The sequence below is a fragment of the Arsukibacterium sp. MJ3 genome (assembly GCF_000987765.1).
Classification (GTDB): Bacteria; Pseudomonadota; Gammaproteobacteria; order Enterobacterales; family Alteromonadaceae; genus Alishewanella.
In genome coordinates, this window is the sequence record NZ_LAHP01000001.1 from 230,687 (window position 1) to 288,357 (window position 57,671).

Genomic DNA, 57,671 nt, shown 5'->3' on the forward strand with positions numbered 1-57,671 from the left:
GCTCGGAGCATTACGCAGGTGTAGGGGAACCGGATAATCCGGTTGTTCTGCTACTATTTGCTGCATTTGTTTAAACGCCTGATATACCGCATTGCTTTTTGGTGCCAACGCCAAATAAACCGTTGCTTGTGCTATGGCGCGCTCACCTTCTGCGGGCCCTACCCGGCTAAAGGTATCCCAGGCATTAAGTGCCAAGGTTAATGCTCTGGGATCGGCATTACCAATATCTTCACTGGCAATGGCCAGCAAACGTCTGGCAACATACAGTGGATCGCCGCCACCAGCCAAAATACGACAGTACCAGTACAGCGCCGCATCCGGATCGGAGCCTCTTACTGATTTGTGATAAGCCGATATAAGATCGTAAAACATATCGCCGTGATTATCAAAACCCGGTAATTGCCGCGGAACAATTTGCTTAATAATATCAACAGTGATCAACTGCTGTGATAAAGAATTTGTAAGCGTTACATTGGCTGCAGGTGTTAATTCAGCGGCTTGCTCTAAAATATTCAGCAATTTACGGGCGTCGCCATTGGCTAATTGTAATAAAAGCGGTTCAGCCTCGGCTTGTAGCGTCAGATGTCTGGCGCCAAGGCCAAGTTTATCATCAGTTAAAGCCCGCTGAATAACCTGACGTAAGTCGGTATCGGTAAGCGATTTTAATACACAAACCCGCGCCCGGGATAAAATAGCATTATTCAACGCAAACGCCGGATTCTCGGTAGTGGCACCAATAAAAATAATAGTGCCATCTTCAATGAAGGGTAAAAACGCATCTTGCTGTGCTTTATTAAAACGATGTACTTCATCAACAAACAATAAAGTGCGTTGCTGGCTTTGCTGCTGGCGCTGCTTAGCAGCACTAATGGCTTCACGAATATCTTTAACACCGCTGGTTACTGCAGAAAGTTTTTGCAACTTCGCATCAGCATGACCTGCAATTAACTCGGCCAGGGTTGTTTTACCGGTGCCAGGAGGCCCCCATAAAATTAACGAATAAACCTTACCGGCCAATATTGCATTATAAAGCGGCGTGCCGGGACCAATCAGGTGTTGTTGCCCAACATAATGGTCCAGTGTTACCGGCCTTAACCTGGCGGCTAAAGGCCGGATGTCATCACTAAAATCTAACGATAAAGTAGACACCAGACTTATCGTTGCCGCTGATCATCAATATCCACGCCAGCAGGTATCGTAAACTGAAAATGGGAGTCAGGAATATCCGAGTTTAACTTTACGTCACTAAAACGAAAAACACTTTGTTGCTGATTAATATCAATCACACTCATTTCACTGATACCGTTGTCATTAAATGCCAAGGTCAGTTGCTGTACCGAATTATTACTATCTAAAGGATGAATAATAAAAACCTGTTGCTGAGCAATAACCTGATATTGTTGCCACAGCTGAGGATCAGTGCTGGTTAATAAAGCAAACGCCGTTTGACCAACCTGTGCTTCAGCATCATAAATGCTTACCTGCTCTAACAATTCATTGTAAAACCATAATTGATTACCATCACTTACTAACAAAACAGGTTCAGGCTCTACTCCTTCAAACCGAAAACGGGCAACCTGTTTTAACAATAGCGTGCCCTGCCCTTGCTGTAGCAACTGCTGTTCACTGTCAAAAACTTGCTGTTGATAATTGGCAGAAAAGCTGCGGATTTTTGTCAGTTCAGCCAGTAATTGTGGGCTGCCATCCGCCGCGCTAAGCCGTTGCTGTTGTATCTGGTTTAAGTGCGGCGCAAAATCCACTGAAGCTTGGTTTTGAGCCATGGCCACACTGCTGAATAACATGACGACTAATGCAAGTTTTTTCATTTAATAACCTTTAGGTTGGGCCGGGACCATCACTTCACGATTGCCATTATGGCCAGGGCTACTGACCACACCACTCATTTCCATTTGTTCTACCAGCCGTGCAGCCCGATTATAACCAATCCGAAATTTACGTTGCACCCCTGACACAGAGGCGCGGCGGCTTTCAATGACATGGGCAACCGCTTGATCATATAGCGGATCAGCTTCGCCTTCATCACCTTCCATCGTCTCGCCTGGCAGTAAACTCTCTTCGCTGGTTTCACCGTTAAGTATTTCAGATATATAGTTCGGTTTGCCACGCTTTTTCCAGTCAGCCACTACAGCATGCACTTCATGATCATCAACAAAAGCACCATGTACCCGGTTAGGCACGCCAGAACCTGGCGGCAAATACAACATGTCACCCATACCCAGTAAGCTTTCAGCACCCTGTTGATCTAAAATCGTTCTGGAGTCAATTTTCGATGACACCTGAAAGGCGATCCGGGTTGGAATATTGGCTTTAATTAAACCCGTGATGACATCTACCGATGGCCGCTGCGTGGCTAAAATAAGGTGTATACCGGCAGCGCGCGCTTTTTGGGCAATACGAGCAATTAACTCTTCAACCTTTTTACCAACAATCATCATCATGTCAGCAAATTCATCTATAACCACCACTATTGCTGGCAGCTTTTCCAGTAATGGCGCGGACGTTCGCATATCATCTGACGGTTTCCATAGTGGATCTTTTAATGGCTCACCGGCTGCACTAGCCTCTTTCACTTTAAGGTTGTAACCTTTCAGGTTGCGAACCCCTAAAGCAGACATCAGCTTATAACGACGCTCCATTTCACCCACACACCAACGTAGGCCATTGGCGGCGTCTTTCATGTCAGTAACCACTTCAGTTAGCAAATGTGGAATACCTTCATAGATTGATAATTCCAGCATTTTCGGGTCGATCATTAAAAAACGTACATCATCTGGTGTCGACTTATATAGCAGACTACAGATCATAACATTAACGCCAACTGACTTACCGGAACCGGTAGTACCGGCAACCAATAAATGTGGCATTTTTGCTAAGTCGGCTACCACAGATTTACCAGCGATATCTTTGCCCAGCACCATCGTCAGCGCTGATTTAGATTCAGTGAAAATGTCGTCACCAATCACTTCAGATAAGCGTACAATTTCACGGTGCTGATTGGGCAACTCCAAACCAATAAAGGATTTCCCAGGGATAACTTCTACTACCCGCACACTAATAGCAGACAGAGAACGGGCTAAATCTTTCGCCAAGCCAGTAATTTTGCTTACTTTTACCCCAGGCGCTAAATCCAGCTCAAAGCGCGTAACTACCGGCCCAGGGTGCACGCCCACTACTCTGGCTTCAACATTAAAATCCAGTAGTTTAGCTTCAACCAAACGCGATACCCGTTCTAAATCAGCCGGGTCAATTGGGTTTTGTGCTTTATCAGCTCGGTCTAATAAGGCTAATGAGGGTAACTCTTCCAGAGTGTGCTGTACTTCTTCGCTGTAATCAGAATCTTCATCTTCTTCTGGAAACTGCATTAACGGATCGAGTTGTTCCTGCGGCTTAAGCTGGGCCAATGTTTTTGACACATGTTCGCGGTTTAATGGCTCGTCTACCGCACTAAACGACAGCTGTTCATCGGCCAGTTGATCCATGCTGTAATAAGCTTTTGCCTCAGTCTGCAGATTAAGCGGTGTAATCGGTAAGGGTGCGGTTGCTTTCGATTTACTAAAAAGAGCGGGCTCGGCACGTTGTTTAAATGGCTTATTTAATGCCAATGGCACGGTGTCGTCTTCCTGATCATCCTCAGTTGGCGGCGCACTGCCAAATCGTTCGGACAACCAAGCCGGTAACGCTAGCAGGGCCCGGCTCGCTTTAAAACATGCCACACCAAGGTAATCGGCTACGGTTAACCAGGAAATGCCGGTCATCAGAGTGAGCCCCGTCGCAAACCCTGCCAGTAGCAATAAACTGGACCCAATAAAATTGAAATAAGGTAACAACAATGTCGTGGTGATATCCCCTACCGCACCGCCAGATGAAAAATAATAAATATCGTTAAAATTCATATTACTGATTGCAGTAGCACACACTAAGGTTAACACCAACCCAACTAAGCGTAAGCCGAGGATCAGGTAATCTAATGCCAATACATCGTGATGTCGCTTAAATAACAAATAACCAAAAACCGCAATCAAAAAAGGGACAAGGTAGGCGATCCAGCCCAAACTAAACAGCAGAATATCCGCGACTCTGGCACCAATTGAGCCGGCGTAGTTATTAACACTGGTTTGATAGCCTGTTTGCGACCAACTGGGATCGGCCGGATCAAACGAAAATAAGGCTAAAAGTAAAAACAGCGCCAACGCCCAAAACAGGATTAATCCAACTTCGAGCAAGCGTTGTACGCCATTTAAAGGAAATAGTATTTTGCTTTGCAAATGATGGGCCTCGTTATTTTTATTCTGTCTGGGCAGACCTTACTACCATACCAGAGCCAGTAAAAAAGTGCATCTGTGCCATAGCTTATAGCGAATTAGACGGCACAATAATCCAGTAAAAATATAGTAAATACACAGTACAAGTACTTAGTGTAAATAGGTAGCATAAGTAAGTAGCATAAGTACTCAGCAAAAGGTACGTTAACGTAGTGAAGATTAACCGTAGCTTTATTTATAAGCTCATCGCTACAAAACTACTTTGTTTCACCTCTTCCATCACCACATAAGTACGACTTTCGCGCACACTTGGCAATCTGAGCAAAGTTTCACCTAATAGTTCACGATAGGCTGCCATATTAGCTACCCGGGTTTTCAGCAAAAAATCAAAACTGCCTGACACCAAATGGCATTCCTGAATCTCTGTTAGTTTCTGTACTGATTTACTAAATTCATCAAAATCTTCCGGTGAGGTTTTACTCAGGGTTATTTCGACAAATACTAATAACGCAGCGCCTACCTTGTGCGGGTCTACCAAGGCGGTATAACCTAAGATATATCCCTCAGCTTCGAGTTTGCGCACGCGCTCCAAGCAGGGCGTAGGGCTTAAACCAACTCGCCTGGCTAATTCTACATTCGCTAGTCGGCCATCGTGCTGCAATTCCGTGAGTATTTTACGATCAATACGGTCTAACTTCTTGATGCTCTTACTTAAAGAGTACATAGCAGTGAAAACCACCTATTTTAAAAATTAAACAGAATTTTGCACTACATCAACACATTAAAACAAGCATTAATTCTGTATTTTACGCTGTATACTGCGCATAAATTTTACCTATAACCATCAGGGCGGAATATTATGATTATCGGCGTACCAAAAGAAATAAAAAACCACGAATACCGGGTAGGTATGACGCCAGCCAGTGTGCGCGAACTCATTGGCCATGGCCACAGTGTTTATGTCGAGCATAATGCCGGTATTGGTATTGGTTTTACCGATGAAGACTACACCGAAACTGGCGCAGTGGTGCTGACTTCGGCTAGCGACGTGTTTGCCAAATCTGAAATGATTGTTAAAGTAAAAGAGCCACAAGCCGGTGAACGTGCCATGTTACGTGAAGGTCAAATCCTCTTTACCTATCTGCACCTTGCCCCTGATATGCCACAAACAGCCGATTTAATAAAATCAAAAGCAGTGTGTATTGCTTATGAAACGGTAACTGATAATAAAGGCGGCTTACCGTTATTGGCACCGATGTCAGAGGTAGCCGGGCGCATGTCAATTCAGGCTGGAGCGCGGGCTTTAGAAAAATCTTGTGGTGGCCGTGGCATGTTATTAGGCGGCGTACCGGGTGTAGCACCTGCTAAAGTAGTCATTATTGGTGGTGGTATGGTTGGCACTAACGCGGCACAAATGGCGGTTGGTTTAGGTGCTGATGTTACTGTGTTGGATCGCAGTGTAGACGTGTTGCGTCGCATAAATGCCCAGTTTAATGGTGCGGTTAAAGCCATTTACTCCACTGCCGCGGCGCTGGAACAAGAAGTGCTGGCTGCTGATTTAGTTATAGGTGGTGTGTTGGTTCCGGGTGCAGCTGCGCCTAAACTGATTACCGCGGATCACATTAAACGCATGAAGCCAGGTTCAGCCATTGTCGATGTTGCTATCGATCAGGGTGGCTGTGTCGAAACCTCTAAACCCACCACTCATGCCGATCCAACTTATATTGTTGATGAAGTAGTACATTACTGTGTGGCGAACATGCCAGGCGCGGTTCCACGCACCTCTACTTTTGCCTTAAATAATGCTACTTTGCCATTTATAATCCGGTTAGCTAATAAAGGTTATAAGCAAGCTTTGCTAGACGACAAGCATCTTATGGCAGGTTTAAATGTCTATCATGGTAAAGTGACTAACGAAGGTGTCGCTGAAGCTTTAGGCCTGACTTATGTTGCACCAGCACTGGCCATCAGTAATAAATAAACTTAAATTAACTTTTAGTAAAAACCGGCTTTAAGCCGGTTTTTTGTTTTCGCTGTGTTAACTTACTTAATTTATTAAAAACGCTATACATTTAGGAAAAAACTGTTATAGTGCACTCCGGCCTGTAATGCAGACCTATGTAACAACATGTTTTTGAACACTTCGCTACACAGCTTCATAGTAAGTCATGTCCCTGAAGATTCACGCACGTTTGCCCGCATAAGTAAAGTAACAGTCAGGCTAACAGCGCATTATGCGTAAATTAGTTTTATTAAAATTTTTAGGAGTCATTCATGGCTAAAGTAACTGGTGTAGTAAAGTGGTTCAACGCAGATAAAGGTTTCGGTTTCATCACTCAGGATAACGGCGGCGCTGATGCGTTCGTTCATTTCCGTGCAATCATGACTGAAGGTTACAAAACCTTAAACGAAGGCCAACGTGTTGCTTTCGAAATCGAACAAGGCCAAAAAGGCCCACAAGCTGCTAACGTAACTCTGCTGTAATAGCAAAGCGCGTTCAGTTTAAAAAAGCGGCCAGTTTACTGGCCGTTTTTTATTGCCTGAAATTCAGATTTGTTTGCTAACATGAAATAAAAAAGCCGCAAATTGCGGCTTTTAAAATTAAGGATGATCCGTCCTAAATTCTAGTATTTAGCTACTGGTAATGTTGGGTATTTAATACCTGCCATATCGTTCATTACCCGAATGACTTGGGTGCTGTAACCAAACTCGTTGTCATACCATACGTACAACACACAGCGGTCACCGTCAACAATGGTGGCTTGCGAGTCGACCACACCGGCATAACGCGAACCCACTAAATCTGAGGAGACGATTTCAGTAGAGCTGGTGAAGTCAATCTGATCCTGCAGTTCTGAAAATAACGAAATACGCTGTAAATAGGCATTCATTTCTTCGCGATTGGTTTCTTTGTTCAAGTTTAACGACAGTATCGCCATCGAAACATTAGGCGTTGGAACCCTAATAGCATTACCGGTCAGTTTACCTTTTAACTCTGGCAGAGCCTTAGCAACAGCACTGGCAGCACCCGTTGACGTGATAACCATATTCAGGGGGGCAGCGCGGCCACGCCGCTCGGCATTGTGAAAGTTATCAATCAGGTTTTGATCGTTAGTATACGAGTGCACGGTTTCCACGTGGCCATTACGAATACCAAATTCATCATTCAATGCCTTTAAAACCGGGGTAATCGCATTGGTGGTACAACTGGCTGCTGATACAAACTTGTGCTCGGGTAAAATCATATGCTGATTAACCCCATAAACGATATTTGGAACGTCACCTTTAGCCGGTGCAGTTAATAATACCTTCGCCGTACCTTTACTCTTAAAGTGAATAGCCAGTTCATTATCATCTTTCCAAATACCGGTATTATCCACGACAAGGGCGTTATCGATGCCATATGCAGTGTAGTCTACCTGCTCAGGCGAGCTGGCATAGATAACTTTAATAAAGGTACCATTGGCTTTAATACCCTGATTTTCTTCATCAACAGTAATGCTACCGTTAAATGGGCCATGAATAGAATCACGGCGTAACAGGCTGGCCCGCTTTTCTAAATCACCTTTTTTACCACCACGCACCACAATAGCTTTTAAGCGTAATTTGCTACTGGGCCCAGAACGTTCCAGCATTAAACGCGCCAATAAACGACCAATACGGCCAAACCCATATAACACCACATCAACTGGCTTAACTTGATCTTCGTGATCCAAAATATCGACCAGTGCACGCGCTAAATACTGCTCAAGGGTTAAACCCGCACCGGAGTTTTTAAAGATAAAACTATAAGCTAATTTACCGATATCAACCCGGCCTGGCGCCAAATTCATTTTGCTAATCGCTTCCAGCACCGGAAAACATTCCCGCAAGCGCAGCTTCTGGCCTTCAAAACGTTCTACTGATTTATGCGCTTTAATAATATCAATAGTAGTGGCGTTAACCAGAGGGCGGCCATATACCACTACTTCAATGCCTTTATTGCGATAAAGGCGACCAATAATAGGCTGCATATTCTCGGCGTATTCCTGGCGTTCCTGCCAGCTTTTTTGGTACTGCTCTGCGTGTGATAGGGTCATGTGTCGGCCTTTTACTTCAAAAAGATGAATTAATCGGAGCCTCGTGCTGTTTTGTAGGGTACAGCTTGTTTACGAAAGGCGGCACATTGTAATAGATATTGAAACCTTACCACAACCATTACAGGGCAATTTCAGACTTTTGCTTCATGTTGGAACGTTAAACTAACCGAGTTTACGCAATAGCGTTGGCCACCGACCTCTGGCCCGTCATCAAACACATGGCCCAAATGCGCATCACAGTTACTGCAAAGTATTTCAGTCCGCTGCATACCGTGCGTGGTGTCGCTGTGGTACTTAACCCTACCCTTTAAAGACTGAAAGAAACTGGGCCAGCCGCAACCGGCATCAAACTTTGCGGCTGAGGAAAATAATACGGCAGTACAACACACGCAGTGGTATGTGCCATCAGCAGTATGATGCAATAATTTACCAGTAAAAGGGTACTCAGTGCCTTTTAATCGGGTAATTTGATACTGCTCATCGGTTAAGCGTTTTTGCCATTGTTGCTCTGATAACTTCATAATAACTTCCGGGTTGGGACAGTAATGGAATGATTACTTACTTTACCAAGGGATAATTATGCGAAAGCCACTCATTTGGTTCACTCCTAAGCTGCCACTTTTTATTATGTCGCCACTTGAGAATGGCGCAACCAGCAGCTACTGTTATTGGGTGGTAGCCTTTCACGGCAATGTGGTCCACATGTTCAGGTAACCTAAGGACCTTGCATGAATACTCCCCTACCGCAATCAGCGCATTTGCAATCTGCCGCAGAGCTGGCGGCTATTGCTCATTCACGTTCAATTCGCTTAGAAAATCAAACTGTGCCGCCGGTTGTTACCTCACAAAGCTTACGAGCACTGTGTTTATCAGGCGGCGGTATACGCAGCGCAACCTTCGCTGCCGGTATCTGTAATAGCTGGGCGCAAAAAGAGGGGCATTTATTACGCCAGTTTGATTATTTATCTACGGTTTCTGGTGGCGGTTATTTTGGTGGTTTTTTTGGCCGAATGTTTATGGCTTACGCAAACCATTCTTCTACTGAGCAACAATTAACAGCGAAACCTGATGTCAGAAGGGTATATCAGCGTTTGGCCGATGTAAAATCAGAAAATATGCAATACTTAAGGCGAAATGGCCGCTATTTAGCGAAAAGTGGTGATGAAGCCTTTATTGCAGCAGGTTTTTTACTGCGAAATTTTCTCTGGTTACATCTGTTATTGTGTAGCGCGTTACTTCCCATATTCACCTTATTACATCTGCTTAATATCTTGGCTTTTAAGCCGCTGCACAGCCTGTTTAATAATGAGCAAAGCCAATGGGTGTCAGGATTTATTCGCTTAGAGTGGGCCTTAGTACTAATAAGTGTACTAGTGTTTTTACTTAGTACTATTGTTTATTATTGTTATCCGGCAAGTGCAATTAATAGACTTCGGAAAATTGCCAGGCTGCAGGGTCAGTTGGTGCTATTCGGTTGTGCCAGTATTGCCCTTGCAATCGTTAATACCTTGGCACCAGCGCTACATCAATACAGCGGCAGTATTGGTGCGGCTATGCTGCTGGTAGCTGGGGTGCTTTATCGATTCTACCCACTCCTTAGCGAGTTAAGCCCACGTTTTCACCAGTTACATTATGTTGCTGCCGTACTGGCGCTGCTGATGGTAGCCAGTTACAGTCTGCTATTCAGTTTAATAGGCTTTCAGCTGGCGCTTATTAGTTATGCTCTACCCCAGGACAATTATGGTTGGTATGGCCAATACTACTTATTATGGTTTTTACTGTGTTGGGTTTTTAGCTACCAGCGTGACTTAATTAACCGCAGCAGTCTCAATACGCTTTACTCTGCTCGCTTAAGACGGGCTTATTTAGGGGCAGCCAATCAGTATCGTTTTAATGAAACTGACGAACAAAAAGAAGCCGTTAGTAGCTACCACGCGCAAGACGACATGCCGCTGACGACTTACCAGCCCCAGCAATTCGGCGGCCCGGTACATATTATTAATGTGACGATTAATCGTACATTATCGCCGCACAGCAAATTGTGGCAGCCTGATCGGCAAGGTCTTAATTTGGCAGTTAGCTCAGTTATTGCAGACAACCCGGCGGCCATCTATGCAGCTAATCCTGAACAACAATGGTTGGCTCAGCGAGAGCAACTGGCACTGGCAAAATGGCTGGCTATATCAGGTGCCGCCGTCTCTACCGGCATGGGCGCACACACCAAATGGTATACCAGCTTAATTTTAGCGCTGTTTAACCTTCGTTTAGGCTATTGGTGGGGCGCAGAGCGCAGGGGTAACGGTAATCACTTTTACAGTTGCCTGGCTAAAGAGCTGACCAGTCGTTATGATAATAAACCAGGCTGTAGCTGGTACTTGTCTGATGGCGGCCATTTTGAAAACCTGGCAGCATATGAAATGATCCGACGTCGTGTACCAAGAATAGTCATTATTGATGCCGGTCAAGACAGTACGTTTGCTTACGCTGACTTAGCCAACTTAGTGCGGCATGCCCGTATTGATTTCGGCTACGATTTTAAATGCGCCAGTGAACAACAAACTCAGGCATTGTTTGGTGATAAGGCTGATATCAGCCAGTTGCAAAATCTGGCTGGCTGTCCGGCCGATTTAAAAAACACAATAGCAGGAGATCCTCAGCCTAAACGGGCCTGTCTGTTAGTTGGCCACTATAGTGCCAAATTTACACAAAACGACCCCCCAGCAGCACCTATTTATGTGTTGTATATTAAGCCAAACCTAACGGGTAACGAACCTATTGATATCACTAACTATCAACAGCAGTTTTCTGAATTTCCACATCAGTCAACTGGCGATCAGTTTTATGATGAAGCGCAGTGGGAAAGTTACCGCAAACTAGGCCAGCATACGGCTGATGAGCTTTATTATTTGGTCAATGCATTTATTGCATAACCCAATAACTCAAACTGACACTTGTTACTGTATTAGGCGTGGGTAAACATCAATAAGTTGCTACATGTACATTGCGATAATAAGCAAAACCGTCACTGAGTTAATTTTGAAAAAGTTGCTCTATACCCCGGCGATAACGAGACGATATATTATCTAAGTCTTTCATACCATTAACCAATTGTTTAAGCTGATTGTCGCTGTCGGCCAATAAAAAACTATAACCACTACTGGCTGACGTTAATATACCCATATTAAGTTGCATGGCACCATCGTCAGAGCGGATAAATACCAGATTATTGCGTATTTTAAAATACTCAGAGCTATAGTGGAAAAATTGCAAAGCATATTCTAGCTGCTGAAATGAAGTTGGATAAGCAGAACGCTTAGCAGGATACTCGCTAACAGAGCGAACTAGTTGCTCTTGCTTTGCATAAATCGTGTCGGCTTTTATGCCCGACATTTGAAAATATAACCGGCAAAACCCTGGCTTCTTTTGCTCTATAAGCTGCCAGCAACTAGCATTGCGTTCAGTATTAAACTGCACGACTGTGGCAGCGCTAAGATTACATGATAATAGTAGTAAGCCCATTACCACCAACAAAAATGGTGCTCTAATTAAGTTCATACTGCCCCTTAATAACTACAGTTTGCAACACATTTAGCTAATAAAGCATATACGTTTAATAAGCTATAGTAGCATTACTATTGGCATGCAATTAAATATATTATTTATCTGTGCTAATTTAATCCGCATTACTATTTTTAATATCATTATCAGGCCAAAAACGCACCATTAACGCAGCAATCGCCAGCACAAAACCCATTCCACCACTAATCAGCGTTAACAGGCATAAACTAAAAAACAGCCAATGGGCCAGCGGTTTATTTAAATAAACAATATAACCTAACACCAGGCGGCTAAATACAAACACGATAGTAGTGGCAATACTGATAGTAAACGACCAACCGGCATTATCCTCATTGATTAATCCGGCACTCGTCTGCTGCAGCTCAGGCATCTGAATAATCAACATCAGCAAATACAACAGTGCGCTGAACAGCAACAATACCCCCAAAACCCGCTGAACCAACGTTCTGGATATAACAGTCTGTTCTATCATTTAATTACCCACATTTTTAAACCTTGCAAGCCTAAAGTTATTCTGTTGGCAACGCAGCCAATATTTTTGCTACCAGTTGGTTTAATTCATCACCATTGCCAATCCAGCGAGCCACAAGTAACAGGTCGTTCTGCTGGTCGATATAGATAATATTGCGTCCGGCGCCCTGAAAGGTAATCGCGCTTGCAGGTGCAGCAGGCAGTGCCTGACGCTCTGGGTTTAAAAACCAGTTGGCATAACCGTAATCTGTTTTTGCCGCGCCACCAGTGCGGGCTTTGGTAATAAAGTCGCGGCTAATCAGCTGTTTTCCCTGCCAGTTGCCGTCACGCAAGAACAAATAGCCAAAACGGGCTAAATCCCAGGCGTTAATAAACATACCGCCGCCCCAATGCCCCCCGCCAGATACGCTTTGCATTTTCTGGCCATCCAGCTCAATCCAGCTGTTGTCATAACCATACCAACGCCAGGTTGAACTGGCTCCAATCGGTTGCATAATGCGCTCATGCAACACCGCAGGTAACGGTTTGCGCCAAACATAGGTTGTTGCTAATGCCAGCAAATTAATCCGTACGTCGTTATATTTATAATGACTGCCTGGAGTATGTAAAGGCCGGTTAGGCCAGTCTTTTGGCTCGCCTTGTGGCCGGTCGGCCCAATCTGGTTTACCCCATAGGCTACCCTGCCAGTCACTGGTTTGACGCAGCAGATGATCCCAGCGGATCTGTTGGTTATGTTCACTACTAAATAGTGTGTTATCGCTGGGTAAGTAAGGGCCTACTAAATCCTCTGCATCAGAAATTAATCCTGTATCCAGTGCCAGGCCGGTAACAGTGGTCAAAAATGTTTTACTAATACTGTGAGTCATATCAACACGCGTGGTATCGCCCCACTTTGCAATAACGTTACCGCGATACACAATCAGCCCATTGGCTGGCGCCCGAACCGACATAGGACCAATAATTTGATCAAATGGTTCACGCGCACCAAAAGTAGTGGCTTGCACTATCGCCTGATCTTTTGCTGCGGGGTTGTCGCTGGCGATAGCAAAATCGACTGCCTGCTGCAGTTTAGCGGCATTTACACCCAAACTTTGCGGTGTTGCCTGCTGCCACTGCCCTGCCGGCGGAAAGTATTGCTCTGCTGCTATACTGTTGACGCTCACCAACCATGTTACCCATATTAAATATTTCATAAAATACTCCGATAGCTTTACTTGCTTAAGGCTATTCTTATTATTGTTTAGCGTTTTAACCAGGCTTTTTCGATAGCAGCTAGTTACAGCACGCCCATTAGCAAAAAACCATACAACACCACTTTTTACTAATGGGGTATTACTCACTAAGATTAACGTTTTCCGACTGAAAGCTGAAAATGTTATAGTTTGTTTTAAAGGCAACTGGATACACCATGTGACCGACTTTACTGATCATCTAAATAACCTGGCCAACCAGTTGTGGCGGCTCAGCCCTGCTTGCCGTATACCGGCCAACCTGGCTCGCTTAAAGCTGGTGGCGCATCGCGGTGCTTATATCGCGGGTAGCAACAGCCCCGCACCGGAAAATACCCTGGCAGCTTTTGACCGCTGCCTTAAGCATAACATCTGGGGTATTGAGCTGGATATTCGGCTTACCCAAGATGGTGAGCCGGTGGCGCATCACGACCCTGCTTGTGGCCGCTTATTTCAGCGGCCAGACTTAACTATTGCCACTACCCCGTTTGCTAAACTGCGCCGTGAGTTACCGCAAATACCTCATTTGCAGGAAGTTATAGCGCGTTACGGCAAGCAATTACATTTAATGATTGAACTAAAAGAATCCTGGCGGGAACGCCAGCCGCTGCAGCCACAGCTAACCACATTATTAGCGGGGCTTGAGCCTGGCGAAGATTACCATTTGCTTAGCCTTAAACCTGATCATCTGGAAGGATTTCGGCAGTTGCCACCAGCCGCCTTAGTGGACGTGGCCTTAACCAATGTCAAAGACACTATGCGCCAAAACCATGCGCTTGGCCACGGCGCCGTTGCCGGTTCTTTTGCACTGTTTGGTAGCTCACTTATTCAGCAGCTGCAGCAAGCAGGTAAACAGATCGGTACCGGCCAAATTAACCACCCCGCCATAATGAACCGCGAAGCCGCCCGTGGCATTGACTGGTTATTTACCGATCAGCCACTACGCCTGCAAGGCGTAAAAGCAAAACCTTAGTTCACTGACAGGTAAACTTAACCCGGCTAAGTTCAGCAGATACGCTTTTCCCCGTAATAACGCCACTATTTTAAAAAGCACGACTAAGTATTCTAAAACCGTTTACTAGTAAACAGGCCTTAGTTGTCTCCAAACTTGATTTGCAGCGCCCGCCAGGCAGAGCGCGTTAACGACGTATCTGTTGCAGCAGCTCGCAAGACCTCCAGATCCGCTTGTTGAATTAAGTGTCCTCTTATAATAACGGCTACCGGACGTTCTACCGCACCAATCCCATCTAACGGGTTATCAGCTAGTAATACTAGATTAGCGCGATAGCCTGTAGCAATTACGCCCGTTTGCTCAAAACCTAAAACTTGGGCACTTACCCTTGTGGCGGCAGCAAGAGCGTCATAGGGAGACAACCCTGCCTCAACCAGCAATTCTAATTCTCTGGTAAGTGATGCCCCCGGAACAATAGCAAAGCCCCCCGAATCAGTTCCGACAATAAGCGGCACGCCGGCTTCATACAACAGCCGTGTTGCCGTTTTATAAAACTCAGCTCGCGGCCCCTCGTAAACGGCAGGGTCAACCTTACTCCAGTACTTTACGGCGTCGTTTCCCATTAATCGTACCAGCGGGTTAATAGTATTCGTGCCAGGCTGCTGCAAATAAGCGCCTCGGCTTTGCGCTATTAGTACTAAACGTTTGTGGGCCAGCAGTGTCGGTGTAACGGCTTCTCCAGAGGCTGCCAGTTTAGCAGCAAGTTCACGCATGCCACTCTCAGTTGGGTTATCACGCAAGCCATGCCAGACTATCGTTTCAATATGCTCAAGTGAACTGAATCCACGGCCAAGCGTTTCTTGCCAGGCTATGTCAAAAGGTCGCTGGTGCGGTATTCCTTTCAGTCTTTCGCCTTCAGGTGAATGACCTGTCAGGCTCATCCCAAGCAAGTTTGCTTCATCGGTAATGGCTTTAAATGCTTCCCGGCTAAGATTTGAATACACTTTAAGTATGCGATAGCCAGCGCGATATTGCGCCTGTACTGCTGCGCGAGCTTCTGCGTCTGTTGTAACGGTCTGTTGAATAAGGGTTTGGTTGGGGCCTCTGCTGTTCAGCATTGGCCCGGTCGTAATAAAATCAGGCGCAAGCAGCTCACCTTTAGCGATGCGCTTAGCCAGCGGCAAGTGAAATGGGTAGCCTGACATATTGCGCAGCCCCGTAACGCCATGTGCCAGATACGCCGCAAGCTCAGCCTCATCGCTCAGATGTATATGTGCATCAATTAAACCCGGTATTATGGTGTAACCGAGGCCATCAATAACGGTAACGCCTGCCGGTGCTGTCAGTTCGTTAGCAGCGCCTATTGCGGCAATGCGATCACCTACCACCAATATGGCACGCCCCTTTTCAATAGCCGGTGCACCAGGTCGCATCGAGATAAGCTGGACATTGTTAATCAGGATAGCGGCGAGTTTAACAGTATCTGTTTTAAGGTCTTTCGGAAGGTCATAAATGCTATACCATACCCAAACAAGCGCTAAGCTAAACAGCAAGGCAACGCCAATACTCATTGGCTTAAAAAAACTAAATCTAAAGGGGCGCATTACAAATGCCACCCGTTGTTTAGCAAAACCGAAACATGCCACTTCTTACCGAACCACCACATAATAACCTCAGCCTGTTAGAAAACTGCGATCACTTTGGCGGGGTTGCTGTTTGTATTCGTCCGGGATCCGGATTTTGTACCTGCTGATGCTGATATTGGCTGGGGGTTAGCCCGGTACTGGCTTTAAACAGCGCATTGAAAGTAGATTTGGCATTAAAACCAGAGGCAAATGCAATTTCTAAAATAGTTTTGCCACCAGGTAGCTGCAGTTGTCGCTGCACCTCTGCTAATCTTAGCTGATTAATGTAATCACAAAAACTAATGCCTGCACCCTGATTAATAGCCCAGGACACATCTTTACTGCCTAAGCCGGTAAGCTTAGCCAGATCGGCCACCGCCAGCCGCGGCTGTAAATACAATTGCCGCTGGGCAATCAAGTCAGCCAGTTGTAGAAAAACAGCCTGAGCTTGAGGATCTGTTCCAGCTGCGCTGTGTTCAGTTGCCACCGTTGTCGTATCAAGCCCATCAAAAAAATCCTGCTGCCTGCTGGCGCGCATTACCAGCAGGAAAATCAACGCAAAACTTAACAGCTGATGCCCAAAATACCATTGATTTCTAAATATATAAGGCAGGTAAGGTTGCAGGTTCAAGCGAATTAAATCCAGTAGCGCCAAACTACCCAACGCCAATAGCAGCCAAATTAGCCACTGCAGCCCCAATCGGTCTGCGTCGGAGCGCTCAGCGCGCAGCGTTTGCTGGTAGCACCACAATAGGCGCGCGGCAACTGCTAAATACCCTAGTTGACTAACAGTACCCAATGCTAATACCAGTTGTACTTGTCCAGCCAGCGGCAGCAACAGCAGAGCAAAAGCAGCATGGCTGCAATCCCGCCAATACAGCTGCGCTTTAGCAAAAACCAACTGACGAACCAATAAATAGAAAACCGGCCCAAGTAACAAGCTAAAAACCGGCGTCACCATAAGGATATGGCGGCTAACACCGGTTTCTTCCAGCAGGTTGAAGAGCATCAGCATGCCATTCATACCAAGCAGTAACACCAAACCGCGTAACCGCGGTTGTGGCCAGATCATTGCCGCCATAATCACACTGCAGCAAATAACACTGATTTGCAGTACATTAACCGGTAGCAAAGTTAGCGGAGAAATTAGCACGTTAGTGGCTTCCTAAACAGAGTGAAACTCAGACAAAACGAGAACCAGATAACCCTTGCGCGATTGGAATATCAAAGCAATTAAAAATTGTCTCATGTCGTCTCTCTATACAGAACGTAGGCTCATCAGCTAACTGACCAAAAGTTGTGCTAACCGCTGTTTCACTACCTTATATTTTCTACTTTTTCAGCCCGGCAATTTAAGCAATTGCGCTTTTTTGCGCAGTAATGTTAACAATTTATAGCTACCCCACAGCAAACAGCAAGGTGCCGGGAACAGCAACGATACCGGCTATTACTATTTCTTTTTCAGTGGCGTTAAGACGTTGTTGTTTAATGTTCATATTCGATATTTTAGTGTTAAGCCTTATTTTAGCGTCACTTTTAACTGGCTGATTACCTTTAAGGCTTTCTCGGTGGCATCTGCTACCGTATCGCTTAGCGCTAAAGCCACGCCCATGCGACGCTCGCCCTGTACTTCTGGCTTACCAAAAATACGCAGTTCGGTATCGGGTTCGCTTAATGCTGCTGCCAGGCCCTGATATTGAATATCGGCGCTGTTACCGGGAACCAGTAACACCGCTGAAGCGGCCGGGCCGTATTGCTTAATGTGGGGTATTGGCAAGCCTAAAATTGCCCGGGCATGCAGTGCAAATTCGCTTAACTGCTGTGAAATAAGGGTGACCATGCCGGTATCGTGTGGCCGCGGCGATACTTCCGAGAAATACACCTTATCGCCTTTAATAAACAATTCAACGCCAAATAAGCCACGGCCACCTAAGGCCTCTACCACAGTTTTGGCGTAGTGTTTAGCACTGGCCAAGGCGTTGTCGCTCATGGGTTGCGGCTGCCAGCTTTCTCGGTAATCGCCCTTTTCCTGGCGATGGCCAATAGGCGCACAATATTGAATGCCGCTGAGCGAATTAATGGTTAATAAGGTAATTTCGTAGTCAAAGTCGATAAAGCCTTCTACGATAACCCTGCCCTTGCCGGCACGGCCACCTTCTTGTGCATGCAACCAGGCCGCGTCAACCTCTGCCGCGTCACGCAGTATGCTTTGGCCTTTACCGGAAGACGACATAATCGGTTTAACCACACAAGGGTAGCCAATGGCATTAACCGCCGCAATAAAGCTGGCTTTATCACTGGCAAACTGAAAGGGTGAGGTGTCAAGTTTTAGCTCATCTGCTGCCAGGCGGCGAATACCCTCGCGGTTCATGGTTAGGTTTACTGCTTTGGCGCTTGGCACCACATTAAAACCGCAGTCTTCCAGCTCAATCAGCACTGAGGTAGCAATGGCTTCCAACTCGGGCACTATTAAAGCCGGCTTTTCGCTAATCACCAGCTGGCGCAGTGCAGCGTTATCCAGCATCGACATCACCACCGCTTTATCGGCCACCTGCATAGCCGGAGCGTTGGGGTAACGGTCTACCGCAATAACTTCGCAGCCATAGCGCTTAAGTTCAATACACAGCTCTTTGCCCAGCTCACCGGCACCTAATAGTAGTACTTTGGTGCTACTGGCGGTGCCAGGTGTACCAATTTTATTGATACTGTTTTTATTAAAACTGTGCAGCATAGTCATTTTACTTTCACCATTGGTCTGGCCGGATTACTCCAGTCTACATGGAACATTTTGCCTTTGGCTTTGTCGGTGCGCTCAAAGGTGTGGGCGCCAAAATAATCACGCTGGCCCTGTAATAAATTCGCCGGTAATACTGCCGTGCGATACGAGTCGTAGTAACTCAGTGCTGAACTTAGCGCCGCTACCGGAATACCGGCTAACGTGGCGTTGGCTACCGCTTTACGCCAATTATGCTGATACACCGAAATTTGCTTGGCAAAAAAGGGGTCGAGTAACAGGTTTTCCAGCTCATCGTTGCGCTCATAAGCTTCCGTTATCGATTGCAAAAATACCGCCCGAATAATACAACCAGCCCGCCAGATTTTCGCAATTTCAGCAAAGTTAAGCTGCCAGCCATGTTCATCTGCAGCGGTTTTCATTAAATGAAAACCCTGCGCATAAACACAAATTTTTGCGCAGTATAAGGCATCATGCAGCGCCTGAATAATTTCGTCTTTTTGCTCGGCAGAAATCAAGTTCTGCGCCGGCCCCGCCAATACAGTGGCCGCTTTTATCCGCTCGTGTTTCAGTGCTGATATCGAGCGGGCATATACCGCCTCAGCAATAGTCGGTGACGGGCTACCCAGCTGTAAACTGCTCACTGCAGTCCACAAGCCAGTGCCTTTCTGGCCGGCTTTATCCATTATCACGTCGACCAATGGCAATCCAGTTTCTGAGTCTTTGGTCGCCAGTACTTCAGCACTAATGCCAATTAAATAGCTGTGTAGTTTACCGTCGTTCCATTGTTTAAATACCCCGGCAATGTCAGCGGCAGTCATGCCTAAAACGTCACGCATAACCTGATAGGCTTCACAAATAAGCTGCATATCGGCATATTCAATACCATTGTGTACCATTTTTACGTAATGGCCTGAGCCGCTTGGGCCAATATAGGTGGCACACGGCTCGCCTTCGGTTACCGGATTGCCAGGTTCAAAACGTTCAATCGGTTTACCCGTAGCGGGGTCTACTTTGGCCGCAATAGCTTGCCATAACGGTTTAATGCGCGTCCAGGCATAAGGGTCGCCACTGGGCATTAATGAAGGGCCAAACCGGGCGCCTACTTCGCCACCCGATACCGCGGTAGAGAAGAAAATAAACTTTCCTTCGTACTGTTTTTCGCGCGCAACGGTGTCGGTCCATAAGCTGTTGCCGGTATCAACAATAATATCGTCTGCCTGAATGCCAGCATCGATAAGCTTGTGGCAAATGTCGTCTACCGGCTTGCCAGCCGGCACCGACAACACAATTAAATGCGGTGCAGATAATCGCGACAATAACTCGGTGTACGAGCTGCAACCAATAACTCTAGCGGGCTTGTTGCCGCGCTCGGCTTTATCCTGTGCCATTACGGCTTCCAGTTTATGATGGTCTAAATCGAAGGCCGCTACCCGGTAGCCATTGTCGGCAAGGTTTAATATCAGGTTTTTCCCCATCACGCCGGCTCCAACAAAACCGATGTCACAAAGTGGCGCTGTATCTGTCATTTAACGATCCTTTACTGAGGGTTGCTAAGCCAATAACAGGCTCACAAAGTGGCGCATATTATAAGGGAAAACCAACTGTAAACCTATTGCCATAGTCACTGTCACCATTATTGCCAAACCGAAATGCTATGAGCGGCTTGTAAATAGTCGCTTTCGGCATCGCTGTTTTTAGTCGCCAAACCATCATTGTGCGCGGTATCAAACAACCGAAACCAGCCCCTGGCTGGCAGGGTTAACGCCACCGATTGCTCGGCGCCATTAAACACAAATAATAAGGCCTTGCCACTTTGCCGGTGCGTGATGCGGAAAATACAAATTGCCCGCTCAGGATCATGCCAGTCATGTTGTTGTTTTTCTGTACCATCAGCTAAAAACCAACATACCTGATGTTTGTCACCATGCAGCTGATAGTGATCATCCTGCAATGAAATTTGCTGTAAACAGCTGTATTTTTTACGCAGTTGCAGTAATTGTCTGACAAATTGCAAAAATTTCTGCTGCTGGCCGTCAAGTTGCCAATTTAACCAGCTTATTGGATTATCCTGGCAGTACGCATTATTATTGCCACCCTGAGTATGGCTTAGCTCATCACCACCCAGCCAGTGCACTATGCCCTGGCTTAGTAACAAGGTGGCGGCCAGATTACGTTTATGCTGATAACGGCGAGCCAGAATAAGCGGGTCGTTGCTGGCACCTTCCACCCCATGGTTACAACTTAAATTATGGCTGTGACCATCGCGGTTTTGCTCAGCATTTTGCTCGTTATGTTTATCGCTATAACTAACGACATCTTCTAAGGTAAAACCATCATGATAAGTCAGATAATTTACGCTACAACTGGCTGGCTTATGGTGTTTCTGAAAAATATCCCGTGACCCCAGTAAGCGAGTGGCAAACTCGGCCAGCACGCCCTTATCACCCCGCCAGAAGGCGCGAAAGGTATCACGACATTTATCATTAAGTTCCGACCAGTTAGCTGGGAATTGCCCCAAATGATAACCAAAAGGCCCGACATCCCAAGGTTCGGCAATCAGTTTGGCCTTTGATAACACCGGATCTTGGGCAATAATCTGAAAAAAACTGGCAAAAGGATTAAAACGCTTGTTTTCACGACCAAGCGTTACGGCTAAATCAAAGCGAAAGCCGTCCACTTGCATCTCGGTTAACCAGTAACGCAACGCATCCATTACTAATTGCTGAGTTGCCGGGTTAGCAATATTCAGGGTATTGCCACAGCCGGTAAAATTACAATAATTCTGATAATCGACCATATCAGCATGACTGTGAAACAAGTAATAGTGGCGATCTGCCAGGCCGCGAAAACTCAGAACCGGGCCATCGTCGCCCGCTTCCGCACTGTGGTTAAACACCACATCCAGGATCACTTCTATACCATGCTGATGCAGAGTTCGGACCATTTGCTTAAATTCAGCAACCGCATCTTCCAGTTGATAACGTGGATCGGGAGCAAAAAAATTCACCGGGTTGTAGCCCCAGTAATTGGTCAGTCCCAGCCCGGTTAATCGTGGCTCTGCCATAAATGCTGCCACTGGCAATAACTGTAACGTGGTAATACCGAGCTGCTTTAAATGATGAATAACACTGGCATGGCATACACCTAAATAGGTGCCCCGCAGTGCTTCAGGCACCTCAGGGTGCAGCATGGTCAGCCCCTTAACATGCGCTTCGTAAATTACCGTTTTCTCGCGGGATATGTTAGGTTTTACACTCTTTTGCCAATCAAAATTATTATTATCCAGCACACCCTTCGCCAGGGCTAAATGGCTTTTTTGCTGGTATTGCTCACGTTGCCATACCTGGGCCCGGTTTAACTTTCGGGCATACGGATCAATTAATACCCGCGCATTGTCAAAGCGAAGGCCAGCGCTACTATTATTGACACCATCCGCTTTTAGGGCATAAAGCGTACCCTCGCTAATATCGCTTACCTGCATGTGCCAAATGCTGCCCGTGCGTGCACTAAAAGGCAGTTCTGCCAGTATTTCTTCAGTATCAGGCTGATACAAACACAGTGTCAGGCCAGAAGCGTCAGGGGCAAATACTGCGAAATTCCAGCAGCTTTTTGCTACGTTAGTCGGCCCCAGCGGGCTGCTGTGTCCGGCAACCGTTTTTAACAAAGGCGCGGTATTCGCGATACCATTACTCATGCCTTATTGTCCTTTTTTCGTAAATATAAACAGGCTAGTGGTGGCACATTTAAACAAATAGCCTGAGCTTTACCATGACAGCCTGGTGCTGCTGCTGGTAAATAGCTGCCTACCGTATAGTTACCGCCCCAATAATATTCACTGTCGGTATTAACAATAACCTCATAGTCACCGGGGTGTTCAACCCCTAATCTAAAGTTATCGCGTGGTACCGGCGTAAAGTTTGCCAGTATATAAATGGCATCACCATTACTATCACGACGAATAAAACTCAGGGTACTGTGTTCAGAATCGTTATGATCCAGCCAGCTAAAACCCTGCTGTTGATAGTCCAACTGATGCAACGCTGCAATGCCCTGATAAATATGATTTAAATCACGATATAGCTGTTGAATACCCTGATGTTTCGGATACGCCAACAAATGCCAGTCAAGGCTTCGGGTATGGCTCCACTCGCGGCTCTGGCCCAGTTCATTACCCATAAAGTTCAGCTTTTTGCCCGGATGGGCAAACATAAAAGCAATATAAGTACGTAAGTTAGCGGCCTGTTGCCATTCATCACCCGGCATTTTATTAATTAAACTGCCTTTGCCGTGAACCACTTCATCATGCGAAAGTGGCAAAATAAAGTTTTCGTTATAAGCGTATACCATCGAAAAAGTTAAATCGCTGTGATGGTATTTGCGATAAGAAGGATCTTTACTGATATAGCGCAGGCTATCGTTCATCCAGCCCATATTCCATTTAAAGCCAAACCCTAGACCGCCGTTGTCTACCGGCCGCGATACCTGTGGAAAAGAGGTAGATTCTTCGGCAATAGTCATCGCCTGCGGAAATTTATTGTACACCTCGCTGTTTAGCCACTTAAACAGGCTAATGGCTTCATAGTTGTGGTTACCGCCATCAATATTCGGTACCCAATCGCCTTCATCACGAGAATAATCCCAATACAGCATCGAGGCCACCGCATCAACCCGAATGCCGTCAATATGAAAATGTTCCAGCCAATACAAGGCGCTGGCGACTAAAAATTGTCTGACATAATCTTTGCCATAGTCATAAATACACGAGTTCCAGTCAGGATGCCAGCCACGACGTGGATCGGCATATTCATATAAGGGGCTACCGTCGAACAAGGCTAGGCCATGGCTATCTTCCGGAAAATGCGCTGGCACCCAATCAAGGATCACGGCAATACCTGCCTGATGACAGGCATCAACGAAGGCTTTAAATTGATCCGGATCACCAAAGCGTGAAGTGGGTGCAAACAAGCCCAGTGGTTGATAACCCCAAGAGCCGTCAAACGGATGCTCCATTACCGGTAATAATTCAAGGTGGGTGTAACCCATGTCTTGCAAATATGGAATAAGTTGCTCGGCCAGCTCCGGGTAACTTAATGGCTGGTTATCCTCTTTGCGCCGCCAACTGCCGATATGCAGCTCGTAAATACTCATGGCACTTTGATAAGGGTTTATCGCTGACCGCTCGCGCCAGGCCGTATCCTGCCATTGATAACGATTTTGGTCGTACACTAAGGAAGCATGCGATGGATACTGTTCCGCATAAAAGGCCATCGGATCAGCTTTGTGTGGCAATACCTGGCCATGTTTATCTTTAATTTCGTATTTATAGCGCACACCGCTAGCCACTTCTGGCATTACCAGTACCCAATGTCCACAATCGCTGCGCTGCATCGGATGACAACGGCCATCCCAGCCGTTCATGTCGCCCACTAATGCAACGCTACTGGCACTGGGCGCATAAACAGCAAAGCGGGTAGCGGCCAGTCTGCTGCCATCAAGTTGAATAGATATTAGCTGGGCGCCAAGCTGACGATATAGGTTTTCAGGTTGGGTATGCACATGATGCACCGCATAATAAGCTTGTTCACGAAATTGGTAAGGGTCGATACAGCGATAAGCGCCATGTGCATCAGTAACGTCTAAATAATATGCAGCAACTTTGCGTTTACGCGCTACTATTAACTCGAATATCCCGCTGTAGTCTGAATGTGGCTCCAGTTTACCCAGGCTTTTGCCACTTTTTATGTCAAAGGCTTCAACGGTAAGTGCATGAGGCAAGTAGCATCGAAGCAGCATACCAGTACCTTTAGCGTGATAGCTGTTAGCTTGCCATCCCAATAAAGAAAAAGGATGAGCACAGCTTGCCTGATTAAATTGCGCCAATGTCATAGTATCAGTCCTTTTATAAAAATTATTTTTAAACCGCTTATCGGGTTAGCCGGCCCGCGCAGCAGTGAGCGCTATTAACAGCTGTTGAATATGAGCTTTGGTGGTCCATTGTTCCAGCTCACAACTTAATTTGCGCCGCCAGTTAGGATACTCATCGCTGGTACCGGGTACATTAACAGGCTGCTCCATTTCCAGCCAATCTTCCAACTGCAAGCAAAGCAACTGGCTGCGCCCGGCCGCCAGATGACACTGCAGCGCATAGTTAAGCGTCCTATCCATGCCGAGATTATCGACACTACGCGGATAATCAGCGGGTAATACACCATGACCGTGCAGAGAATCAAGCATGCGCTGTTTATTGGTATGTCGCTGCTGGTACAAATGTTGAAGTTGCTCATCATCTTTATACAATCCCAGTTGCTGACCGAGTTTTAAATCTTCACAATGCCAAAACCCTATTAAGGTCGGTAAATCGTGAGTACTTAAGGTTGCCATGGCTTGCACCGGATAATGCGCTGGTGAAATAAAGCCACCATCGGCAGCCGTTTCAAAAAAGAATACCCGGTACGAGTAGATACCATAATCAACCAGCAAATCACGAATGCCCTCTGGCACTGTGCCTAAGTCTTCACCAATAATTACTGCCTGTTGACGCTGACTTTCCAATGCCAGAATACCCAGCAAATCCATAATAGGATAGTAGACATAAGCACCGCCACCGGCATTGACAGCCGTTTTTGGTACCCACCATAAACGCAATAACGCCATAACATGGTCGATACGTAGCGCGCCGGCATGCTGCATATTACTTCGAAATAAATCGATCATTGGCTGATATGCCTGGCTAAATAACTGATAAGGCTGCATTGGCGGCAGCCCCCAATTTTGTCCGGCCGGGCCTAATGGATCGGGTGGCGCGCCCACACTGGCATTGCGACAGTATAAATCGCTGTTACCCCATATTTCGGTTGATGCCTCACTGACCCCAACCGCTAAATCGCGGTATAACCCCAGTAACATACCGGCGGTTTTTGCTTGTTGTTGCACAACGTTAAGTTGATGCTGTGCAATAAACTGTAAATAACAATAAAAATCCAGCTGTAACTTATGCTCCGCCGCAAAGCTGGCAACAGCGTCACTTTGTGGACTGCGATATTGTTCAGGCCAGTTTGGCCAGCCCCAATACTGACTATCCAGCGCAATAAGATAAGCATGTAAAGCATCATATAACGCCAGTTGCTGCAAGCTCTCACCGCCCTCTGCTTTAAATTCAGCAAATTCGGCTGCTAAATGGGCTTCTTGGCCACAATGCTGCACAAACCATTGATACAAATAGTGCATTACTGGCAGTTTTAGTTGCATTACGCCACGGTAATCGACCCAATCGCGCTGGCGTTGCTCGGCTAACGCACTATTAAATTCTGGCGTTTTGACCAGGCTTTGCGTTTTGCTGCACTTTGTAAAACCTGGCATCGCACTGACATCAATATACATAATATTCAGCCAGCGCCGGGATGACGGGCTATAGGGGCTGGCATTCTCCGGTATAGCCGGATACAACGCGTGAATGGGGTTTAAACCAACAAAATCAGCCCCCTGCGCTGCCAGATAACTTACCAAGGTGCTTAAATCACTAAAATCACCAATGCCCCAGTTGTTTGCTGAACGCAAACCATACAACTGCACGGATACACCCCACTGCTTGTGCTGGCTAAACTGCTCAGGCTGAAAACACTGGCCAGGGCTGATAATTAAACGCTGTTCAAAGCTAAAATCAGTGTCAGGGCACGTTAGCGTTAACGTGTGATAACCCGTTACCAATGCGTAATCGAGCACATGCCGGTATTGGTGATACTCGTCATCGCCAAGCAACGCCACCTGCACCAACTCGCCGGCAACCGCCTCCGCATTAAATTGATAACGTATGCCCTGCTCGGTAAGTAACACAAACTCAAAAACAGTATTGGCCAGTGCTAATGGTACTTGCATCTCAACAATTAGTGGTTCACCTTGAAGCTGTACCGACACCGGCGCTAAAATGAGCTGCCAGAAATCCAGTTGCCGTTCAGTCAGTTCGGCGCTTGCGGCGGCATCATCGGCAATATTAAAACCTTGAGCGGCCAGCAAGGCTAACTGATCGGCAACAGCAACTTGAGTGGGGTTACCCCAGGCATCATTAAACTCAGTCTCAATACCTGAAAAAGCAACCAATTCAGCTAGCAGCGCGGCATCCATTTTTTCTTCCTTATATACAACAGTCAGTTGGCACCATGTTACTGTGAAAATTCAAAGTAACACCAAAACAATTTACGTTATTAAATTACAACAAAGCAATTAAATAGCGTTTTAAACTTGAAAAAAGCCCACAATAATGTAATTTTACTACAAATTGTTAGTTGAATACGTTTTCAGTCTAACGCTTGTACATTTAACTGTGGAGTCTCTATGTCTATTCGGGTTGCCATTAATGGCTTTGGTCGTATCGGCCGCAATGTGTTACGTGCTTTATATGAAAGCACTCAAGATTACGACATTAAAATTGTTGCCATTAATGACTTAGGCGACGCGGCTATTAATGCTCACCTGTTAAAATATGACACTGCACACGGAATTTTTGCTGCTACAGTCACGCATGACGAGCATGCTATTTATGTTAACAACGATCAGATTAAAACCTTAAGTATTCGAAATCCGGCGGAACTGCCCTGGGCAGATTTACAAGTTGATGTTGTATTAGAGTGTACCGGCTTATTTACTGATCGCAAAACGGCTGGCGCTCACTTAACGGCTGGCGCGAAAAAAGTAATTATTTCTGCACCCGGCAAGGATGTCGATGCCACCATAGTATTTGGCGTAAACCATCAGATCCTTACCAAAGAAATGAGCATTATTTCTAATGCGTCCTGTACGACTAACTGTTTGGCGCCCATTGCCAAGCCGTTATCTGACGCACTGGGTATTGAGTCAGGTTTAATGACTACCATTCATGCCTATACTAATGATCAGCGCTTAAATGATGTCTACCATACTGATGTGCGCCGGGCCCGGGCGGCGGCGATGTCCATGATCCCAACAAAAACCGGCGCTGCAGCGGCGGTAGGTTTAGTGGTGCCGGAATTAAAAGGTAAATTTGACGGCTTAGCCGTGCGGGTACCTACGCTTAACGTGTCGTTAGTTGACTTAACCTTTATTGCCGGCCGCAATACCAGCATTGAAGAAGTTAACAACATTATTCGTGCTGCCGCCGCTAAAAGCCCAATGAATCGGGTATTAGCAGTAAACGATTTGCCATTAGTCTCAATAGACTTTAACCATAACCCCATGTCATCTATATTTGATGCCACAGAAACCCGGGTTAACGGCAGGCTGGTAAAAGTGCTGTCGTGGTATGACAATGAATGGGGTTTTAGTAACCGGATGCTGGATAATGTGGTGCAGCTAATGTCAGTCAGTTAATGTTTAATCACTAAAAAGCAGACCTTAATATTGGAAACAGGACAATCTAAAGTCATTAGCCAGACTGGCTTTGCCAAGCTAAGCGACTTACCCTGTATAAAATTGCAGATAGGCCCGGCCAGTGCTGTAGTGTCGTTATATGGTGGCCAATTACTGTCTTACCAAAGTAAGCCGGCAATAGAGCATATCTGGTTGTCTGAGTTGGCAAACTGGCACAATGGCGCGGCTATTCGCGGTGGCGTACCAATATGCTGGCCTTGGTTTGGGCCGGCTAACAGCACTGTTACCCAGTCTACCCCTTCACAGCAGGCACTGCCAAACCATGGCTTGGTCCGAAACCGGTTATGGCAATGCCGCAAACGCCAAAGTAATGCTAAAGCAGTTAGCGTAACCCTAGCGATTGAAGTGGTAAATATTCCTGCGCCGCTCTGGCCAAATTCAGCGCAAGTATTTAAGCCTGTAACATTAACCCTGACGGTAACGCTTACCGCCAGCCAGTTAAGCATGCAACTGGAATGCGATACGCCCCTGTATCAACAAGCTGCATTGCACAGTTATTTTCGAATAAATAATGTAGCACAAAGCCGGGTAACCGGTTTAAGCGCACAGTATTACGATAAAGTAAGTAATACTAGGCAACACAGCAACAGTAGCGAAGCCCGTTTTATAGCAGAAACTGATCGCATTTATTACAACACGGCTAACCAGTTACACCTTATCGATGAGCAAAAACAGCTACATATCCAGCAACAAGGGCATGATGCCAGCGTGATCTGGAATCCGTGGCAGCAAAAAAGTATTGCGTTGCCAGACATGGCTGATAACGGCTTTACCGAATTTGTCTGTGTTGAAACAGCAATGTTGGATAATAGTATTGGTCGTACGTTAAGTTTAAAGCAAACGCTATTTTCTTTCTAACAACGCCATTTAATTAAGCATTAAGAAGGACTTTAAATAGTCCTTTCAGCCTTTAGGCATTATCATCTTTAGCATTACAATCGAGAGTGTAAAAACTGTTTTAAATCCTGTTGCTGATATCCTAACTTGCCTAGCAGTTCAGGCAATTCGTTCTGCGGTATAAACACACTTTCAAAATGCTCTACAATTCCATATAAATCAACACCTTGCTCTCTTAATTGTTGGGCGGTAGCTAAGTGAATATTTCGAACAAAATCGCTGGTCATTTTTGCTAGCCTCTAATGTGTTAGTAGCTGTCTGTTTGCCCTATTCATACTGACTAATTTTTATACTGCTGACAAGTTTTTAAATACGCTAATTACCAACTTGATTTAAACTGCTCATTTATCGAAAGTTTTGTGCCATCGGCCAACAGTACCGTCAACTTCAGTTGCCACAACATGGCAGGATCGCTACAAGCGCCAAGTAAAAAATCGGCCTGCCATTGCTCTTGCACAAGCGTTGCTGGCGTAATTAGCTTTTGAAAACGCAATGGAATGCGCCCCATATACATACTAATACCGGTTAAGTCAGCACTAATTATTTCGACCGGCTGGTCACTGCTAATCTGCAAACTTAACGGTGTTTCGACAGGAGCATCCGCCGGTGTTAAGGTGATAATAAGGTTGCTTTGCTGATAGAGAATACGACTGCTGGTGTCGATTTGCCTTGGCTGACAAGCGGCAAGCACCAATACACTAAAAACGACACAGAACAATTTTTGCATTTGCTTGATTACAGCCTCAATAAAATTATAGTGTACCTACTTTTACGTATTATGGCCAAGTAACGGTTACAATCGATTATTTATTGAACAGCAACTTTGTTCTACGTCATAAAATGAGTGAGTAAATCTATCTTTTTAAGGGTAAAAAACGTATCATTTCGTCCATAATTTAGTGACTGCAGCTGCAATGTAAACTTGTTGTTAGCTGTCCACTTTATAATAACCAAGGCCACCTTTAGGTGGATTTCAGTAACCAGCATAACTGCAGCGGAACTCAACATGATCCAAACCAAATCGTTAAATGTTGAATACAACTATAGCGTTGTCCGCCTCTTTGCCATCACTACCGTATTATGGGGTATTGTTGGTATGGTGGTGGGCTTATTACTCGCAGCCCAGCTTTACTGGCCGGCATTAAATTTTGACATTCCTTGGCTGACTTACAGTCGCTTGCGGCCATTACATACCAACGCAGTAATATTTGCATTTGGTACCAGTGCACTGTTTGCTACCTGTTACTATGTGGTGCAACGTACCTGCCAAACCCGGCTATTTGCTGAAAAGTTGGCCATGTTCACTTTCTGGGGCTGGCAAACCATTATTGTTGCCGCTGCTATTACCTTGCCCATGGGTATGAGCCAGAGTAAAGAATATGCTGAACTAGAATGGCCAATTGACATTTTACTGACGGTAGTGTGGATTTCGTTTGCTATTGTGTTCTTTGGCACCCTGGTAAAGCGTAAAACCAGCCACATTTATGTTGCTAATTGGTTCTATGGTGGTTTTATCATTACTGTAGCGGCACTGCACATTGTTAACAGCATGGTAGTTCCTCTTAACTTATTTAAATCTTATTCTATTTACGCTGGTGCAGTAGATGCCATGGTGCAGTGGTGGTATGGCCACAATGCAGTAGGCTTCCTGCTAACCGCTGGCTTTTTGGGCATGATGTATTATTTTGTACCAAAACAAGCTGGCCGACCGGTATACTCTTATCGTTTATCTATTGTGCACTTTTGGGCACTTATTGCGCTGTATATCTGGGCCGGTCCACACCACTTACATTACACGGCGTTACCAGACTGGACACAATCGTTAGGCATGGTGATGTCTATCATATTATTTGTACCCAGCTGGGGTGGTATGATCAATGGCATTATGACGTTATCAGGTGCCTGGCATAAACTGAAAACAGACCCTATCCTGCGCTTTTTGATTGTATCGTTATCTTTCTACGGCATGTCTACCTTTGAAGGGCCGATGATGGCCATTAAATCAGTAAATGCCCTGTCACATTATACTGACTGGACCATTGGTCATGTGCACTCTGGTGCCTTGGGCTGGGTAGCGATGATTTCTATCGGCGCCATGTATCATCTAATACCGGTGGTTTACAACAAGGTTGGCATGTATAGCACCAAACTCATTAATACCCACTTTTGGTTACATACTATTGGCGTAGTACTTTACATCGTCGCCATGTGGATATCAGGTATTATGCAGGGCATGATGTGGCGTGCGGTAAACACCGACGGCACCTTGACCTACAGTTTCGTACAAAGCTTGGAAGCGTCTATGCCGTTCTATCTAATGCGCTTTATTGGCGGCGTTTTCGTGGTGGCAGGTATGCTGATTATGGCTTACAACGTTTACAAAACTGTCCGTAGTAAAGATGAAGTGGCACAAGCTATGCCAGTAGCGGCATAAGGGGTAGAGCATGTCGAAAAATCATCATGAAAAAATAGAGAAAAGTGTTGGCTTACTGGGTATTTTTACCGTTATCGCCATTAGCTTTGGTACCTTGGTACAAATTACCCCATTGATGTTTATGGATGAAACCAAGCAGCCCATTGACGGTATGAAACCTTATACGGCATTACAGATGGAAGGCAGGGACGTTTTTATCCGTGAAGGTTGTACTAACTGCCATAGCCAGATGATTCGTCCTTTTAGAGCTGAAGTTGAACGTTACGGTCACTACTCGGTGGCAGGAGAAAGCGTTTGGGAACATCCATTTTTATGGGGCTCAAAACGTACCGGGCCAGATTTAGCCCGGGTAGGTCAACGTTACAGTGACGACTGGCACTATGCGCATTTAATGGATCCACGCTCTGTGGTGCCACAGTCTAATATGCCTGGTTATCCGTGGTTAGACAGTAACATCCTTGATGGAAAATACACCACCCGTAAACTTGAAATCTTCCGTGGTTTTGGCGTGCCTTATACCGATGAGGACATCGCCGGCGCTGTTGATGCAGTAAAGGGTAAAACTGAAATGGAAGCCCTGATTGCATATCTGCAATCATTGGGCACGGCCTTGAAGTAATCATTATGGAATTTGCAACAGTTCACAGCGTGTTAACCGTGATTTTGTTCGTCGGCTTTGTCGCTTTCGTTATCTGGGCTTACAGTAAACAACGTAAGAAAGATTTTGACGAAGCAGCCAACCTGGTATTTGACGACGAACCAGAATCGAAGGATAAAAAAATCAAACGGGAGTCAGATCATGAGTAGCTTTTGGAGTGCTTGGATCATCGTGTTAACGTTACCGGTGCTTATCGGCTGCTTTATTTTGCTGCGCTGGAATTTAACTAACTATGTTGGTGTAGCAGAAGATGAAACTACCGGGCACATTGTTGATGGGTTAGAAGAAATCAATAACCCGTTGCCAAAGTGGTGGACCTATATGTTTTATGCCACCCTAATTTGGTCGGTTTTTTATCTGGCAGCCTATCCGGGACTAGGTAATTGGCCTGGTTTTTTAAACTGGACCAGCTCTAATCAGGGTATTAAAAATCTGGCCGAGTCTCGGGCAGCAGTTGAACAAGCCAAAGCTGATGGCAAGTACGTGCAGTTAGATGTTGAAAACCAAACAGCAGAAGAAATTTATGGCCCGGTGTTTCAGCAATTTGCCCAACGTGATGTATTAGATTTAGCCTACGATCCTGCGGCGTTAAAAATTGGCCAACGCTTATATTTACAAAACTGTGCTGTTTGTCACGGCTCGGACGCCAGAGGACAACGTGGCTATCCAAACCTAACTGATGATGACTGGCTGTACGGTGGCACAACTGACAAAATTAAAGAAACCTTGTTATATGGCCGCAGAGCTGCAATGCCCGGCTGGCAGGCTGCACTGGGCGATCAAGGTATTAAAGAAATGACGGCCTACGTATTAAGTTTGTCGGGTCGGGCTGTAAATGATAAAGATGCTACTGCCGGTAAAGCGAAGTTCGGTATGTGTGCAGCGTGTCATGGTGCAGACGGTAAAGGCAGTGTGGCGCACAATTTACCGTTTGGGGCACCAAACCTGACCGATAATATTTGGTTATATGGTGGTTCTGCTGGTGCAATTGAACAAACACTAATAAATGGCCGCTACGGTGTTATGCCTGCATTTCAGGACACACTGGGTAAGGATAAAGTACATATAATTACCGCTTATGTGTACCGGCTATCTAACCCCGAAGACAAACGTTAACCCTTACTGGCTGTCGATATAAGCCAGATAACACTAAGCCCCTTTACGGGGCTTAGTGTTATTAACAACGAGGAAATTATGCAGCTGGATACAAAACCCTGGTACAAACAAATGTGGCCCTGGATCCTTATTGCCATACCGGTAGTGACCGCATTACGAGCGATATATGCCGTGGTATTAATGAATCAACAACGACCCGATTTGGTTGTTGATGATTATTATCAGGCAGGAAAAAGTATTAACTTGAAACTGGCAAAGTACCGTGAAGCGGAACTTCGTAATCTTAACGCCACCGTGCTGATTGCTGGCAACCGGGCAGTAGTTCGTTTTGCTGAAAATGCAGTATTAGATGACTCTGTTCATCTGGATTTTTATCACCCTACTCTGGCAGCTCAGGATTTTGCAGTTGATGCCCAGCGCAGCGGCCAGTTGTTGTATGTTGCTACCCTACCTATCACGCCAACGGGGAAGTGGCGCTTGAATGTGTCTGATAACAGTACTGAATGGAAGTTGCGAGCCACGTTTACTTTGCCGGCTGAGCAAGAATTGAAACTAGGTTACTGACTGAGGCGACTTTGGTTAAACCATCCTGCTTTCATTGTCAGCTATCGGTGCTGACAGGCGACACCTTCCAGTTAACTCTTAATGGCCAGCAAGCCATGTTTTGTTGCGCTGGCTGTCAAGCCGTTGCTCAAACCATTATCGACAGTGGGCTTGGCGATTATTATAAGTTTCGAACAGAAGCTGCCGCCAAAGCCGAACTTGTGCCGAGTGAATTACAAGCTAGCCTGCAACAATACGACAGTGCTGAGGTATTAGCTGATATTAGTAATAAGCGCGAAAATTTAACTGAAATTGAATTGTCTGTTAGCAATATGAGCTGCGCAGCCTGTGCCTGGTTAATTGAAAAACAACTTAACAAACAGCCCGCTATTGCCAAAATAAGTATTAATTCTTCTACTCAACGTGCCCTGCTTTGTTGGCAACCAGAGCAATTACCGCTTAGTGAAATTTTGTTGCTGATTAACCGGCTTGGTTACCAGGCCAGTCCTTTTGTCGCTGATGAACAGGAAAGTCTGTTTAAAGCAGAGCTTAACCGTTATCTAAAACGGCTGGCAGTATCCGGCATTATGACCATGCAGGTGATGATGCTGGCTTTTGGCTTATATTTTGGCGAATACAGTGGCATAGATCAATCGCACGAAGGTTATTTACGCTGGATCAGTATGCTGCTAACGCTGCCAGTGGTGTTGTATGCCGCCCTACCTTTTGTTAGTAGTGGCTGGCGCAGTATTAAAGCACGACAGCTTAATATGGATGTACCGGTAAGTCTGGCCATTTATTACACCTTTTTTGCTTCCGCTTATGCCACCGTGATGCAAACCGGCGAAGTTTATTTTGAATCAGTGTGTATGTTTACGTTTTTACTACAACTGGGTAAGTTTTTTGAATATCGGGCTCGGGCACAAGCACGTGATGCCACCAGTAATTTACTGAAAATTATGCCCGTTACCGCAACCTTGTTGCAGAATGATCAGCAACATACTGTATCGGCCCGTCGTCTAAGCCCGGGTAACACTATACTCGTAAAACCCGGCGAAACACTGCCTGCAGATGGCGTAGTACTGTCTGGAAATAGTACGGTAGACGAATCAATGCTCACTGGTGAATATACGGCTATTAGTCGCCAACCAGGTGATACGGTGCTGGCCGGCAGTATTAACCACGATGGTTTACTGACTATTACGGTCAGTAGTGCTTTGGCCCATTCCCGCTTAGGGCAAATTATCCAACTGCAACAGCACACCTTACAAACAAAACCGCGGCTAGTCGAAAAAACTGATAAACTGGCTCGTTATTTTGTTGAACGACTGCTGCTCATTGCCGCAGCTACCTTTGCCTTGTGGTATTTCTGGCTTGATCCTGAGCGGGCATTTTGGGTAACCTTATCTGTACTTGTCGCCACCTGCCCCTGTGCGTTAAGCCTGGCGACACCTACCGCTATTACCTGCGCCTTAGCGCAGCTTAACCGCAAAGGGATATTGGTAAAAAATGCGCAGGCCTTGGAAACGCTGCCCGAGCTTAGCCACATTATTTTCGATAAAACCGGAACCTTAACCGAGGGCCGCTTTAGTATTGCCAACATTGAACACCTCACGTCTTTGGCTTCGGTAGCACTTAATGAGTCAGAATTGCTTAATGTGATCGCCAATCTGGAGCAAAGCTCGGAGCATCCGATCGCCAGAGCATTCAAAGGCTATTTACAACACAGTCTACCGTTAACTAATGTTATTATCAGTGTTGGCCATGGCATCAGTGCAACCTGGCAGGGACAGCAGCTAAAAGTAGGTAGTGCTGCCTATTGTGAAGTGCCGCTGCACCAGCAGACACGTAATAATAAAGCCAATGTATTTGTATTACTTAACCAGCAGCTGCTGGCAGCGATTACCCTGGCTGATGTGCTGCGCCCTGGTGCAGCAGAATTAGTTGCCAATTTACAGCTACAGGGCTTTCGGGTTGGTATGTTAACCGGCGATAGCTCTGGTCAGGCGGCCGAATTAGCTGCACAATTGCAATTGGATTTTATGCAGCAAGATTGCACACCAACCCAAAAGGTTGAGGCCATTAATCAGCTGGTAGCCAGTGGCCATAAGGTGTTGATGATTGGTGATGGCATTAATGACAGCCCGGGTTTTAATGCGGCACATATCTCTGTTGCAGTAGAATCTGGTGCTGATTTATCTAAAAATCAGGCTGATGTTGTTATGTTACAACCCGATATCCGTTTACTGGCAACCCTTATCGCCGCTGGCAAACTGGCGGCTAAAGTCATTAAACAAAACCTAGCCTGGGCGGTCGGCTATAATCTAATTATTATTCCACTGGCCGTTGCTGGTCTGGTATCACCTTATATTGCGGTACTAGGTATGTCTTTCAGTTCATTGCTGGTGGTATCAAACTCGCTTAGGCTAATTAAAAAATGAGTATTATTTACGTCCTAATTCCTATTGCCATTTTATTTGTGATGCTTGGTTTGGCCATTTTTTTCTGGGCCGTTCGTAGCAAACAATTTGAAGATCTTGATAAAGAAGGTTTTAGCATTTTGTTTGACGAAGATAATCAAGATAAGCCCGATAAATGAGTGCTGACTTACTGGCGGCGCTACTGATTGGTTTTCTTGGTAGTAGCCATTGCATTGTGATGTGCGGTGGCATTGTTGCCGCATTACAACTGTCGTTACCCGATCGCAGTGTTGCCTGGAAACTGTGTATGCAATTGCTGCTAAGTCTGGGACGATTAACCACGTATGCATTGCTTGGGGCGCTGGTCGGTTATTTTGGGGTGCAAGCCATGGCATTGGCGGGTATATCTTTACTGTGGTTACGCTTATTTGCCGGCATATTGCTGCTAATGATGGCACTGTATATCGCCAGGCTTTGGTTTGGCCTTACCGCACTTGAGCGCGGTGGTCAGCGTTTATGGTCAGTGGTTAGACCGTTAAGTCAAAAAGTAATGCCGCTTAATAGTCTGCCTAAAGCCTATATGTATGGTTTATGCTGGGGTTGGCTGCCTTGTGGTCTGGTTTACTCCACGTTAGGTTGGAGCTTAGCCAGTGGCAGTGCCAGCCAAGGGGCACTCATTATGTTGTTTTTTGGTTTAGGTACCCTGCCCGCTATTATCAGTTTTGGCAGCTTAGCCAACAGCTTAAGTAAGCTTAAAAACCTGCCGGCAGTTCGTTATAGTGCTGCCAGCATCTTAGCTATTTATGGTGTTTATACGATATACCTTGCTTTACAAAGACTTGTTTTTTAAGCTCTATCAGTAATTACCGGGACAATAGAGGATCGTAACCATGCAACGCTCAGTGATTAACTGCCAGGATTGCGGCTTTAGCCAGTTATGCTTACCTTTTTCATTAAATGAGCAGGAACTTAGCCGGCTCGATGACATTATTCAACGTAAAAAACCACTGCATAAAGGTGATATGTTATTTGAAAGCGCCATGCCGTTAAAAGCGTTGTTTGCTATTCGGACAGGCTCATTTAAAACTTTCACTCTTACCGAGCAAGGTGAGCAACAAATCACTGGTTTTCATTTGCCAGGAGACGTAATCGGCTTCGATGCCATTAATACCGAACACCATAACAGTTATGCCGAAGCGCTGGAAACCGGTATGGTGTGTGAAATACCTTATGCCAATCTCGAGTCGTTACTTGACCAATTACCAAAACTACGACAGCAAATGATGCGTCTGATGAGCCAGGACATTCAGGCAGATCAGCAAATGTTGTTATTATTGAATCGAAAGACTGCTGAGCAAAAATTGGCAACATTCTTAAATCATCTGGCTCAGCGGTTTGGTAGCCGGGGCTTTTCTGATAAAGCCTTTCGACTATCAATGACCCGCAGTGATATTGGTAACTATCTTGGTTTAACGGTAGAAACTATTAGTCGGTTATTAAGTAAACTGCATAAAGAACAGCTGATCAACGTCGATGGCAAACTTATCAGCATCACTAATCCGGCAGTGTTGCAACAAATAGCCGGCAATTGCTAATTTTATTGATGTAGCACAAACAGAGACCTCACAGTTTTTTTATTGACTATACTTTTTCCTGCTACAGTTAACATAAGAAAATAAACAGGGAGTGTGATATGGCAATGTTCAGTAATGTGTTAGTAGTGTTAGACCCAACTGTTGACCAGCAAAAAGCCTTAAATCGGGCACTGGAATTAGCACGAAAACAACCGTGTAAATTAACCGCATTTTTGTCGATTTACGACTTTTCTTATGAGATGACCACGATGTTATCCGGTGATGAGCGTGAATCGATGCGCCAGGCAGTGATCCATGACCGCGAGCTATGGGTTAGTGAGCTCATCAGTGATGCCAGATACCAAGGGATCGATATTGAATTAAAAGTGGTGTGGCATAACCGGCCATTCGAAGCCATTGTGCACGCCGTATTAGAACATGGCTATGATTTAGTCATCAAAGGCACGCACAACCACGATATTTTAAAATCGATGATTTTCACTCCGACAGACTGGCATATTTTACGCAAATGCCCCTGCGCCGTATTACTGGTAAAAGAACATGAATGGCCGGATAACGGTAACATTATTGCCGCGGTCAATGCTGGTAGCGAGCAAGAGCATCATCAATCGTTGAATCAGCGCGTTATTACTACTGCAACAGCAATGGCTGAAGTACTTAAAGGTCAGGTCCATCTGGTAAATGCCTTTCCGGGAACACCAGTAAATATTGCCATTGAAATTCCGGAATTTAATCCACAACAATACAACAGTGCCATGCGCGACCATCACGAAAACGCTGTCGAGCAGCTGGCCAAACAATTTGAAATGACAGAACAACATACTCACGTACTCGAGGGTATGCCGGAAGATATTATTCCACTTTTAGCTACAGAATTGGATGCTGAAATGGTAGTTATTGGTACCATTGGCCGCACCGGCCTTTCTGCCGCCATTATTGGTAACACGGCAGAGCATCTTATTGATCAGCTCGATTGCGATGTATTGGCATTAAAACCAGCAAATTTTGTCTGTCCACTGGCAAAAAGCTGATATATCGGTGATCCACACTATAGTAATGGCGCACTCTTGGTTATAATGTGCGCCATTTTTCTGTAGAGTTTTAATCGTTATGTCTCACGCCGCGCAAGCAAAAGCACAGTACAATTTAAACAAACTGCATAAACGGCTGCGCCGTGGTGTTGGTCAAGCCATTAGTGATTTTGGCATGATTAGCGAAGGTGACAAAGTTATGGTGTGTTTGTCTGGCGGTAAAGACTCTTATACCATGTTGGATATTCTGCTGAACCTACAGCAAGCGGCCCCGGTTAACTTCAGCATTATTGCCGTTAATTTAGACCAAAAGCAGCCTGGTTTTCCGGCTGAAGTGTTACCCAACTATTTAAACGGCATTGGCGTAGACTATCGAATTGTCACCGAAGATACCTATAGCATAGTTAAAGAAAAAGTACCTGAGGGTAAAACTACCTGCTCGCTCTGCTCGCGTTTGCGCCGAGGTATTTTGTATCGTACCGCCAAAGAATTAGGTGCCACCAAGATTGCTCTGGGGCACCATCGTGATGACATGTTAGAAACGTTGTTTTTAAACATGTTTTACGGCGGTAAATTGAAATCAATGCCACCTAAACTGATCAGTGACAATGGTGAGCATATCGTTATCCGGCCATTAGCATATTGCAAAGAAAAAGACATTGAGAAGTACGCTCAGGCCCGTCAATTCCCCATTATTCCCTGTAACTTGTGTGGCTCGCAGGATGGCTTACAGCGACAGGTAATTAAAGACATGCTGCAAGATTGGGATAAACGCTTTCCCGGACGCATTGAAACCATGTTTCAGGCCATGCAAAACGTAGTGCCATCTCATTTAGCCGATAAAAATTTATTTGATTTTGCTGCTATATCAAAAGATAGCCATAACCTAGTTGAAGGCGACACCGCCTTCGATCCTATTACCGTACCCACTATACCCGTAGGCTTTACTGACGATGCTGAAACAGATTTAGACAACATAACGGACAGGCATCGGCAAAGCGAGTTAAAGCAAAATGAATTAAAAATAGTGCAGTTAGGCTGACAACACCACTTGCCTTACAGCAATATTACTCTTCCAGGAAACGACGGTTAAAGCGGATCATATCGCTTATTTCAACTATGTACTCCTCACCACGTTCTGAATAGCGGCCCAAACCGGCCGCCAGCACTTCACCGCGAAGTGGTTTACGCTCGGCCCGCAACGTCGAGCGAATGTCTCTTAGCTCATCATAGGTATGAAACGTATTCAGGTTATAAAAGTAGCTGCGAATACTTTGTGCCGGATTATCAAATTTTGCCACTTCATGCGTTTTCTCTTCACCACGACTTAGTGGCACCAGGCCACAACCTTCCCGAAAACACCACTGACCAAAGAAATTATAGCCTTCGACCGCAAACCGGCTGGTTCCCCAGGCAGACTCATTCGCTGCCTGCATTAACACTAAACTTGCCGGTAAAATATCTACTCGCTTAAGTAACTCATTCAGCATTTGTGGATCTGATTCGGCCACATCCATTCGAAATTCATCGTACAGGCTATATAAAAAAGCATATTCATTGATATTAAGACGTTGATTTTTTCTTTTTTTTTCAGCTAATTCTAATAACTGTTGTCGTAAATAACGTAAACGGCTGTTTTCACGCTGCACATGCGGTCGTAAGTAATTAAAAAAAGCCCGTTTTTTAGCGTTAGTATTGCTGATGGCATTAAAGTCAGGTAGCGGAATAAACGCAATTGCCGGCTCAGTATACGCCAGCCGCTCCAGTACTTTTTTCTGATCTGCCTGATTTAGCACGGCTATCCGACTAGGCCTTTGCCACTCATCCAGTGAATCTTGCTCAGGTACCGGCTGCAAGCCAACAAAAGGGCTCAGTGCCGCTGAAGCAACCAGTAACCATGCCATAAGTGTTAAAGTACGTCTTATCAAAAAATCACCACTCTATTCTGCAGTATTTCCAGCCACGACTTGCAACATAACCGATTACTGACTGACGATATCAATGACCATTTTAGCCTTTGCGAGCCTTAGATTGAACTAAAAAATTTTTAGACGTTTATTTTTTAGGTTTTTTGCCAACATTATTGAACACTGCATTGCAAATCAGGCGCGGGTATGTAACATACTACACTTTGCTTTTAGCTATCTGGATGGATATCATTTTAGGGGGCAACACTGATTACACTATGAAACCAATTGAACGCTCAACCAAGCTCGATGGAGTATGTTACGACATTCGCGGCCCTGTGGCTCAGGAAGCAAAAAGAATGGAAGAAGAAGGCCACCGTATTCTTAAACTGAATATTGGTAACCCAGCGCCTTTTGGCTTTGAAGCACCAGACGAAATTCTAAAGCATGTGATCCATAACCTGCCAACTTCCCAAGGTTATTCCGATTCGCAAGGTATTTATCCTGCCAGAGTAGCCGTGGCTCAATATTACCAGCAACGCGGTATTTTAGGGGCTGATGCCGATGATGTGTACATTGGCAATGGCGTGTCCGAGCTAATTTTAATGTCATTACAAGCATTATTGAACAATGACGATGAAGTACTGGTGCCCTCCCCCGACTATCCGTTATGGACTGCGGCGGTTAATTTAACCGGTGGCAAAGCACGGCATTATCGCTGTGATGAGCAGCAAGACTGGTATCCGGATCTGGCGGATATTAAAAGCAAAATTAATAAAAAAACCAAAGCTATCGTGCTGATAAATCCGAACAACCCCACCGGCGCCGTGTATAACAAAGCCTTTTTGCTTGAACTACTAAACATTGCCCGCGAACATCGCCTGGTGGTGCTCAGTGACGAGATTTATGACAAAGTATTGTACGACGGTACCGAGCATGTCAGTACTGCTTCCTTAGCGGACGACTTAATTATGCTCACCTTTGGCGGCTTATCCAAGAACTACCGGATCGCCGGTTTTCGGGTGGGCTGGCTGTTTATTTCCGGTGCAAAAAATCTGGCGCGACATTATATTGAAGGCCTCAATGTTTTAGCCTCAATGCGGCTATGTGCCAACGTGCCGTGCCAGCACGCCGTGCAAACCGCCTTAGGTGGTTACCAAAGTATTAATGAACTGGTCGTGCCTGGGGGGCGTTTATACGAGCAAATGGATTTAGCCCATAAGCTGGTTACTGAAATTGATGGTATTAGCTGTATGCGTCCTAAAGGCGCAATGTATTTATTTCCCAAAATTGATCTTAAGAAATTTCGTATTAAAGACGATGAGTTATTTGTGCTGGATTTTTTGCGCCAGCACAAAGTATTGCTGGTGCATGGTCGTGCCTTTAACTGGCCCGAGCCCGATCACTTTCGTATTGTGTTTTTACCACATAAAGAACAATTGGCAGCGGCCATTGGTAAGTTGGCGCAGTTTTTACAGGGTTACCGCCAATAACCTTACTTACTAAAAGGCAGCCTGGCTGCCTTTCTATTTTTCATTGCGGCAATCTTCACCTGTCACTTCAAATTCAACGGTAGTATGACTGAGCTGATTAGGGGCCAGCACTGCGGCAATCTGCTGTTTATACAGCAACTGTACTTCCGGTTGCGGTGGTGTAGTAATTTCAACATGCATATAATTTCTTGTTTCTGTTGTCATTTCGCAGTAATCTTGCATCATTATATGGACGTCCATACTGCTGAACCTAATTAATGACTGCTGATTTCTCATTTCAACACGCTTTTGAAAGCATGACCACACAGCTGGCTGCCGTGGTTTTTTTTGCCTTTGACATTAATGGCGTTGCCATTCCTATGGTGCTGATTTGGCTAATCAGCGGTGCGCTGGTTTTTACCTGTTACCTTGGTTTTATTAATGTGCGCGGTTTTGGTCATGCCATTCGCTTACTGAAAAACACTAAACCCAATACTGAAAAAGGTGAAATAACCCCGTTTCAAGCGTTAAGTACTGCTTTATCAGGTACTGTTGGCACCGGTAATATTGCCGGAGTAGCTATTGCTATTAGCCTGGGTGGGCCTGGCGCCACCTTCTGGATGATAATTGCTGGCGTATTGGGTATGTCAACCAAGTTTGTTGAATGTACGCTGGCGGTAAAATATCGGCAAATCAACGCTGATGGCAGCGTGTCGGGCGGCCCGATGTACTATATTAAAGTCGCGCTAGACAAATTTAACATGCCATTAACTGGCAGTTTTTTAGCGGTCGCGTTTTCCGTGTTTGTTATTTTTGGTGCCGCAGGCTTTGTCCATGTTAACCAGGGGTTTGTTCAGGTTAAAACGGTAACCGGCTTTGAAAATGCCTGGTTGTTCGGCGCAATATACGCCTTGCTGGTCGGTGCCGTCATTATCGGCGGATTAAAAAGTATTGCCAGAGTGACCAGTAAATTAGTGCCGTTAATGTGTGGTATTTATCTTATTGCGTCACTCATTGTTATTTTTACCCACGCCAGTGCTGTTCCAGCGGCCCTGTGGCTAATCGTTCAGGGAGCGTTTACTCCGGAAGCCGGCTACGGCGGTTTTATTGGCGTACTTATTCAGGGTTTTCGACGAGCAGCCTACTCCAACGAGGCCGGTATTGGTTCATCTCCTATTGCTCACGCTGCGGCAAAAACCAAAGATCCGGTTAGCCAGGGGTTTGTTGGCTTACTCGAGCCCTTTATTGATACCGTAATCATTTGCACCATTACTGCCTTGGTTATTATACTAACCGGCGCCTATCAAACACCTGGCCTGGACGGTGTACAAATTACCTCCGGTGCTTTTGCTTCGGTGTTTAGCTGGTTTCCATGGGTACTCATGGTAGCCTTGTTGTTGTTTGGTTTTTCTACGGTAATTAGCTGGTCATATTATGGTTTAACAGGCTGGCGTTATCTGGTTGGCCAGGATAAGCGCTTAACTCAGTTATATAAGGTGTTCTTTTGTCTGATTGTTTCTATTGGTGCTGTGCCTAACGTTATGGCAGTTTTTGACTTTATTGACTCTATGATTTTCTTAATGGCGGTGCCAAATATTCTGGCGTTGTATCTGTTGTTGCCAGAAGTAAAGGCCGACCTAAAAGCGTATTGGCAAAAACTACCCCGCTAGCGGTTTATTGCCCTATAAGTTTTCGTCAGCCACTAATGGCGTGCAATGTACTTAAGGCTGTTGATTAAGCAGCCTGATTTTTCTGCGCTTTGGCTTTTTCAGGCTCGGCTTTGCTTACTTCTGCTTTATTTAATTCAGCTTTGTTTGGCTCTGCCGATTTTAACCCAGCCGGCGCGGCGGCTTTTGGCTCTGCTTTAGCCGGTTTTTTAGCGCCAAGCGCGACCAGTAATGCCTCTTTATTTTGGGCCAGGTATAATGCCAGTGCTTCAGTTTGCGCGTCGTCGTTTAATAAGCTGCTGTTACCTAGCATGCCCACTAACTCATCTGCGGTATCGAGCATTTTGTCATAGGCATCCGCCTCCGCTTTTGAGGTAAACGTCATTTTTTCTACTCCGTTGCGCTCTACAATATATTTAATTACCACTGCCATTTCGCTGCCCCTGATTAATTTTAACTGTAATTTTATACAGTATATTAAGTACTATGTCGAGTGCTCGAAATAAAATCAATTGTCGCGTAGTATAGGCGTTATTAACAGAACTGTTTTATCATGATTAAGGAAGGTTATGTTAGCAATTTGGTCTGAACGACATTCAGAAGGCAGCCATGACAGGCCGAATGATCAACGTTCACCGTGGCAACGCGATCGTGCCCGCATTCTGCATTCTGCTGCTTTTCGCCGACTGCAGTCTAAAACTCAAATTTTAGGCATCGGCCAAAACGATTTTTATCGCACCCGGCTAACACATTCATTAGAAGCGGCGCAAATAGGCACCGGTTTAGTTAATCAGTTGTTAAAAAAATCAGCGCCAGCTATGCACGCTATTTTACCCGATCCAAGCCTAATGGAAGCGCTCTGTCTGGCACATGATATTGGTCACCCCCCCTTTGGCCATGGTGGTGAAACCGCACTAAATTATAAAATGCTGGCTGACGGTGGCTTTGAAGGTAACGGTCAAACTTTACGCATAGTGGCAAAATTAGAACCCTACACCCAACATCATGGCATGGACTTAGCACGACGTACCCTGCTTGGCTTATTAAAATACCCGGTATTACAACCACAACTGCCCGCTACGGCTATCGCGCCAAACCCACTAAACCTGAATAACTGGAAGCCTGCCAAAGCTATTTTTCAGGCCGATGCCGCTATTCTCGACTGGATATTACACCCCCTTAGTGCTTTTGATCGCGACACCTTTCAACAGGTGGAAACGTTGGCGCAATCACCCTTTATTAAATCACGCTATAAATCGCTGGATGCGTCTATTATGGAGTTAGCGGATGATATTGCCTATGGTGTGCACGATTTAGAAGATGCCATCGTGCTGGGCAATGTTAGTTATTGCCAATGGCAGCATTATACTGGTGATGATCTGCAGCAACTTGGCAGCAAACTGTTTAGTAGTGAACATCATATTCGTAAAGATGCGATAGGATCACTAGTGAATCGACTGATCACCTCAGTTGAGTTGTATCAGGCACTGCCTGATGCTACGGAGCCATTAATTCGTTATAACGCCCGACTGCCCAATGCTGAAACCGCCATTTTACAAAGCCTGAAACAACTAGTCTTTAATTGTGTTATTCGCCAACCCCTTATTCAGCAATCACGCTTTCGTTGCCAGAATATGTTAATGCAATTGTTTGATGCTTTTGCCTCTGATCCCAGCCGGCTACTGCCGTTAAATACTCAGCAGCGTTGGCACAGTGCTAACGACCAACACCAGGGCATGCGGGTAATTTGCGATTATATTTCTGGTATGACCGACGATTATGCTGAACGAATGCATAAAACCCTGTTTGGGCCTTTGTAACTGGAGAATCCCGTAGTTTTAAATAAACTTCGTTGACTTGCCCTTTAGTAACTGCCCGCGGTCATTATCAAATAGAAGCGCTATAAGCGATGGCGTAATATTTGCTAAAACAATAAGCATAGTGGCGCTGTGTTATTGCGGTTTCTCAACAAGCTCCTGGCTAGCAGCAGTTAACGGCGTAATACTAAATTCGGTTGGTATAATATCCAGTCTTACGCCAAAAGCACTACCACTATCTAGCATCCCGTCCAGATATTGCCAGTAACCGGTGGTGTGCTCATCTTGCACAAAACGCAGCGTAAAACCAACACCGCTGCCCTGATGCAAGTAGCTAACAACTTCACTGCTGCCTTTATTGTCTACTAAATCAAAGGTTAGCATATCTTTTAGCCTGCTATTACGGCTAAACACACCGGACACTATTGGCTTAGCCAGGTTAAGATATTCATGCCCTACCGTTGCCGATTTAAGCGGGTTAGCTACAAACTGCTCGGTGTCAAAATTATATCGATCGCCGCCCTGCATTACACTCAAGCGTACATTTTCAATGTGATAACCCTTAGGATTATCAATGCGCTTAGCGTGTGTAACATCAATCGCCGTTACCGCGCCGGCACCAATCACCTGTGCACTGTTGTCCTGAGCGGTGTATACCAGCGCCGTATTTTCATCAATGCCAAACCCCATTGGAAAATGCACTTTACTCAACTCAGTTGCTACAATTAAGCGGCCAAAACGGGCTTTACGATCAAAATGTTGGTCAATAATAGCATGTGGAAAAAAGCCTAAGCCCTGTGCCAATAACAACGGGCCGTTTTCCTGATCCTGTATACCATGGTAAGTATCAGTAGTGCCCTTGGTTAACGCTCCCCAGGAATCGCCGGCGGCTATCATCACTTCACTCATCATTGCCGCACCCGCGCTGGTACCACCGATTACCCCGCCACGCTGATATACATCCCAAATGGCTTGAAGCAACACTGACTTTATACCGTTTGGGGCCAACGTTGCGGTAATATTTAACTGATCGCCGCCTAAAAACCATACTGCGGTATATTGGCTAAGATGCCCTGCTAATTGCGTATCGGTTGCCCCTCTGCGCCAGGTGCTTTCATCTACATCAGCGGTGTTTTTATCATCAGCTACCGCTACCGGAAATAAGCTCATTTGGTCTTCATCCAGGCCATAGCGCACCATATCGGCTTGAAACTGCTTAAAGTACTTTACTGGCTGGCCACTGGCTGCAGGAATAACCGCTATTCTGGCCTGCAATTCGCCACCGGCTAGCGCTATAAATCGCTGATAAATTTCAGCATTCGACCCTGCCAAAGCCCCGCCTACTAATACCAACGACCCTTTATCCAGCATAAGCTTAGGCTGAGGTTTCGGTTTCGGTAAATCAGCCTTGCTGCAGCCCAATAGCACGCTTAAACTTAGCAATGAAATAACAATATGCTTCACCAGTATTTGCTCCATATTTATGCTTTTTGGTATTTTTTATGTATAACAGGCTATTTTATAACGAGTGCCCGAAAAAAACAGCCTACCAGATTTCCACTGGTAAGGGCATCCACTACGCAGTAAGCTATAACTATTTTAATCAGCTTAAGTAAGCAGCGCTAACGCTGCGACCCGGAGACACTATTAATGTTAAGTTCACTACTGCTAACGTTGTTTTTTGCTATGTTACTGCCATTTTTGGCCAAAGCCCCACTAGCTTTTGCCATGAACAAAGCCGGCGGCTACGACAACAACAACCCCAGAGCGCAACAAGCTGCATTAAAAGGCTTTGGTCAGCGCGCTAATGCCGCCCATTACAACAGCTTTGAAGCCTTAATTATTTATGGCTGCGCCGTACTAATCGCTATCGCGGCAGGCTCAGGTACGGTAGATAACACCACAGTATTATTGGGCTGGCTATTTATCGCAAGCCGCATAGTTTACTTACTTTGCTATTGGCTCGACTACGCCACCCCTCGCTCTATTGTGTGGGGTATTGGCATTATCGCCGCGTTTAGCATGGCCGGCAGAGCAGTATTAGGGTAAGTGTATTTTAGTAGCTTTAGGTTAATCCATATAAGCAATGTCAGTTAAATTTGGCGCAAAAATGAATTCTATATCCCTTAAGCGAAGCGGTATCATCGCTAACGTTATTATTTCAATCCTATTAATGCTGCTAAGCACGATAAGTCACGCTTCAGCGGCTGAAAATTGTCAGCTGCAGCGGATTGATAACGCGACAGATCATCAGGCCACACCACTTATTGCCGGCCAGAAATCTAACGTGACAGTTAACCGCGGCGAGAATCAGTTTATACTATCTTGCAGCCTACAAAACAGCGCAGTGTTTTCATTTCAGCGCCATGGCCTAGATGCCTTTTCGCTGCAGCAAAATAATATTGACAAAGTGCCGCTACCGTCGGCTGAAGTAAGCTTCTTAATAGATAAAGGCACAACCTCTTCCCAAATAACGCTGCAATCAAAATTTTATTACAACCCAAGGTTCCAATGGCACCATATGGACAGCTTTATTGTGTCTAGCCAAAAGCATAATCTTATTATGGGTTTATTTTACGGCTTAAGTATCACACTTATGCTTTACGTTTTAATTTTAAGCAGTAAAGTCAAAGACAGTGCGTTAAAGCTGTACAGTGCCTATATTTTTTGTATCACTAGTTTTATTTTGCTACAAGAAGGCCAGTTATACCTTTATATAGCCAGTGATCTGCTGGTGCCGGTTCATATTATTTATTTGTTTAGTATTGGCCTAACGGTAGTCAGTGCAACCTGGTTTATGTGTGAAATATTAAAAATTAACAGCCAATTCCCACGGGCAAGTACGGTATTTAAATTTATCTCAGTTATCGTACTCATTGCTTGCCTAAGTAGAATAATGAATCATAACATCAATACCTTAGCTATCTCCGGTATGATAATGGGCTATGGCACGCTTATCTTAGTTGCGGCCATTTTTTTCACTTCCGTGTTGCAAATGTACCGTGGTGTCAGCGATGCCGGCCTGGTGTTCGCCGCGTTACTCATTGTGCTGGTTAGCATGACATTCAGAATTATATTACTGGATAGTAATGTTTTTATTCAACGCTACGGCTTTATTATCGCGTTTGCCGTTGAGGGTTTTATGCTGGCAATAGTAGTTTCAAGGCGCATTGGCCGAATAACATTAGCCAAAGAAAAAGCAGAAAACGATGCGGGCCTCGATATGCTTTGTAATATTTTAAATCGACGAGGCTTTACTACTAAAGCAAAAGAGTTGATTAATTTGCAACGTCAAACTGGCACCACTCTGGGTATATTTTATGTCGACATTGATAATTTTAAACAACTCAATGACCGCTATGGCCACCATATTGGTGATGTTGCATTAAAAGAAGTTGCAAACTACCTTAATGGAAAAATGCGTATGGAGGATGCGGTTGGCCGTATTGGCGGTGACGAGTTTGTTGCTCTGGCCAGCTTTAGAAATAATACTGAAATTGACGCTAAATTTGCAGAATTGAAGCATCACTTTACGCGCTTTAGTTTTAATTTACAGCAACAAGAATTCTATTTATCGGCCAGCATCGGTTTTGCCATTTTTAACACCCCCCCAGCAGATTTAGATACCCTATTAGCCGCAGGAGACGCCGCCATGTACCAAGCAAAATCACACAGAAAAGCCCAAGCGTTAACAGAAGTAACCGCTAATTAAAAATGGGCTAATACATATTTATCGTTTGGCCGTTAGCAAAAATACCGGAAAAGCGCCATGTGGCTTATGCACCACACTAGCATCTATTATTTTAATGTTTTTAAAACCGGCTTTTTTTGCAGCATTTACAATGCATTCTCGTTCAAAACCAAAATGATAAACACCGGTATCTTCGGTATGAAAACTGCCATCTTCTTTATCAAGATCAGCGATAGCAATTATTCCACCATCATTTAACAGCGCATAAAATTTAACAAACATGGCCTCGATATCTTTTACATGATGCAGGGTCATTGACGATATAACACCATCAAAGGTATCAGTAATATCAGTAGACACTAAGTCAACTTCAAGGATAGCAATGTCACAACCAAGACTGCCTCGTTTGCTATTAAGCTGGTCATTCATCGCTTTGGAAATATCAACAGCCGTAATTTTCCGAACAAACGGCGCAATACGCTCAAGCAGCAACCCGGTACCAGAGCCAAAATCCATTAAGTGCATAGTTCTATCAAAACTTATTGCATCAATCACCGCATTAGCGATATTCGCAACATTAGACACTCTATTATCATCGCTATCGTAAATCCCAGCTTTATGTTCGAAAAAATCTTTATTCATTTGTGTTACCAATTTGAATAGTGCCTAGCGTAATAGGTGTGAGCTTGAGAGCATCCGGCGGTTGCAGACCGAATACTGTTGCGACTTGTTATGTGCTCTAGACAAAATCCTTGATACGATTCCCTTTGAAAAACTGTGGGCCAAAAGCATTACGCTCCGCACCTGGCCTGAAACCCATTGGCTACATTCTAATTGTGCCACGTTGCTTGAATTTACCCGATACAATGGCTCCCACCAACTGATCTTCGGTGTAACCCTGAAATTTATTTGTATCGTTGGTGAAATTGACAGAATACAGCCCCGTTTTTTCACCACGCTCACCCGTATATGGATGAACTTTTTTCTCATTCTCGTCGAAAGACCACACATCAGGGAAAAACACTTCTTCTTTTAGCAGCAACTTGAAATTCTCCTATTTTGAAGTTGATTTGTGAGCATAACATCGCGTTAAGCGGAATAAAATTATTGGTTAAAACGTGAAGCGAAACGAAAACTAACCAACAATTATAATCAATTTAAACGCCTTGTTGAACGAAGCACATGTGCGGCAGAGTGGATCATCGTCGGTACTTCTTATGCCCTTCAATGGTGAAGGTAAAATAAGGAATTACTCAGCATCAGAAAAAAGAACACTACCACTAACGTAAGTTGAGGACTCTTTTCTATTTTGTTTGCTCCCAAGAGGTAAGCGTAAACCTAAACCCACATCATCAGAATTAGCAGAAATATGAAAAATACCATATCCAAGTTGAACGCTTTTTGAGGATGAAACATAGCTGGCATACCAACCTTCTTGATACTTTAAGCCAATATTAAACCCTGTTGATGAATTCAGCTCATGGTTGCTTTTTCCATGAGAAATGCCCAAAAATGGTACTAACTTTGTATTTCTTATATGATACTGATAACCAGCACTAACATCCCAAGCACTAATATCTATTGATGATGAATCGCTTTTAGTATTGTGACAGTGATAAGGCATACTTCCTGCGTGACAACCATTGCTGTCAGTGCCTCCCGAATGCCCAAGCACGGTAACAGGAAGAAAAACTAGCAGTGATAATATAGAAACTTTCAATTTACATCCTTATATTGAAATCATAATTGTGTGTAGAACGCTTATTGGGCGGGAAAATCCATATTTAAACAAGCAGCTTTCCGTTTTTGTAAATTTAGTTTTGATGACATTACAATTATTTTAGATTGTTTACAATAGGTTATAGGGGCATAAAATTTTTATGTGGTAAAAAATACGCAAACTTACGTTTAATATAATTATACTGGTGATGTTAAAAACCAATCAGATACACAGTGCCGAACGGCTAATGCGCCGCGCCAATACCTTAATGAGCAGTATTAATAGCTAAATATTATTAATTAACGGAATTGGTCCAGCCCGCTGTGTCAGGATAGTTTTATAACGGACACTTCATAAATATGTACCCGCTCCAGCTCGGCCACCCCTAAATGGCGAGCGATGGCTTGTTCTTCATCAGTTAACGCTCTGCCAAACTGGCAAATTAAGGTTTGCTGTTGGTCTGCCCAAATAGCAGCAGCTGGAATTATTTCCACTAAACCCGACTTCTAATGTTTAGTTTCAATATTTTTAAGTGTGTGATCTAAAATCTTAATGAACTCTTGTGCCCGCTCCGCATGGTCATAATCCTGTATCGCAATCGCATAATCTACAGAGTCGAAGTGCGAAATTGAATTAATAACATCTAGCATATTAGGTGCCTTAACTTTAAACCTATCAGATATTTCATATTTCAAAGCGTCTAGATCATTTAAATCATTGTAATTCCTATATAAGTACCTGATTAAATTTATATCCGAAGGATAATCTACGTAAAACTTTAAAACTTCATCTTTAATAATATTATCTGGAATCAGGCTTTCATCAAATTCTACGCCGCTCAACTCAAATATATTTTCATGCAAGAAAATAGTCCCTTTCGATGCAGCAAAATTGATTACGTCCCAGTTGGTATACCCCTTAGCAATATCGTCACTGTAATCGGCATCCTTATGGACAAGGATCCAAATTATTGCTTCACAATCAGATTTTAGATGTCTCAAGTCTTTTTTAGCGTCTGCAACAAGTTTGGGGGTAAGGAATGTCATATATTTATGTTTCACTCCTCCCCACAGCATCTAAAGGAACGAAAATACGTGTCGAGCTAAATTATTAATCATGAGAGCAAAGTTTTACCTAGAGAATTTGGCTTAAAAGGCAACCAGTAAAACTACTAGCAGGTTTATAGTCATATTTGAAAACGTTATAAATCAGTGATGATTTAAAGTAAAAAACCGCCATATCTGTTCTCAGGACGACTTCTGCGTCTGCAAGTAAAACCTGTTCATCACGCCAGTCAAATACACATTTTTCTGAAGTTCCAGATACTTTCGAAACTGCGATATGCCTGCGAACATTTACCAAAGAGCCATACCGATAGCACTTAATTAATGCGTTAATTAATTCTACCTTAAGTTCGGCTTCAACAACGGTAAACGTTTCGCCCAGAACATAGTCAGGAATGTAAATTTTGTTGTTCTTATGGATATAAATGTCTCCATGTGCAGAGCCTAATAACATGCTTTTATCCATTTCAAACTAAATTTTTCAATAATTGTATCGAAGGAAATTGCAAATATTTGCTATCTTCCGGGCGGGCTAAATAACAGTTATCGTTCAAAAACACATTTGACCACGGGGTAATCACTTTTCCGTACTCTGCACTCCGGATCACCACCGCCACGTATCATGCTCGCTCTAGGTTGCTTAATAAAAATCACAAATTCCTCTTCCTGATCTGTAAAAGTGACTAGTCTATGCTCAAGCCAACTCACTTTATTGATAGCAGCAAGGTGTTTACTCAATGCTCGCCATGCTTTCAGATACACCCCTGATACAACGGTTTGTACTCGGTGTTTTTCGAGCATTCCATTATCAGTAAGATGTTCAAGCTCCGTTACAATAGTGCGCTATGAAATTACTTCATGCGCTCTGGCATCCATTTCATAGGGTGAGTTTAGGTAGCCGAATTGCATAATTTCACCAATATAGCGGGTTAAAAATGCTTCGGCAGAACCAGCCTGCTCGTACTGATGAACATGGCGTAGCTCATGCGACAGTAAACGAGTAGTTAAGTAACCCTGTTTAATATAAATTCCGTAACCCAACGTTAAACCAATGGTATCTTCGGTTAAAAAACCATACTCTTCGCACAAAGCGGCTAGTTCAGGCTCATCCGGGCGTTTTATAACGGGCACTTCATATATGTGTACCTGCTCAGGGGCAGCCACCTTAACCAGACAGGCAATCGCTTTTTCTTCAACGGTTAACGCTCTACCAAACTGATAGATAAACGTCTGGTTTTGTTCTGCCCAGTTAGCCGCTTTGGTGATTGAATGCAAAGTGTAAAACTCTAAATAGAAAGTAGCCTTTATAGTAACAAATCATAAAATTTCACACCCTCAGATTGAATGGAAAACGATGCAAATAAGAGGAGGTTATTTACTAAACACAGTCATTGTCTATCGTGAGTAGTATGCTTTTATGACATTGTAAGTAGTTTTATCTACTTCAACAGTAAACCCTTTTTTACCCAAACTGCCTCTTTGACCAACCGGGTAATCAGTCGGTTGATAAAAGACTATCCAAATCTGTTCATTCTCTAATAAAACAACGTCGTAACCTGATATGTCAAAACCCTCCTTGTTAAAACTCTCATATGCTATTTGGAGCACTTCAGCCCGTGGCGATTTAATCACAAATACTTCTCTAGGGGCGTTCATGTCTGACACAGTTATGTTCTCCAAAATCATTGTCATTGTCATTGTCATTGTAAAAAATAATATAATCTTCATTCGTTTAATATCGAAACTTTACCAGTTTCAGGGTCGAATATTTTAAATTCACCACTTGGTGTACCAAGGTAGCCTTTGTATCCTGGAATTCCTCTTGAATCAGCCCTAATTCCCATGAAATCCCCTGCCGAAAAATTATCGCTGTTAAAATCATCTTGAAAAGGATCACTTGTTCTTACAGCATTGCCCGATCTATCAACTAAAGAGTAATCACCATGCGTGTGATAATCACCCACTAAACTAGCGCCATCAGGAATAGGTGCATCGTAAGGGTTCACGCCCTGGTCTGAGCCCTTGACTGGATCAGAGAAACCGTAACAGCCGTTCGAGCTTCTAAATACTAGCCCACCATACTCCAAGTTGTCTCTAATCGACATAGGGTTAGCCAGCTTCAAAGCAGCATAAGCCGCCTCATTTTGAGTACTAAATAATTTAGCCTGCCCCTCTTTACACACCAACCCCAGCGGATCTACCCAATTTACATGATTAGGGGCGTACTGGTAGTGGTTAATGCCGCCTAGCAGGCCTATTGGGTCTTGGCTGATAAAGCGGCCGGTTTGTGGGTCGTAGTAACGAAAGTGGTTGTAGTGTAGCCCGCTTTCATTATCAAAATACTGGCCCTGAAAACGTAACGGGTTATCAATTTCGTTAACGGTTACCGTTGCTTTACCAAACACACTGTATTGCGCTTGCCAAACAATATTGTTTTTATCGTCAGTTAAAGAAAGTGGCGTGCCCAGCTGGTCTAGCTGGTAGTAATACACTGCACCATTTTTAAGCAGTAGTAGTGGTTTAGTGCTGCCTGGCTCGTAAACATACCAAAGGTATTCACCGGCCTGGTATTCGCCTATTAACTTATCGCCATCCCAGTAATATTCAGTGCGCTCGCCGCCGCTAATTTTAGCACTGCGCCGGCCAAAGGCGTCGTACTCATAGCTGCTAATGGCGCCATTGCAACTAATACTACTTAGCTGGTTAAAACCATTAAACTCACGCTGCTGGGTGCTTGAATGAGAACAGCCTGGCGCACTGGCAGTTAGCTGATTACCGCTGTCATCATACTGATACTGCTTCCCCTGATAACGCAACAAGCGGTCTTGTTTAACCTCAATACCCTCGCCAATCGGGTTACCAAAGCTGTCCCACTGGTGCGCCTCGTTTTGGCTTAGGTCGCTACTGTGTTGCTTGCTTACCAGCTGGTCTAGCGCATTGTACTGGTACTCAGTTTCGCCCAGCTGGTTATCCGTTACGTTTTGCAACTGATGCAATACGCTGTAAGCATAGTGCCGTTGCTGGATTTGCTCGCCGCGTTGCCAGTGCTGCGCGGTTAAGCGGTTAAAGGTATCAAATTGTTGTTGTAGCAATAAGCCACTCTGATACTCACGTGCCGTTTCGCGCCCGGCGCTGTCAAAGGTGCGCCACAGCATCAGTTGCTGATTAACGGCTAACTGCGCCAGTTGGCCCTCTTCGTTATAACGATAATCCAGGGTGGTGCCGTCGGGCAGCACCGTAGCGCTGCATTTACCCTGCGCATTATAGTGATGGGCAATGCAGTTGTTATCTTGCCAAATCTCGGTTAACTGGCCGTTTAAATGATAACTAAAACGCAGTTTGCGCTGGCCGTTACTGGCCCTAAGCACCCGGCCTATTTTATCGTAATAAAAATGGTTGCTGGCCAGGCTTTGGCCATGCAGCGCCGTTTGCTCGGTAATGCGGCCGCGTTTATCGCGTTTAATTTTTAATTGGCGTTTACTGCCATCCTGCACAGCAGCCACTTTGCCGTTAATATCGTACTGAAACTGCTGCTGGCGGCCATCAAAACCCTGTAAGCGAACGGGCCGCTCCTGCGCATCGTAGTCCAGCTGATAGCGGGCGCCGTCGCTGCGCATAATGGCGGTTAAATTGCGCTCATTATCATACTCGTAATGAAAGGCGCTACCATCTGGCTGTAAAACGCTTACCGGCTGGCTTAACCCTGCATACTGGCGCTCAATTATGTCGCCATTAGCGTTAGTAGTGCTTTGCAACCGGCCACTGCTGTCGTAACTAAAATGTTGCTCCAGCCGCTGAGCTGATTTGTCTTGTGCGCTGTCAGCAGAACTCTCATCAGGGTACTGGCTTTGCTGTAATAGCTTACCCGCCAGATTGTATCGATATTCCGTTACCAAACCGCTAGCGTCGACTACGCCATTAAGCCGCCCCAGATTATCGTAACTGTATCGTGTAAGCGCATCATTGTGCTTTACCGCCAGTAGCTGGCTTTCATCGCTCCACATTAAACGCTGTATGCCGCCGCCTGGCAGGCTTACCCGCTCCAGCTGATTATTACTGTTATATTGGTAACGAGTAACCGTATTGTCCGGCGCGGTCTCACTTAACAGTAAGCCCGCAGCACTGTATTCGCGGCGCCACTGCCGCCCTTCAGCGTCAATAATAACGCTGCGTTGGCCCAGCTCATTATATTGTAAATGGCTTATGGCGCCGTCGGCCTGCTCCAGCGTAACCAGTTGGCCATTATCGTTATAATAAAAGCGGCTTTTACTGCCATCAGGCATCGTTTCAGTGGTTTTTTTGCCCTGCTTATTCCAGCTGTAGTGCCAGGTAGCCCCATCCGGCGCGACCTTCTTTAATAGCAGGTTACGCACGTCGTGAAAATACTGCCAACAATGGCCATTACTGTCGATACTGCAGGCACTACGGTTGTTGTCATCAAAACTAAAGCGATAATCATAAATGCCGTTATCGCCCCAGTTACGCACACAACGGGCAGTTTGGTTAGCGCCCTGCCAGCTAAAATAATGACAAAAGCCACTGGCCCGCTGGCGCACGGTAATTAAATGCTGGCTGTACTGATACTGCTCAGTCTCGCTACCGCTATTTACCGCGCAGATTAAGTCATTAGCATCGTTGTACTGGTACTTTGCCAGCACTACCTCGGTAGCCTTAGCACCTTTGTCAGTTAAACTTACCGCTTCAATCCGGCTTAACAAGCCGGCACTGTTATAATGCAGTTCAACGCCTTTTTTACGAGTGTAATCTATCCGGCTAAGCTGATTTTTCGGGTTATAGTACAGTTGTAAATAGCGGCCCAGGCTGTCCATTACCTGATGAAGCTGCCAGCGCGTTATTTTGTCTGTGGTAACATCACCCGCAGCCTTGGCAAATATCCAATGGGTATTATCCGGTTTTAGCAGTATCAGGCTGCCATTGGCTTCAAAACGTAATGCCAGCTCTTCGGCCAACTGATAACTCGTCTGGCCAGCCTCAGGTTTAGCAAAATGCAAATGCCGGCCTTCTTCGTTAACCAGTACCAGCGACACCTTGCCGGCCTCGTCCGTAATACTATCAATATACAAATTGAAATTACTACGCCAACCATAACCCAAGCCAATATTCTGATGGCTTTGGCTGGAGCGATAAGTCCGAACCCACTGCATTAGCAACGGCCCGGCCAGCTCAAAATCGGTTAGCGCCAGAATTTCTTCACCAGTACTCATTGATACCGGATCACCACAGGTTTCAACCTTGGTATTTTCTGGCGTTTGCTGGCCCGC

53 protein-coding genes (2 of these 53 running past the window's edge) are annotated in these 57,671 nt (G+C 45.1%); 22 read left to right on the forward strand and 31 right to left on the reverse strand.

Annotated features, from left to right (window positions below; translation table 11 throughout):
- From VT06_RS01015 to lrp, 4 genes are all read right to left on the reverse strand, one after another.
- Positions 1 to 1,149, reverse strand: the 5' portion of a protein-coding gene (locus VT06_RS01015; RefSeq protein WP_046552386.1) for a replication-associated recombination protein A. The gene continues 216 nt to the left of window position 1, outside the view; only the first 1,149 of its 1,365 coding nucleotides appear in the window; it begins with the start codon at positions 1,147 to 1,149; the stop codon falls past the left edge of the window.
- A 5-nt stretch (positions 1,150 to 1,154) separates the two neighbouring features.
- Positions 1,155 to 1,826: an outer membrane lipoprotein chaperone LolA gene (lolA, locus tag VT06_RS01020; protein ID WP_046552387.1), complete on the reverse strand. Its 672-nt coding sequence runs from the start codon at positions 1,824 to 1,826 to the stop codon at positions 1,155 to 1,157.
- A complete protein-coding gene (locus VT06_RS01025; RefSeq protein WP_046552388.1) occupies positions 1,827 to 4,286 on the reverse strand; it encodes a DNA translocase FtsK in 2,460 nt (819 codons plus the stop codon).
- A gap of 232 nt (positions 4,287 to 4,518) precedes the next feature.
- Entirely contained in the window at positions 4,519 to 5,007 is a 489-nt protein-coding gene (gene lrp / locus VT06_RS01030) for a leucine-responsive transcriptional regulator Lrp (protein WP_046552389.1), read from the reverse strand.
- Positions 5,008 to 5,142: 135 nt separating this feature from the next.
- Between lrp and ald the strand changes: the two genes are divergently transcribed.
- Both ald and VT06_RS01040 read left to right on the forward strand, forming a co-directional pair.
- The gene (gene ald, locus VT06_RS01035) at positions 5,143 to 6,264 is read left to right on the forward strand and encodes an alanine dehydrogenase (protein ID WP_046552390.1); all 1,122 of its coding nucleotides are present in this window, start codon (positions 5,143 to 5,145) and stop codon (positions 6,262 to 6,264) included.
- Between the two features lie 293 nt (positions 6,265 to 6,557).
- A complete protein-coding gene (locus VT06_RS01040; RefSeq protein ID WP_019674402.1) occupies positions 6,558 to 6,767 on the forward strand; it encodes a cold-shock protein in 210 nt (69 codons plus the stop codon).
- A 140-nt stretch (positions 6,768 to 6,907) separates the two neighbouring features.
- Here the strand turns inward: VT06_RS01040 and VT06_RS01045 are convergent, their stop codons facing one another.
- Both VT06_RS01045 and msrB read right to left on the reverse strand, forming a co-directional pair.
- Complete coding sequence (locus tag VT06_RS01045) at positions 6,908 to 8,362, reverse strand: glyceraldehyde-3-phosphate dehydrogenase (RefSeq protein WP_046552391.1); 1,455 nt, start codon at positions 8,360 to 8,362, stop codon at positions 6,908 to 6,910.
- Between the two features lie 131 nt (positions 8,363 to 8,493).
- Positions 8,494 to 8,883 carry a peptide-methionine (R)-S-oxide reductase MsrB gene (msrB, locus tag VT06_RS01050; protein WP_046552392.1) on the reverse strand — a complete coding sequence of 130 codons (390 nt, stop codon included), beginning with the start codon at positions 8,881 to 8,883 and terminating at the stop codon, positions 8,494 to 8,496.
- 207 nt (positions 8,884 to 9,090) lie between these two features.
- Here msrB and VT06_RS01055 point away from each other — a divergent pair, with 207 nt between their 5' ends.
- On the forward strand, positions 9,091 to 11,292 hold the full coding sequence (locus tag VT06_RS01055) for a hypothetical protein (RefSeq protein WP_046552393.1): 2,202 nt from the start codon (positions 9,091 to 9,093) through the stop codon (positions 11,290 to 11,292).
- 100 nt (positions 11,293 to 11,392) lie between these two features.
- Here VT06_RS01055 and VT06_RS01060 read toward each other — a convergent pair whose 3' ends face one another.
- From VT06_RS01060 to VT06_RS01070, 3 genes are all read right to left on the reverse strand, one after another.
- Positions 11,393 to 11,917: a hypothetical protein gene (locus tag VT06_RS01060; protein WP_046552394.1), complete on the reverse strand. Its 525-nt coding sequence runs from the start codon at positions 11,915 to 11,917 to the stop codon at positions 11,393 to 11,395.
- A gap of 118 nt (positions 11,918 to 12,035) precedes the next feature.
- Positions 12,036 to 12,413 (reverse strand): hypothetical protein, encoded by a 378-nt coding sequence (locus VT06_RS01065; RefSeq protein WP_046552395.1) that lies wholly within the window; start codon positions 12,411 to 12,413, stop codon positions 12,036 to 12,038.
- 37 nt (positions 12,414 to 12,450) lie between these two features.
- The gene (locus VT06_RS01070) at positions 12,451 to 13,605 is read right to left on the reverse strand and encodes a serine hydrolase (RefSeq protein ID WP_046552488.1); all 1,155 of its coding nucleotides are present in this window, start codon (positions 13,603 to 13,605) and stop codon (positions 12,451 to 12,453) included.
- A gap of 217 nt (positions 13,606 to 13,822) precedes the next feature.
- Between VT06_RS01070 and VT06_RS01075 the strand changes: the two genes are divergently transcribed.
- Positions 13,823 to 14,614, forward strand: a complete 792-nt coding sequence (locus VT06_RS01075; protein ID WP_052750123.1) for a glycerophosphodiester phosphodiesterase — start codon at positions 13,823 to 13,825, stop codon at positions 14,612 to 14,614.
- Positions 14,615 to 14,733: 119 nt separating this feature from the next.
- Here the strand turns inward: VT06_RS01075 and VT06_RS01080 are convergent, their stop codons facing one another.
- The 7 genes from VT06_RS01080 to malQ all read right to left on the reverse strand — a co-directional run bounded on the left by VT06_RS01080 (position 14,734) and on the right by malQ (position 27,076).
- The gene (locus VT06_RS01080) at positions 14,734 to 16,197 is read right to left on the reverse strand and encodes an amidohydrolase family protein (protein ID WP_152658955.1); all 1,464 of its coding nucleotides are present in this window, start codon (positions 16,195 to 16,197) and stop codon (positions 14,734 to 14,736) included.
- A 91-nt stretch (positions 16,198 to 16,288) separates the two neighbouring features.
- Complete coding sequence (locus VT06_RS01085) at positions 16,289 to 17,371, reverse strand: AraC family transcriptional regulator (protein ID WP_046552397.1); 1,083 nt, start codon at positions 17,369 to 17,371, stop codon at positions 16,289 to 16,291.
- A 366-nt stretch (positions 17,372 to 17,737) separates the two neighbouring features.
- Positions 17,738 to 18,955 (reverse strand): formate-dependent phosphoribosylglycinamide formyltransferase, encoded by a 1,218-nt coding sequence (purT, locus tag VT06_RS01090; protein WP_235357311.1) that lies wholly within the window; start codon positions 18,953 to 18,955, stop codon positions 17,738 to 17,740.
- Complete coding sequence (gene gndA / locus VT06_RS01095; protein WP_046552398.1) at positions 18,952 to 20,481, reverse strand: NADP-dependent phosphogluconate dehydrogenase; 1,530 nt, start codon at positions 20,479 to 20,481, stop codon at positions 18,952 to 18,954. Before gndA ends, purT begins: the two co-directional genes overlap by 4 nt.
- Before the next feature lie 107 nt (positions 20,482 to 20,588).
- Complete coding sequence (glgX, locus tag VT06_RS01100; RefSeq protein ID WP_152658956.1) at positions 20,589 to 22,649, reverse strand: glycogen debranching protein GlgX; 2,061 nt, start codon at positions 22,647 to 22,649, stop codon at positions 20,589 to 20,591.
- Entirely contained in the window at positions 22,646 to 24,841 is a 2,196-nt protein-coding gene (gene glgB / locus VT06_RS01105; RefSeq protein ID WP_052750124.1) for a 1,4-alpha-glucan branching protein GlgB, read from the reverse strand. Before glgB ends, glgX begins: the two co-directional genes overlap by 4 nt.
- A gap of 45 nt (positions 24,842 to 24,886) precedes the next feature.
- Entirely contained in the window at positions 24,887 to 27,076 is a 2,190-nt protein-coding gene (gene malQ, locus VT06_RS01110) for a 4-alpha-glucanotransferase (RefSeq protein WP_046552399.1), read from the reverse strand.
- Positions 27,077 to 27,286: 210 nt separating this feature from the next.
- On the opposite strand from malQ, the gene gap reads away from it, so the two are divergent.
- Both gap and VT06_RS01120 read left to right on the forward strand, forming a co-directional pair.
- Positions 27,287 to 28,297, forward strand: a complete 1,011-nt coding sequence (gene gap / locus VT06_RS01115; protein WP_046552400.1) for a type I glyceraldehyde-3-phosphate dehydrogenase — start codon at positions 27,287 to 27,289, stop codon at positions 28,295 to 28,297.
- Positions 28,298 to 28,327: 30 nt separating this feature from the next.
- On the forward strand, positions 28,328 to 29,215 hold the full coding sequence (locus VT06_RS01120) for a D-hexose-6-phosphate mutarotase (RefSeq protein WP_046552401.1): 888 nt from the start codon (positions 28,328 to 28,330) through the stop codon (positions 29,213 to 29,215).
- Between the two features lie 74 nt (positions 29,216 to 29,289).
- Here the strand turns inward: VT06_RS01120 and VT06_RS01125 are convergent, their stop codons facing one another.
- Positions 29,290 to 29,481 (reverse strand): hypothetical protein, encoded by a 192-nt coding sequence (locus tag VT06_RS01125; RefSeq protein WP_046552402.1) that lies wholly within the window; start codon positions 29,479 to 29,481, stop codon positions 29,290 to 29,292.
- Between the two features lie 92 nt (positions 29,482 to 29,573).
- A complete protein-coding gene (locus tag VT06_RS01130) occupies positions 29,574 to 29,981 on the reverse strand; it encodes a hypothetical protein (RefSeq protein WP_052750125.1) in 408 nt (135 codons plus the stop codon).
- 279 nt (positions 29,982 to 30,260) lie between these two features.
- Here VT06_RS01130 and ccoN point away from each other — a divergent pair, with 279 nt between their 5' ends.
- The 11 genes from ccoN (at position 30,261) to ttcA (ending at position 40,093) form a co-directional block, all read left to right on the forward strand.
- Positions 30,261 to 31,688: a cytochrome-c oxidase, cbb3-type subunit I gene (gene ccoN, locus VT06_RS01140; RefSeq protein WP_046552405.1), complete on the forward strand. Its 1,428-nt coding sequence runs from the start codon at positions 30,261 to 30,263 to the stop codon at positions 31,686 to 31,688.
- 10 nt (positions 31,689 to 31,698) lie between these two features.
- Positions 31,699 to 32,307, forward strand: a complete 609-nt coding sequence (gene ccoO / locus VT06_RS01145) for a cytochrome-c oxidase, cbb3-type subunit II (RefSeq protein WP_046552406.1) — start codon at positions 31,699 to 31,701, stop codon at positions 32,305 to 32,307.
- A 5-nt stretch (positions 32,308 to 32,312) separates the two neighbouring features.
- Entirely contained in the window at positions 32,313 to 32,495 is a 183-nt protein-coding gene (locus VT06_RS01150; RefSeq protein ID WP_046552407.1) for a cbb3-type cytochrome c oxidase subunit 3, read from the forward strand.
- Positions 32,488 to 33,462 carry a cytochrome-c oxidase, cbb3-type subunit III gene (gene ccoP / locus VT06_RS01155; RefSeq protein ID WP_046552408.1) on the forward strand — a complete coding sequence of 325 codons (975 nt, stop codon included), beginning with the start codon at positions 32,488 to 32,490 and terminating at the stop codon, positions 33,460 to 33,462. Before VT06_RS01150 ends, ccoP begins: the two co-directional genes overlap by 8 nt.
- Positions 33,463 to 33,540: 78 nt before the next feature.
- Complete coding sequence (locus tag VT06_RS01160; protein WP_046552409.1) at positions 33,541 to 34,026, forward strand: FixH family protein; 486 nt, start codon at positions 33,541 to 33,543, stop codon at positions 34,024 to 34,026.
- 11 nt (positions 34,027 to 34,037) lie between these two features.
- On the forward strand, positions 34,038 to 36,446 hold the full coding sequence (locus VT06_RS01165) for a heavy metal translocating P-type ATPase (RefSeq protein WP_046552410.1): 2,409 nt from the start codon (positions 34,038 to 34,040) through the stop codon (positions 36,444 to 36,446).
- On the forward strand, positions 36,443 to 36,604 hold the full coding sequence (ccoS, locus tag VT06_RS01170) for a cbb3-type cytochrome oxidase assembly protein CcoS (RefSeq protein ID WP_046552411.1): 162 nt from the start codon (positions 36,443 to 36,445) through the stop codon (positions 36,602 to 36,604). The genes VT06_RS01165 and ccoS overlap by 4 nt, the downstream gene beginning before the upstream one ends.
- Positions 36,601 to 37,275: a sulfite exporter TauE/SafE family protein gene (locus VT06_RS01175; RefSeq protein ID WP_046552412.1), complete on the forward strand. Its 675-nt coding sequence runs from the start codon at positions 36,601 to 36,603 to the stop codon at positions 37,273 to 37,275. The genes ccoS and VT06_RS01175 overlap by 4 nt, the downstream gene beginning before the upstream one ends.
- Positions 37,276 to 37,315: 40 nt before the next feature.
- The gene (gene fnr, locus VT06_RS01180) at positions 37,316 to 38,020 is read left to right on the forward strand and encodes a fumarate/nitrate reduction transcriptional regulator Fnr (RefSeq protein ID WP_046552413.1); all 705 of its coding nucleotides are present in this window, start codon (positions 37,316 to 37,318) and stop codon (positions 38,018 to 38,020) included.
- Between the two features lie 98 nt (positions 38,021 to 38,118).
- Complete coding sequence (gene uspE, locus VT06_RS01185) at positions 38,119 to 39,051, forward strand: universal stress protein UspE (protein ID WP_046552414.1); 933 nt, start codon at positions 38,119 to 38,121, stop codon at positions 39,049 to 39,051.
- A 79-nt stretch (positions 39,052 to 39,130) separates the two neighbouring features.
- The gene (ttcA, locus tag VT06_RS01190) at positions 39,131 to 40,093 is read left to right on the forward strand and encodes a tRNA 2-thiocytidine(32) synthetase TtcA (protein WP_046552415.1); all 963 of its coding nucleotides are present in this window, start codon (positions 39,131 to 39,133) and stop codon (positions 40,091 to 40,093) included.
- 25 nt (positions 40,094 to 40,118) lie between these two features.
- Here the strand turns inward: ttcA and VT06_RS01195 are convergent, their stop codons facing one another.
- Positions 40,119 to 40,979 (reverse strand): glucosaminidase domain-containing protein, encoded by an 861-nt coding sequence (locus tag VT06_RS01195; protein ID WP_200897874.1) that lies wholly within the window; start codon positions 40,977 to 40,979, stop codon positions 40,119 to 40,121.
- Positions 40,980 to 41,236: 257 nt separating this feature from the next.
- On the opposite strand from VT06_RS01195, the gene VT06_RS01200 reads away from it, so the two are divergent.
- Positions 41,237 to 42,451 (forward strand): pyridoxal phosphate-dependent aminotransferase, encoded by a 1,215-nt coding sequence (locus tag VT06_RS01200; RefSeq protein WP_046552493.1) that lies wholly within the window; start codon positions 41,237 to 41,239, stop codon positions 42,449 to 42,451.
- Between the two features lie 33 nt (positions 42,452 to 42,484).
- Here the strand turns inward: VT06_RS01200 and VT06_RS01205 are convergent, their stop codons facing one another.
- Positions 42,485 to 42,691, reverse strand: coding sequence for a hypothetical protein (locus VT06_RS01205; protein ID WP_152658957.1), 207 nt, complete (start codon positions 42,689 to 42,691; stop codon positions 42,485 to 42,487).
- 17 nt (positions 42,692 to 42,708) lie between these two features.
- Between VT06_RS01205 and VT06_RS01210 the strand changes: the two genes are divergently transcribed.
- Positions 42,709 to 44,100, forward strand: coding sequence for a sodium:alanine symporter family protein (locus tag VT06_RS01210; RefSeq protein ID WP_046552418.1), 1,392 nt, complete (start codon positions 42,709 to 42,711; stop codon positions 44,098 to 44,100).
- 64 nt (positions 44,101 to 44,164) lie between these two features.
- On the opposite strand, the gene VT06_RS01215 is transcribed toward VT06_RS01210, so the two are convergent.
- Positions 44,165 to 44,530: a YebG family protein gene (locus VT06_RS01215; RefSeq protein ID WP_046552419.1), complete on the reverse strand. Its 366-nt coding sequence runs from the start codon at positions 44,528 to 44,530 to the stop codon at positions 44,165 to 44,167.
- 136 nt (positions 44,531 to 44,666) lie between these two features.
- Here VT06_RS01215 and VT06_RS01220 point away from each other — a divergent pair, with 136 nt between their 5' ends.
- Positions 44,667 to 45,917 (forward strand): anti-phage deoxyguanosine triphosphatase, encoded by a 1,251-nt coding sequence (locus VT06_RS01220; RefSeq protein ID WP_046552420.1) that lies wholly within the window; start codon positions 44,667 to 44,669, stop codon positions 45,915 to 45,917.
- 132 nt (positions 45,918 to 46,049) lie between these two features.
- Here VT06_RS01220 and VT06_RS01225 read toward each other — a convergent pair whose 3' ends face one another.
- Positions 46,050 to 47,393, reverse strand: a complete 1,344-nt coding sequence (locus tag VT06_RS01225; RefSeq protein ID WP_046552421.1) for a cyanophycinase — start codon at positions 47,391 to 47,393, stop codon at positions 46,050 to 46,052.
- 171 nt (positions 47,394 to 47,564) lie between these two features.
- Here VT06_RS01225 and VT06_RS01230 point away from each other — a divergent pair, with 171 nt between their 5' ends.
- Together VT06_RS01230 and VT06_RS01235 are read left to right on the forward strand one after the other, a co-directional pair.
- A complete protein-coding gene (locus VT06_RS01230) occupies positions 47,565 to 47,963 on the forward strand; it encodes an MAPEG family protein (protein WP_046552422.1) in 399 nt (132 codons plus the stop codon).
- A 61-nt stretch (positions 47,964 to 48,024) separates the two neighbouring features.
- Complete coding sequence (locus tag VT06_RS01235) at positions 48,025 to 49,626, forward strand: diguanylate cyclase (protein WP_161795026.1); 1,602 nt, start codon at positions 48,025 to 48,027, stop codon at positions 49,624 to 49,626.
- 18 nt (positions 49,627 to 49,644) lie between these two features.
- On the opposite strand, the gene VT06_RS01240 is transcribed toward VT06_RS01235, so the two are convergent.
- The 9 genes from VT06_RS01240 to VT06_RS01275 all read right to left on the reverse strand — a co-directional run.
- Complete coding sequence (locus VT06_RS01240) at positions 49,645 to 50,247, reverse strand: class I SAM-dependent methyltransferase (protein ID WP_046552424.1); 603 nt, start codon at positions 50,245 to 50,247, stop codon at positions 49,645 to 49,647.
- 181 nt (positions 50,248 to 50,428) lie between these two features.
- Positions 50,429 to 50,647 carry a hypothetical protein gene (locus VT06_RS01245; RefSeq protein ID WP_046552425.1) on the reverse strand — a complete coding sequence of 73 codons (219 nt, stop codon included), beginning with the start codon at positions 50,645 to 50,647 and terminating at the stop codon, positions 50,429 to 50,431.
- A 207-nt stretch (positions 50,648 to 50,854) separates the two neighbouring features.
- A complete protein-coding gene (locus tag VT06_RS18355; RefSeq protein ID WP_082122412.1) occupies positions 50,855 to 51,325 on the reverse strand; it encodes a hypothetical protein in 471 nt (156 codons plus the stop codon).
- Between the two features lie 326 nt (positions 51,326 to 51,651).
- Positions 51,652 to 51,819, reverse strand: a complete 168-nt coding sequence (locus tag VT06_RS18235) for a hypothetical protein (protein ID WP_161795027.1) — start codon at positions 51,817 to 51,819, stop codon at positions 51,652 to 51,654.
- A gap of 12 nt (positions 51,820 to 51,831) precedes the next feature.
- Complete coding sequence (locus VT06_RS01250; RefSeq protein ID WP_046552426.1) at positions 51,832 to 52,371, reverse strand: hypothetical protein; 540 nt, start codon at positions 52,369 to 52,371, stop codon at positions 51,832 to 51,834.
- Between the two features lie 88 nt (positions 52,372 to 52,459).
- Positions 52,460 to 52,843 (reverse strand): hypothetical protein, encoded by a 384-nt coding sequence (locus tag VT06_RS01255; RefSeq protein WP_046552427.1) that lies wholly within the window; start codon positions 52,841 to 52,843, stop codon positions 52,460 to 52,462.
- Positions 52,844 to 53,232: 389 nt separating this feature from the next.
- The gene (locus tag VT06_RS01265) at positions 53,233 to 53,664 is read right to left on the reverse strand and encodes a hypothetical protein (protein ID WP_052750126.1); all 432 of its coding nucleotides are present in this window, start codon (positions 53,662 to 53,664) and stop codon (positions 53,233 to 53,235) included.
- A gap of 120 nt (positions 53,665 to 53,784) precedes the next feature.
- Entirely contained in the window at positions 53,785 to 54,054 is a 270-nt protein-coding gene (locus tag VT06_RS01270) for a hypothetical protein (RefSeq protein ID WP_152658958.1), read from the reverse strand.
- A gap of 59 nt (positions 54,055 to 54,113) precedes the next feature.
- Positions 54,114 to 57,671, reverse strand: partial view of an RHS repeat-associated core domain-containing protein gene (locus VT06_RS01275; RefSeq protein WP_052750127.1) — the 3' portion only. Its footprint extends 456 nt past the window's final position; 3,558 of the gene's 4,014 nt are visible here — the last part of the coding sequence; its start codon lies beyond the right edge, outside the window; it ends in the stop codon at positions 54,114 to 54,116.

Bases quoted from the DNA above. Each gene is read 5' to 3' on its own strand.
- lolA (WP_046552387.1), bottom strand. From the start codon at position 1,826: ATGAAAAAACTTGCATTAGTCGTCATGTTATTCAGCAGTGTGGCCATG.
- lrp (WP_046552389.1), bottom strand. From the start codon at position 5,007: ATGTACTCTTTAAGTAAGAGCATCAAGAAGTTAGACCGTATTGATCGT.
- ald (WP_046552390.1), top strand. From the start codon at position 5,143: ATGATTATCGGCGTACCAAAAGAAATAAAAAACCACGAATACCGGGTA.
- VT06_RS01040 (WP_019674402.1), top strand. From the start codon at position 6,558: ATGGCTAAAGTAACTGGTGTAGTAAAGTGGTTCAACGCAGATAAAGGT.
- VT06_RS01045 (WP_046552391.1), bottom strand. From the start codon at position 8,362: ATGACCCTATCACACGCAGAGCAGTACCAAAAAAGCTGGCAGGAACGC.
- msrB (WP_046552392.1), bottom strand. From the start codon at position 8,883: ATGAAGTTATCAGAGCAACAATGGCAAAAACGCTTAACCGATGAGCAG.
- VT06_RS01055 (WP_046552393.1), top strand. From the start codon at position 9,091: ATGAATACTCCCCTACCGCAATCAGCGCATTTGCAATCTGCCGCAGAG.
- VT06_RS01060 (WP_046552394.1), bottom strand. From the start codon at position 11,917: ATGAACTTAATTAGAGCACCATTTTTGTTGGTGGTAATGGGCTTACTA.
- VT06_RS01065 (WP_046552395.1), bottom strand. From the start codon at position 12,413: ATGATAGAACAGACTGTTATATCCAGAACGTTGGTTCAGCGGGTTTTG.
- VT06_RS01070 (WP_046552488.1), bottom strand. From the start codon at position 13,605: ATGAAATATTTAATATGGGTAACATGGTTGGTGAGCGTCAACAGTATA.
- VT06_RS01080 (WP_152658955.1), bottom strand. From the start codon at position 16,197: ATGCGCCCCTTTAGATTTAGTTTTTTTAAGCCAATGAGTATTGGCGTT.
- purT (WP_235357311.1), bottom strand. From the start codon at position 18,955: ATGACTATGCTGCACAGTTTTAATAAAAACAGTATCAATAAAATTGGT.
- gndA (WP_046552398.1), bottom strand. From the start codon at position 20,481: ATGACAGATACAGCGCCACTTTGTGACATCGGTTTTGTTGGAGCCGGC.
- glgX (WP_152658956.1), bottom strand. From the start codon at position 22,649: ATGAGTAATGGTATCGCGAATACCGCGCCTTTGTTAAAAACGGTTGCC.
- glgB (WP_052750124.1), bottom strand. From the start codon at position 24,841: ATGACATTGGCGCAATTTAATCAGGCAAGCTGTGCTCATCCTTTTTCT.
- malQ (WP_046552399.1), bottom strand. From the start codon at position 27,076: ATGGATGCCGCGCTGCTAGCTGAATTGGTTGCTTTTTCAGGTATTGAG.
- gap (WP_046552400.1), top strand. From the start codon at position 27,287: ATGTCTATTCGGGTTGCCATTAATGGCTTTGGTCGTATCGGCCGCAAT.
- VT06_RS01125 (WP_046552402.1), bottom strand. From the start codon at position 29,481: ATGACCAGCGATTTTGTTCGAAATATTCACTTAGCTACCGCCCAACAA.
- VT06_RS01130 (WP_052750125.1), bottom strand. From the start codon at position 29,981: ATGCAAAAATTGTTCTGTGTCGTTTTTAGTGTATTGGTGCTTGCCGCT.
- ccoN (WP_046552405.1), top strand. From the start codon at position 30,261: ATGATCCAAACCAAATCGTTAAATGTTGAATACAACTATAGCGTTGTC.
- ccoO (WP_046552406.1), top strand. From the start codon at position 31,699: ATGTCGAAAAATCATCATGAAAAAATAGAGAAAAGTGTTGGCTTACTG.
- VT06_RS01150 (WP_046552407.1), top strand. From the start codon at position 32,313: ATGGAATTTGCAACAGTTCACAGCGTGTTAACCGTGATTTTGTTCGTC.
- ccoP (WP_046552408.1), top strand. From the start codon at position 32,488: ATGAGTAGCTTTTGGAGTGCTTGGATCATCGTGTTAACGTTACCGGTG.
- VT06_RS01160 (WP_046552409.1), top strand. From the start codon at position 33,541: ATGCAGCTGGATACAAAACCCTGGTACAAACAAATGTGGCCCTGGATC.
- ccoS (WP_046552411.1), top strand. From the start codon at position 36,443: ATGAGTATTATTTACGTCCTAATTCCTATTGCCATTTTATTTGTGATG.
- VT06_RS01175 (WP_046552412.1), top strand. From the start codon at position 36,601: ATGAGTGCTGACTTACTGGCGGCGCTACTGATTGGTTTTCTTGGTAGT.
- fnr (WP_046552413.1), top strand. From the start codon at position 37,316: ATGCAACGCTCAGTGATTAACTGCCAGGATTGCGGCTTTAGCCAGTTA.
- uspE (WP_046552414.1), top strand. From the start codon at position 38,119: ATGGCAATGTTCAGTAATGTGTTAGTAGTGTTAGACCCAACTGTTGAC.
- ttcA (WP_046552415.1), top strand. From the start codon at position 39,131: ATGTCTCACGCCGCGCAAGCAAAAGCACAGTACAATTTAAACAAACTG.
- VT06_RS01200 (WP_046552493.1), top strand. From the start codon at position 41,237: ATGAAACCAATTGAACGCTCAACCAAGCTCGATGGAGTATGTTACGAC.
- VT06_RS01205 (WP_152658957.1), bottom strand. From the start codon at position 42,691: ATGGACGTCCATATAATGATGCAAGATTACTGCGAAATGACAACAGAA.
- VT06_RS01210 (WP_046552418.1), top strand. From the start codon at position 42,709: ATGACTGCTGATTTCTCATTTCAACACGCTTTTGAAAGCATGACCACA.
- VT06_RS01215 (WP_046552419.1), bottom strand. From the start codon at position 44,530: ATGGCAGTGGTAATTAAATATATTGTAGAGCGCAACGGAGTAGAAAAA.
- VT06_RS01220 (WP_046552420.1), top strand. From the start codon at position 44,667: ATGTTAGCAATTTGGTCTGAACGACATTCAGAAGGCAGCCATGACAGG.
- VT06_RS01225 (WP_046552421.1), bottom strand. From the start codon at position 47,393: ATGGAGCAAATACTGGTGAAGCATATTGTTATTTCATTGCTAAGTTTA.
- VT06_RS01230 (WP_046552422.1), top strand. From the start codon at position 47,565: ATGTTAAGTTCACTACTGCTAACGTTGTTTTTTGCTATGTTACTGCCA.
- VT06_RS01235 (WP_161795026.1), top strand. From the start codon at position 48,025: ATGAATTCTATATCCCTTAAGCGAAGCGGTATCATCGCTAACGTTATT.
- VT06_RS01240 (WP_046552424.1), bottom strand. From the start codon at position 50,247: ATGAATAAAGATTTTTTCGAACATAAAGCTGGGATTTACGATAGCGAT.
- VT06_RS01250 (WP_046552426.1), bottom strand. From the start codon at position 52,371: ATGACATTCCTTACCCCCAAACTTGTTGCAGACGCTAAAAAAGACTTG.
- VT06_RS01255 (WP_046552427.1), bottom strand. From the start codon at position 52,843: ATGTTATTAGGCTCTGCACATGGAGACATTTATATCCATAAGAACAAC.